Raw genomic sequence first — 56,998 nt, forward strand, 5'->3', positions numbered from 1 at the left:
GGCATGCCGCCGATCCGTTGCTGGGCCAGGCACTCATCAAGACGGCAGCCGGAGCGATCCGCAGTGGTGGCAGGCTGTTGCTCGTGGCAAACCGTGGCCTGCCCTATGAGCCGGTGCTGGCGGGCCTGTTCAAGAATAGCGGTGAAACTTGCCGCAATGCTCGGTTTAAAGTTTTGTGGGCAAGTAAATAGGTTTGTCCACTACCGGACAATCCGGCATTCATAATAAACTAATTAAGAATAAGCTCGACAGGGCGACGTGGAAGGGCTTATCTTCTGGCGACTGATATTTAACATCCAACGCCAGAAGCTCAATGTCTAAGCAAACGGTCAACGATGAACTGACCACTGTCGCCGGTGTGGGCTCTGCAATAGCTCTTCACGCGCAGAGCTATGGCTTCGACATTGTACCGATTTGCCATGCCCTCGATATTGATCCGGACGACCTGCAAAGCCTGACAGCGCGGATCAGCCTCGACCGCATGTGCCGTTTGTTGGAAGCCTGCGCATTGATGGCTGACGACGAAGCCTTCGGACTGAAATGTGCCGCCGGTTTTACGCTCGGCTCGAGCGGTCCGTTCGGCTACGGCATGATGACCGCGCCCACCGTTCGCGATTTCCTGGATTTTCTCGTCGATCATCTGGCATTTGCGTCGCAGGTTAGAGACTGCAGTCTCCAGAAGTCAGACAACGGCTCGGTCCTTTCCTGGAATTTCTCCCCATTGGTTTCGAAACGGGATCAGTATGTCGATCTGATCGTCGGCCTGCATCTACGCCATCTGGGCTGTCTGGTCGGTAAGGATATCGACCGCGTTGGCGTTGGGCTGCAACGGCAGAGACCGCGTCATCCGGCCTTCTTTCGACAGTACATGACCCGCCATCTGTCGTTTGGCATGCCCGTCAACAGCTTGCACGTGCCGGCCAGCCTTCTCGACCGTCGCAACCCCCGTGGCGACCCTACCCTCTTCAAGCTGATGAATATCCAGATCCGGACCCTGCAGGCGGATGAGGTGACCGAGGAGGAGTTTGTCGAGCAGGTACGCCGCTACATCCGGCGACGGATCGCCGAGGCGACGCTCTCGCTTGATCTGATCGCAGCCTACTTCGGCTTGTCGGAGCGCACGTTCCAGCGGAGACTGGCAGAGTTCGGAACGACGCTCAACGATCTCCGCGATGACGAGCGGCGGCGGCTGTGCCTCGCCTTGCTGCGCGACGGCAACCTTTCCATTACCACCATTTCCTATCGACTGGGATATTCGGCGCCCAGCGCTTTCACGCGGTCGGTCTATCGCTGGTTCGGCGCTTCGCCCAAGACTTTGCGCAACGTCAATGCCGAAGAAAGCAGCAGACTGCAGGAATCGCGGGGAGATGACCTTGACGCGCCTACACAAATCAGGAAGATTTCATGACGTCGTCTTGATAGGCGACTACAGCCATGAACTGTTGCGCAGAAAGATAAATTTCTGGCGCCCGTCGTTAACGACAGATGAGCCTCTCCATAGTATTCAGCGCTTTCAGCCAGTCATTATCGCGTCGTTCGCCTTGGGCGTAGCGCCGGTAAAAGATCTTGCGCCCCCTCATTTAGCGGACCGCCATGCCTAGAATCTTTCCGTCGACGGAATCTACGCCTCCGTCGCCCAAACTCACATCTCGTGAAAAAGATATCTTGCAACTGATAGCCGACGGCCATCGGCTGGAGGAGATCGGCCGTACGCTGGAGCTGCCCGAACCAGAAATCGAGCAGCTGATGAAGACGGTTGAGGAGAAACTGGGAGCAAGCAACCGGCTGCACGCAGTGACCATCGCCGTGCTGCATGGCCATATAGCCATAGGTCCGGAACAGCCAAGATAGGCCCCGCCGTATAGACCGACGCAGTACTGCGCCGGTCTGATGTTTGGTATCAGTCGATTTCAGCCCGCGTCAGCGTTTCCAGCGTCGGCATCGAGGTGATGTTGAAGCCGGAATCGACGTGATGGATTTCGCCCGTCACGCCTGCGGAAAGATCCGACAGAAGATACAGCGCCGAACTGCCGACATTATCGATCGTCACGGTCTTGCGCAGCGGCGCGTTGTGCTGGTTCCACGACAGGATGGCGCGGGCATCGGCAATACCGGCGCCTGCAAGCGTACGGATAGGGCCGGCCGAGATGGCGTTGACGCGGATCCCGCGCGGACCGTAATCGGCCGCCAGATAGCGCACCGATGCTTCGAGCGCTGCCTTTGCAACACCCATGACATTGTAGTTCGGGATCACGCGCGACGAGCCGTTATAGGTCAGCGTCAGCATGCTGCCGCCTTCGGTCATCAGCGTGGCAACCCGCTTGGCGATTTCGGTGAAGGAAAAACAGGAGATTACCATGGTCCGCGAAAAGTTATCGCGCGTGGTATTGGCATAGAGACCCTTGAGTTCGTTCTTGTCGGAAAAGCCAATGGCATGGACGACGAAATCGACGCTGCCCCAGCGGCTCTTCAGGGCATCGATAACGCTATCGACCGAGGCAATATCCTCTACATCGCAGGGCAGGATGAAGTCCGAACCGAGTTCGGCGGCGAGCGGCTTTACCCGCTTGCCCAGCGCATCACCCTGGAAGGTGAAGGCCAATTCCGCCCCCTGGGCAGCCAGCGCCTTCGCGATGCCCCAGGCGATGGAATGATTGTTCGCGACACCCATGATGAGTCCGCGCTTACCCTGCATTATTCCGGTCATTGATTTATCCGTTGTGGCGCTGGAACACGAGCGTAGCGTTGGTCCCGCCGAAGCCGAAGGAGTTGGAAAGCACGGTATCCATCCGGGCGTTGTCGATGCGCTTACGCACGATCGGAACGCCGTCAAATTCCGGGTCGAGTTCTGTGATGTGGGCGCTCTCGCCGATGAAGCGCTCCTGCATCATCAGGATCGAGTAGATCGACTCCTGGACGCCGGCTGCACCGAGCGAATGGCCGGTCTGCGACTTCGTGGATTGGATCGGCGGAATTTTGTCGCCGAACACTTCGCGGATCGCGCCGATTTCCTTGCTGTCGCCCACCGGCGTAGAGGTCCCGTGAGTGTTGATGTAGTCGACCTCGCCGTCCACCGTCTTCAGCGCCTGGCGCATGCAGCGAATGGCACCCTCGCCCGACGGTGCGACCATGTCGTAGCCATCCGAGGTGGCACCATATCCGGTGATCTCGCAGTAGATCTTGGCGCCGCGCGCCTTGGCATGCTCGAGTTCTTCGAGCACCAGCACACCGGCACCGCCGGCAATGACGAAGCCGTCCCGGCTGACGTCATAGGCGCGTGACGCGGTCGACGGGGTGTCGTTGTACTTTGACGACATCGCGCCCATGGCATCGAACAGGTTGGACATAGTCCAGTCGAGATCTTCGTGGCCGCCGGCAAACATCACGTCCTGCTTGCCCCACTGGATCATCTCCATCGCATTGCCGATGCAATGGGCGGAGGTCGAGCAGGCGGACGAGATCGAGTAGTTGACGCCGTGGATCTTGAACCAGGTGGCAAGGGTCGCCGACGCGGTCGATGACATCGCCTTCGGAACCGCGAACGGGCCGATGCGCTTCGGGCTGTTGTTCTTGATGGTGATGTCGGCCGCTTCGATCAGCGTGCGCGTCGAAGGCCCGCCGGAGCCCATGATGATGCCGGTGCGCTCGTTGCCACCGATGTCCGAATCCTCGAGGCCTGAATCAGCGATTGCCTGCTTCATGGCCACGTGGTTCCACGCACCGCCCTGCGACAGGAAGCGCATGGCGCGACGGTCGACCAGATCGGTCGGATCTAGCGACGGCTTGCCCCAGACGTGGCATCTGAAACCGTGCTCGGCAAAATCGGGCGAGAACGAGATGCCGGACTTGGTCTCGCGCAGCGCAGCAGTGACTTCGGCGGCATCGTTTCCGATGGAAGAGACAATACCAAGACCTGTGACAACAACCCGTCTCATGTGTTGGACCTTTTTGTTAGTGTCGAATTGCATGCAGTGGATAGAGGATCGCGCGCGTGAACGCCAATCACTCCGCCTTTTCCTTGGCCAACCCGACCCTGAGGTCGGTTGCCCGGTAGATTTCCTCGCCATCGGCCTTCATCCAGCCATCGGCGATGCCAAGCACCATGCGACCGCGCATAACGCGCTTGAAATCAATGCCGAATTGCAGAAGTTTCGTCGCCGGGCGGACCATGCCCTTGAACTTCACTTCACCGGTCGAAAGCGCCATGCCACGGCCCGGTTCTCCGAGCCAGCCGAGATAGAAGCCCGTCAACTGCCACATGCCGTCGAGACCGAGGCAGCCTGGCATGATCGGATTGCCGGCAAAATGGCACGGGAAATACCAGTCGTCCGGACGCACGTCGTATTCCGCGCGCACGTATCCCTTGTCGAAGGCACCACCAGTTTCCGAGATATCGGTAATGCGGTGAACCATCAGCATCGGCGGCAACGGCAATTGTGCGTTACCTGGCCCGAACAATTCGCCGCGACCGCAGCTCAGGATTTCCTCGTAGTTGAAGCTGGATGGTTTCGTCGTCATAAAAATCCGTTTCCCCCGCATGAATGCCTTTGGCGAGTGAGGTTAGTGTAAGATCGGCAGGAATTGAAGCTCTAGCATTGGCTTGTCCATTCCCGCCCACTGATCGGGCACGTTTCACCTTTATGTGGTGGTCGCATACAGGAAGCCCAAGGCTGCTGCCAGAGGCAAATGCTCTAAAAGCCGGACATTGCGGCTTTTTGCCCGTCAATGTCCCCACTCGAACTATTGAAAGCCGGGCAAGCAAAAGATATATGAAGCACTCAAGAATAGTCGACACGACGACTTTGGAGTCCGTTTGATGGCGTTTGCAGCCGAATTGCCGATCGAGACCAGACTGCGCATGGCGGGCCTGCGGCCGACCCGGCAGCGAGTCGCGCTGGGCGATCTGCTGTTTGCCAAGGGCGACCGTCACCTCACCGTCGAGGAACTGCACGAGGAAGCCGTCGCCGCAAAGGTGCCGGTGTCTCTGGCTACCGTTTACAATACGCTGCACCAGTTTACCGAGGCGGGCCTTATCCGCGTACTCGCCGTCGAGAGCGCCCGCACCTATTTCGACACCAACGTGTCGGACCATCACCACTTCTTCGTTGAAGGACACAACGAAGTCCTGGACATTCCAATCAGCAATCTTGTCATCGACAATCTTCCGGAGCCACCGGAAGGCATGGAAATCGCCCATGTCGACGTGGTCATCCGCCTGCGTCCGATCCAGCGCTAGCTGCCAGTCAATCCTTCTATAAGACATCGTCCGGATGACGTCCGGGCCTTGGGCGATAGCCGCGAAAAGTCCAACCGAACCACAAAGCTCCGCCGCGAACCCCGAACGCCGCGATCACCCCGAGCGCAGAGGCGGCATACAGCGGCATTGGCGTCGAATTGGCGGCAACAAAGACGCATGCGCCGATGAGCGCAGCCGTCACATAGATCTCCGGACGCAGCAGCACTGACGGCTCGTTGCTGATCATATCGCGCAGGATGCCGCCGAAGGTGGCCGTCAATGTGCCGGTGACGATGGCAACCGTCGGCGAACCCGTGGCTGCCAGGCCCTTGGCGGCGCCCATCACGCAATAGGCCGCCAGCCCGACGGCATCGAGCCAGATCAGCAGCTTGTATCGCGACTCTAGCAGATGCGCCGTGAAGAACACGACGACGCCGATGACGCAGCAGACGAGGATATAGGTCGGATTGAGCACCCAGAAGACCGGCAGCCTGCCGAGCACGATGTCGCGCAGCGTGCCACCGCCGATCCCTGTCACCGCCGCCAGAAACAGAAATCCGATCAGGTCGAGCTGCTTGCGTGATGCAGACAGGGCGCCGGTCGCGGCGAAGACGGCAACGCCTGCATAATCGAGGAACGACAGTAGCGACATGAATGGCCCCACGAACAGGTCTGCTGCAAATGCCGCAGTGGATCACGGCAGTCAGGGCCGCGCAAGGAGGAAGGACTAACTTGCAGCCCGGACTGCCACGCGCCTGTGTCGGAGCCCGTTATTGCGAGGTGATTTTGTGAGATTTTTGTTTCTGGCATTTTTGAATGTCATGGCGTTCGTGGTCATGCCCGCAGTCGCCAGCGCCCAGCAGGCGCTCCTGACCGATCCCGTCGCTTTCGAAAAGGAGCATTTCACCAAGCGTTGCGGCGCCGGCGTCACCTTTGGCGATGGATTTGCGACAGAGCAGGACATCAACAACGACAAGCGCGGCGATATCGTCATCAACGAAGGTGAAATCACCTGCAAGGGCGAAAAAGGCCCCGACTGCACCGATGAAGGTTGCCCGCACAACTTCTACATCCAGGTCGACACCGGCGGCTACCTGATGATCGCCACCGCGCAGATCTACAGCTACGACTTCATCATGCGGTTCGGCAACATGGTGCTTGTGATGAAGATGCATCCGCGTTTCTGCGACCGCACGGACACCGAACCATGCCAGATCACGGTGCGCGTGCGCGGTACCAAGTTCACGACGATCTTCAAGAAGTAGGCGCAGGCGCCATTGGCGTCTTCGAGGTCTCAGTCCGCGTGGCAGGGCCAGCCGGCCGGCTTTTTCAGGGCGGGCGGCAGCTTAGTCTTGTCGTCGCCGCAGGACAGATCGATCTGCGGCTGCAGCAGACCGCGCGCATTTGAGAGATCCAGACCTTCGATATCGGTCAGGAACATGAATGCCCTGTCGAAGTTTATCGGCCCCTCGACGCTGGCAGCATCGAAATGGGCACGCGATAGGTTGGCGAGGGTAAAATTCGTATCGCCCAGCACCGCCTTGTCGAAGTTCGCCCGTCCGAGTTCCGCCTTCTGGAAGTCGGCCCCGGTCAGTTTCGCTCCGGAAAAATTGGCTCTCTGCAGTTCGGCACTGGCAAAAGACGCACCATCGGCCGACACCTTGGAAAAACCGCTGCGGTAGGCCTGGACCCGCGCAAAGTCCGCCTTCTTCATCGTCGAGCCGGTAAACCAGGCGCGCATAAGGTTGGCTTTTTCGAGCTGCGCCCCGTCCAGGTTCGAGTTCGGAAGCCCGGTGACAGACAGATCGGCGCCGGAAAGGTTGGCATCCTTGAGGTTGCTGCCGTCAAGCATGATATTCTTCTTGCTGCATTCGCTCCAATCGAGACCTGGCTCCGGCATGCTGTCGCAATCGGCAGCCCGGGCGCCCGGCGCGCAAGAAAACGCCAGCGAGGCAGCAAGTGCGAACATGGCAAGCGGCACGGGGTGGCGACGGCCTTTGCCGCCGATGGCTTGAGCCAAAGGCATCCCCTGTCTCAATGAAACTACCGGCGTATCAACAACCATGCCACACCCATGTCACCTGATTTCCAACGCTCCAGCCTCCGGCTTTTGCGCCTGTCTGTCGATCAGCCATCATCCTTGACGTCCGCTTCCGGACGGTCGCCGCCGCTGGCCGACTCGGTCTTCCAGCTTCCGTCCGCCGCCTGATAGGCGATCTCCGCATCCTGGCCGCCGATCTGCTGACGCTTTGCCGCGTCCTTGGCAGCTTTCAGGGCCTGCGCATGATCAGGGAATGTTTCAGACCATACGTCGCCCAGTCGATAACCCCAGCCTTCGTCGTGTTCGGCAACATGATACGTAACGTGCATGACATATTTTCCTAATTCCAGATGTCGCGCAGCTTAGCCTACTTTGCACGCCGGAAAGCTTAAATCCTTGCGGCTTGCCCGGTAGTCGTCTTCCACGCCTATCGGAAATAGGGCTTCAACGGCGACTGGACAATGTGGATGCTGCGATTGCATCCGGAAATTGTCGTCAGACCGGAGGGGCCCTATTCCACCATCAGCCCGTCAAACACTTCGAGCATGGCATCGGAGATCGCCTTGCCGAGCGCGCCGCCGGTGCGCTGCAAGGCTTCCTCGTCCATATCGCGGGCAGACAGCGCCAGCGCCGAGCCTTCATTGCGAACGATTTCCTGCGCCCGCTGGATAGCCCAGAGTGCGAATTCGCTGCGGCTGTTGATTTCGACGTTATCCATGACGGCTCCGGCTCAGGCTGAACATAGTGCATTTTCAAGCGCCGGTGTCACGCCGGCAGGCCATCAGAATCACCACCAGCGGCTCGCGTGATCGAGATTGGCGTCCTGACGTTCCTGGACGGGACCCATCAACATCTTCAGCCGACCGATCTGCTTTTTGTCAAGAAGATCGCGGCGTGCAAATTCATGCATGCTCCAGATGTCGCGAAGGCTGGTATCGCGTGTGTCGGATCGTTTTAATGTCATGGAGCCCGACTACAAGACAATCTGGTCAAATGATAGGCGTCGCATGCCCAATCGTGGAGCAATACGCCTCCCCCCTGCCATCCCTAGCCGTTCACCTTTTGCGGAGGACGGTTGAATTCCACAGCCTGGCTATATCTACCAATAGACGAGCCCCGGCCCTGTCGCGCGGCAAAACCATTCCCAGCGAACGAAATTTGGAGCATCACCATGGCAACCCAATCCCCGGTCCAGACCGAAAAAACCGTTCCTGCCCCGCGCGACCAGCACCTGCGCGACATGGCCGATTGCATCCGTTTCCTGTCGATGGATGCGGTGCAGAAAGCAAAAAGCGGCCATCCGGGCATGCCGATGGGCATGGCCGATATCGCCACGGTGCTTTTTTCCGAGTTCATGAAGTTCGATGCAGCAGACCCGCACTGGTTTGACCGCGACCGTTTCCTGATCTCCAACGGCCATGGCTCGATGCTGCTCTACAGCCTCCTCTACCTGACCGGCGTCAAGGAAATGACCATCGACGAAATCAAGAACTTTCGCCAGATCGACAGCCGCACGCCAGGTCACCCCGAATACCACCATGCCCCCGGCATCGAGACCACCACAGGTCCGCTTGGCCAGGGTCTCGCCAATTCCGTGGGCCTGGCTTTTGCCGAACGCATCATGAATGCCAAATTCGGCGATGCCCTGGTCGACCACTTCACCTATGTATTCATGGGCGACGGTTGCCTGATGGAAGGCATCAGCCACGAGGCAATCTCGCTTGCCGGCCACCGCAAGCTAGGCCGCCTGATCGCGTTCTTCGACAACAATTCGATCACGATCGACGGTGCAGTCAACTTGTCCGAGTCCGATGATCAGGCAGCACGCTTCCGGGCGTCGAACTGGCATGTGCAGGAAATCGACGGTCACGACACCGATGCTATCCGCGCAGCAATCGTCGAAGCACAGAAGGTGACCGACAAGCCGTCGATGATCTCTTGCAAGACCGTCATCGGCTTCGGCTTCCCGACCAAGGCGGGCACCCAGAAGGCGCACAGCGATGCACCCGGCGAAGAAGAAATTGCCGGCGCGCGCCGTCTGCTGAAGTGGGATGCAGCACCTTTCGAAATCCCGCAGCCACTGCTGGATGCCTGGAGGGCGATCGGCGCCAAGGGGCGCGATGCTCGCATGGCCTGGGCCGACCGCGTCAAGGCAGCCCCCGATGGGCTGGGCGAAGATTTCGACCGCCGCATGAAAGGCGAGCTGCCGGCCGGCTGGAAGCAGGCAGTCACCGACGCCAAGACAGAGCTGCTTGGCAGCGACAAGGATCTCGCCACGCGACAGGCAAGCGGCATCGTCCTCAACCATCTGTTCGATGCAATTCCGGAGATGCTCGGCGGCTCGGCTGACCTGACACCATCCAACAACACCAAGGCGAAGAACCAGGTTGAAATCCCGGCCGGCCAGTTCGACGGCTCCTATGTCCACTACGGCGTTCGGGAGCACGGCATGGCTGCGGCGATGAACGGCATAGCCCTGCATGGCGGACTGGTGCCCTACGGCGGCACCTTCCTGACCTTCTCCGACTATTGCCGCCCGGCAATCCGCCTGGCAGCGATGATGGATATCCGCACCATCTTCGTCATGACCCACGATTCGATTGGCCTCGGCGAAGACGGTCCGACGCATCAGCCGGTCGAGCATCTGAGCGCGCTGCGTGCCATCCCGAAGCTTGCTGTCTACCGTCCGGGCGATCCGATCGAAACGGCCGAATGCTGGGAGGCGATTCTCGACGCACCGCGCCAGGCAGCGCTGATTGCCCTGTCACGCCAGCCGATGCCTCTGCTACGCCGCGATCCCGGCACGGAAAACCTCTCGGCCAAGGGCGGCTACGTGCTGCTGGAGGCTGAGGGCGGTCCCCGCAAGCTGACGATTTTTGCGACGGGATCCGAACTGCATCTGGCCGTCGAAGCGCGCGACCTACTGCAGGCCGAGGGTATTCCGACCGCCGTCGTCTCCATGCCCTGCAAGCTGCTGTTCGAAGCCCAGGATGCCGCCTACAAGGCATCGGTGCTCGGCGAGACGCGCGCACGCGTTGCGGTCGAGGCTGCCGTGCAGGATAGCTGGGACAGGTATCTCGGTCTCGACGGTCGTTTCGTCGGCATGCACGACTTCGGCGCATCCGGCAAAATCGAGGATGTCTACCGCAAGTTCGATATCAACACCGAAGCCGTCGCCCGCGCCGGCCGCGACGTGGTTGCTGCCCTCGCTGCTTGAACCGCTGAAGAAAACTCCCAATCTCCCGAATAGAAAATGCCGCCCGGTGAGGCGGCATTTTCGTTGAGGAATTAAGTCTGTCGTCTCTCGACCATATTACCGAAGTCAGAGGTATGGCGAATACGTCCCACCCGCCTCGTAGGCTGGCCGGCGAGATGCTGCCGCGGCATTGCTTTCCCGGCGCTCGGCCATGCGCATCGACTGCTGGAACAGATCGTCCAGGCGAACGCGCTCCGTGGCCATCGCCGCGAAAGCGCGATCAAATCTCGCGATCAGATGGCGATGTTTTTTCATTGCCGCCTGCAGCTCTTGCTCGCTCATCCTTTCCTCCGCTGGAAGCGGACGCATGGTCATTCGCTGGCCGATATCGTCCTGGAATGAAGCGAGAGTCAGCCCGACCTTGCGCAGCTGCTGGCGGGTGGTTGCCGAGGATTCCGTTGCGATCAGCAGACGCACCGCGCTGACAAGCAATTGTTTGCGGAACGGGAGATCGTCGATGTCGACGACGTCGAGCCCCAGATCCGCCAGCTTTAGATAGCGCAGATACTGGTCTACCAGATCGCGCGCCTCTCGCAACGTGTCTGCATCTGACTGCTTGCTGGAATTGGCGCGAAAATTCTGTCTCTGCTGGGTGGGGTTCATCTGGTCCACCATCCTTGTCGACAGCGTAAACGTGATGTGAACCATAATGTTTCACGCAATGACGGTCATTTGATCGTTGCTGTTTTGCGGGCATTTCTGAGCCCGAATATTTCTCGCCCGGACGCCGCGAATGCCCGCTTGTAAACGGGTTCACGTCCCCCGACCTATCGCTTGATCAAACGGAAATCCGAGCTATCCCAGAGGGTTGACGTGCACTTTGCGTCAGTCTTGGAGGGCTTGCTGGCAAACTCCCCATACCGTTGGGCCCACGCAATTAGTTCAATTTCGGCTTGGAACAACTCAACAGCGAACTGGTTGTGAGAGGGCAACAAACAAAACAAGACAGACGAGGAAACCCCGATGAAGAAGATTTTGCTGACGTCGATTGCTGCCCTGATGACGACTTCGGTTGCCTTTGCGCAGAGCCAGACACCGACAACCTCGCAGGATACACCGGCAGTCGCCACGCCTGAAACCACCAACGCCGGTGCACCGGTCCAGGGCAAGAACAGCTTCACGGAATCGCAGGCGAAGTCGCGCATCGAAGCGGCCGGCTTTGCAGATGTCGCCGACCTCAAGCTCGACGACCAGGGCATCTGGCGTGCCAGCGCAAATAAGGATGCCAAGCCAGTTCAGGTGTCGCTCGATTACCAGGGCAACGTCGTCCAGGCAAAGTAATCCCGTCCTCAACAATAATAACATTCGGAAGGAAACCACCATGAGAACTGTCACAGGTCTGTTCGACAACTATGATGATGCAAAGACTGCGGTTGGCCAGCTCGAAAGCGCCGGTATTGCATCGAAGAACATCAGCATCGTTTCCAACACTGCCGACGGGCGCAAGGTTGAGGATCAGGGTAACAATGCAGCTGAAGGCGCCGGAACCGGCGTTGGCATTGGCGCAGTTGCCGGTGGTGCCGGCGGATTGCTCGCAGGCCTCGGCATGCTTGCCATCCCAGGCGTCGGCCCGGTTGTCGCAGCCGGTTGGCTTGTCGCCACGCTGACGGGCGCCGTTGCGGGTGCAGTGGTAGGCGGTGCGGCCGGCGGTGTCGTTGGCGCCCTCATCAGTTCCGGCGTGCCGGAAAAAGACGCCCATGTCTACGCTGAAGGTGTCCGCCGTGGCGGCACTCTGGTCACCGCGCAGGTCGAAGAGGACGAAGCCGTTTCAGCTGAAGCGATCCTTGACCGCTCCAAGCGTGTAAACCTGACGGACCGTCGCACGGCCTATACCGCCGAGGGCTGGAACCGCTTCGACGACACGCTCGACCCCTATTCGCAGTCGGAAATCGATGCCGAGCGCAATCGCTACGGTACTAACAATCCCCGCATTTGATCGTCTTATCATCCAAAGGAAAGCCGGCCCCCGTGGCCGGCTTTCGTGGTTTTCGGGCATCGGGCTATTTTGAGAAAATAGGGAACGATGTCGCGAGGTCTAGGTTGAGCTTGGACCTACCCCCGACCGGAGAACCCAGATGGCTAGAAAACCAACCCAGACCTTTGTCTCTGACAAGGTGACAATTCATGACCAGACGCTGCAGCGCGGTAACGGTGGCGAGCTTCACCAGTATGCCGAAGGCGATACGCCTGTTCTGACAACGTCCCAGGGCGGCCCCGTCTCGGATGACCAGAACACTCTCAAGGTCGGAGCGCGCGGCCCGGCACTGATCGACGACTTTCATTTCCGCGAAAAAATCTTCCATTTCGACCACGAGCGCATCCCTGAACGCGTCGTCCACGCGCGCGGCTATGGTGCCCACGGCTATTTCGAAACCTATGAGTCGCTGGCCGACTACACGCGAGCCGACCTGTTCCAGCGGCCTGGCGAAAAGACACCGGCTTTCGTGCGTTTTTCGACGGTTGCCGGCAGCAAGGGCTCGTTTGACCTTGCCCGCGACGTGCGCGGCTTTGCCGTCAAGATCTATACCAAGGAGGGCAACTGGGATCTGGTTGGCAACAACATCCCGGTGTTCTTCATCCAAGACGCCATCAAGTTTCCCGACGTCATCCACGCCGTCAAGCCCGAGCCTGACAAGGGCTTCCCACAGGCGCAGTCGGCCCACGACAATTTCTGGGACTTCATCAGCCTGACGCCTGAAAGCATGCACATGATCATGTGGGTGATGTCCGACCGTGGCCTTCCCCGTTCCTTCCGGTTCATGGAAGGGTTCGGCGTCCACACCTTCCGCTTCGTCAACGCCGAAAACAAATCGACCTTCGTCAAGTTCCATTGGAAGCCGAAACTCGGCCTGCAATCGGTCGCCTGGAACGAAGCGGTCAAGATCAACGGCGCCGATCCGGATTTCCACCGCCGCGATCTCTACCAGGCCATCCAGTCCGGCAACTTCCCTGAGTGGGAACTGCAGGTGCAGCTCTTCGACCAGGACTTTGCCGATAAATTCGACTTCGATGTGCTCGATGCGACGAAGCTCATCCCGGAAGAGATCCTGAAGCCGGTACCCGTCGGCCGCCTTGTGCTGGACCGGATGCCCGACAACTTCTTTGCCGAGACCGAACAGGTCGCCTTCATGACCCAGAACGTGCCGCCCGGTATCGATTTCAGCAACGATCCGCTGCTGCAGGGCCGCAACTTCTCTTATCTCGATACGCAGCTGAAGCGCCTGGGTGGCCCGAACTTCGCTCATATCCCGATCAATGCGCCGAAATGTCCGTTCAACAATTTCCAGCAGGACGGCCACATGGCGATGCACAACCCAAAGGGTCGTGCCAACTACCAGCCGAATTCCTGGGGTGAAGGTGCGCGGGAATCGCCGACCTCGGGCTATCGTCACTTTGCGTCCGAGGAGCAGGGCCAGAAGGTTCGGCTGCGTCCGGAAAGCTTTGCCGACCATTACAGCCAGGCGCGGCAGTTCTACATCAGCCAGACGCCGCCCGAGCAGCGCCATATCGTGGCGGCCATCACCTTCGAACTCAGCAAGGTCATGACGCCGGTCATCCGCGAGCGGGTCGTCTCGCACCTCTTCAATATCGACGAGACACTGGCATCGACGGTTGCCCGCAAGCTCGGTCTGCAGACGATGCCGAAGCCGGCCGATGCCGCTGTCGCGACACGCCAGGACCTCGAAGAGTTGCCCTCGCTCAGCATTGCCAGAAAGGGCCCGATGCGCTTCGAGGGTCGCAAGCTGGGGATTCTTGTGACCGACGGCGTCGATGCCGCCATGGTCAAGGCAGTCGTTGCCGCAGTGGTCGATGCCAAGGCAGACTTCGAGGTGATCGCGCCGAAGGTTGGCGGTGTCACCGCATCCGATGGCAAGTGGCTGGCCGCGCATCAGATGATCGATGGCGGACCATCTGTTCTCTATGATGCCGTCATGCTGTTGACCTCACCGGAAGGCACGGAAGAGCTGGTACGGGAAGCAACGGCACGCGACTTCGTGGCCGATGCCTTCTCTCACTGCAAATACATTGGCTATGTCGATGCAGCTCTTCCGTTGATGCAGAAGGCCGGCATCGCCGATGCGCTCGACGAAGGCACGATCAGTCTCTCCGGAACCGGGGATCTGACCGGCTTCTTCGAGGAAATCGGCAAGCTCCGCGTCTGGGGCCGCGAGCCTTCCGTCAAGTTGCCGTAAGGCTTCGGGATCGTTTCAAGATAGGCCACGCAGCCATTTCAAGGCTGCGTGGCCTTTTTATTTTCCGCAATGGATATTGCAATGGGCACGATTGTTACGAAAAAAGCCCTATTTCGTCGTACCTATCCATATTAGTCAGATTTTCCGAACCGTCCGTTTCGTTTTCCGCCCTTCAATAACCCACGCCCCGATCACACATGACGCCTGCAAGCGCCATGACCAGCCTCACCCGCTGGTTTGCGGTCGGCCTTGCATCAAAGCGACCTTAAGCGCTGGGAGATATTGATATGGCATGTTGTGATTTTTTCGAGCAGCCCCACCGGGACGAACCTGCAGGCAATGGCGAAAAGGATTATCGCGAACACGTTGCCGCGCACAAGCTTTCGTTCGGCGAGATTATCGTGGTCGTCGCAGCCGTCGTGATGCTGGCGGGAATGGGCTTCGTACACCGTGACCCCTCGCCTGAGCCCCGGATCACCGGGTCGATTTCGGCCTCCGGCGCCTCACCGGCGAGTGGCTTCACCCGCTGCGACGACGACAACCATTATCTCTCGCAAAGATGCGAACGTTGAAGCCCGTACGGTCAAGTCGGATCGAGCGTGCCGAACACGGCTACCAGCCCGATAGCGGCAACACCCAGCAGGATCTCGACCAAGCTAGCCCGCCGGATTGACCGCAACGCGGCGTCCGGGTTTTCAGCGATCGCCGGAACGAACACATAGCGGTTGACGATAGCAAGACATGTCATCATGCCGACAGCAGCGATCTTCATCGTCAGGATCAGCAGGTATGGCGATGACCAGTCAGTTGGCCAGCGGCCGAGCGTCATGATGGAATTGACGATCCCCGTCGCCAACACCAGAAAGACGGCGCCGTGTCCGACGTTCGAAAAACGCCGCAGCGCAACTTGCGCCGCGGTATGATATTCGGGCACCGCAAGCATCCTCAGCACGACCACAAACGGGATCAATGCTCCTAGCCATGCCCCGCCGGCGAGAAGGTGGACGATATCGTTGAGCCGATGGGCAATCCGGAGCAGGCCATCTTCCATGGAGGCATGCCCGGTCAGGGCCAGCCCCGCGAGGCCAAGCGCTGACGCAAGGGCCACGGTCCCCATTCGCCTGTCAGCGCGGCGGATGAAGGCCAGCATTAGAAGTAACCCTGCCACCGCCTGCGCCTGAAAGAAAAGAGCGAACGGACTTGCGACGAGGACGGCATACACTGTTGCCCCGTCCACGGCATCGGGCCACCCATTACCCAGAGCTGCTGCCTGTAACGGTAATGCTGCCACTGTCGTCAGAACCGCCACCCCGGCTGCAGCCAGCGGAAAGACGCCGAGCCGCCGCAGCATCTGGGCGGCCAGCGAGGGTGGCATGAGAAACGCGACGAAAGCAGCCGTACCCCACAACAGCAACAGGGCGCTGTCATGCAGAAAGCGGCAGATTTGGATCGCTGTCGATGGTTCGATCAAGGCTTGACGGTGAAAGTGAAGGAGCCGCTGGTCTTGTGCCCATCGCTGGACAGCACATGCCATTCGACGGTGTAGGGTCCAGCCGTAAGCGGACCGGCGACAGGCACGGTCAGACCCTTGTCTTCATCGCTAAGGCTCGCGTCCCCTGTTTTCACCGCAGCCTTTTCCGGCCCGATCAGCTTGATGCCCGAAAATTTGAGATTTAGGCTTTCGGTGAACGTCATCGTCACCGCCGAAGGCGCCGATGCAACGGTACTCTTATCCGCCGGCAGCGAAGTCTTGAGATGGGCATGCGCCGACGCCTGGCCAGCGACGCCGAGCGTGCAGAGAAACAGGAGAGCTGAAGCGACGCTACGATTGGTCATGACGACTCCTTGCGACAGATGAAACAACGCTCACGGAACGTGAAGGTGCAGCTAGTCGGTCCGGAAAACCAAAACTGCACGAAAAGCCGGTAGGAGCGTCAAAAGCCCCTGTCAATCGAATGATATCGTTGCGCTCCCCATGGTGACGCTTTGCCGCAAGCCCTTGCACCAAGGGCGCAGATGGAGGATTGCAGGTGATATACCCAAGGCTGCAAAGAAAGTGGCGGTCATTTGAGGGCCAAGCGAGTAGCATGTCAGCGAACCGGCGCCGCGATGGCGAATAACCCAGGACCGTGAAGGCATTTTATGGCAGGCAATGGAATGCAGGAAAGTCAGCGTCGACGTGAGTTTCGCGATATAGCAGGAGTACCCACTTACGCGATCGGCGATATACACGGTCGCTACGATCTGCTGACCGCCATCGAGGCATTGATCACCGCCGACGCAGCGCAATTTCCCGGGCGCAAGCTGATGATTACGCTCGGCGACTACATTGATCGTGGCCCGGATTCGGCCAGGGTCGTCAGCCATCTCATGACCCCGGCGCCGGAGGGTTTCGACCGCATCTGCCTCACCGGCAACCATGAAACAGCGATGCTGGCATATGTCGACGGCGAGATCACCTTGACGCAGTGGCTGGCCATGGGCGCCGAGGCCACGCTTCTATCTTACGGGCTGGATAGCAATCACCTGGCGCGGCAATATCCTTCGCCCAAGAAGCTCGACGACTTTATCCGCGCCTCGCTGCCTGCGGATCACATCGCATTTCTGAGAGACCTGCCGATCATGCTGGACACCCCGAGCGTGCTTTTCGTTCACGCCGGCATAGATCCGCACTTGTCCATAGCCGACCAGACCGATCAGGATCTCGTCTTCATCCGAGGGCGCTTCCTGAAAAGCCGCACGCCACTTCCAAAGCTCGTCGTGCATGGCCACACACAGGTGAAATCGCCTGAAGCGCGTGGTCGTCGCCTCAATCTCGATACCGGCGCATTTCACTCCGGAAGTTTGTCGGTGGCACGATTTTACGAGGGCACGGTCAACGTCATGTCGACCTGAGCGTTGTTAATGGCCCAACGGACCAGGCTGGTTGAAAGGCGTGGACGGCAAATGGGAGATCTTGTCGTCGCGAAGGCTTTCGGCGCTGTTGATGAGATCGGTGGCGCCGCTGGCCGCTGCGCGCTTCGCCTGCTTCCACACAAGATAGCCAATGCACAGAAAATAGCCGAGTTGCAGCAAGATAGCCGCAGCAATTGATTCCAGTACGGTTATGACGAGAGATCCGGTCATGCAATAAGTCACGATTGCAAAGACGATGATCGTAACGAACATGCCCGCGAACACGCGTGGCGCACTCATGAATGTCACCTTGAAGTAAATTTCGTTGATAAGCCGACCGAATACATCGCTGCAGTTCTTCCCGCTCCCGGAAAATGAATATATTTTAGAAAGCGGTATAATTCAATCACATGCTGTTCTTCAGTCGCGGATTTATGATGCCCTGCGATCATGAATTTTTGGTGTAGCCCAAGCATTTTTACGCCGATCGACACGACGTTAAGTTGCATCAATATTAACGGCGAATGAAGTCGCTCGAATTAATATTCGTCATTTTCCTGCCATTTTCTAAACCTCAACTCTCGCAGCAGACAGGCACCAATCGCGGTCACATTGGCGTGCAAAAGTCACCTTCAATCAAATATTATTACAAAGTGACGATGCCGATGGCGCAAGAGTGCGTCGCAACAAAATAGATGCATTGCAGCAAAAACGATTAGAATTTGAAACGATTGAAAGGCGGCAGACAATATATCTTGCGATTATGCGGATGGCGACAACGTATATATTTCCGACTTTTACGCGCTTTTTGGGATAAATTTTGTATAATGTCATTATAAAAGCAATTTTAGCAAAAAATTAAGCAACTTTTCTAAGCATAAAAACCGAAAATTTGCGCTTGAAAATTTCTATACTATCGACAAACGCCACGATTTTTCACGTCGCCACACGTGTTACAAAAATTTGGCTTAAAAAAACCATGTCCTGCGATATACTCTTGAACATGGAGCCCTATCTACCCTCCCCTGACGTATCCGACCAATCGCCAACAAAAGTGGAGCAATCTATGAAGTATGCGACGAGATCGGCCGATCCGGCTTTTTTCAACGCCGCAAGTTCCGGCACTCATCCACCGACAGGCGGTATTCTGAAGCGGGGATTCGACCTCGCGCTGGCATCGATGGCCCTGCTGTTTCTCAGCCCGGTTTTCCTGATGCTGGTTGCATTGGTCAAGTTTACGAACAAGGGCCCTGCGCTTTACGGGCATTCTCGTATCGGCCACAACGGTCGCACATTTAAGTGCCTGAAGTTCCGCACGATGGTCGTCGATGGCGATCAGGTGCTGCGCAAGCATCTCGACGCCAACCCAAAAGCGCGCGAAGAATGGCTGGCAACCCGCAAGCTCCAGGACGATCCTAGGGTTACGCCTGTCGGCGCGGTGCTCCGCAAGCTCAGCCTCGACGAATTGCCGCAGCTGCTGAACATCATCCGTGGTGAAATGAGCATTGTTGGTCCACGTCCCGTCGTGGAAGACGAATTGATGCTCTATGAAAGCTCTGCAGTCTACTATCTGAAGGCTCGTCCGGGTCTGACAGGTCTCTGGCAGGTCAGCGGGCGCAACGATGTGTCCTACGCAGAACGTGTTGGTCTCGACACGCACTATGTGAAGAACTGGTCTCTCTTGAGCGACGTGACAATCATCGCCAAGACGATCCCGGCTGTATGCCTCTCCCGCGGCAGCTACTGATCGACCTCTGCAATTGAAAATGCCGGCATGGCGATTTGCCGGCATTTTCTGTGTCTGAGGGCTAAGCCCCACGACCAACCTCTTCGTCCAGTGCCCTCGAGAGGTATCCCCGGCAGTGTCTCTGCGCTATAGCGGTCTCAAAGCTCGCAAGTGGACGACCAGACCGGAGACATCATGGCAACGACCATCCGCTATCACGAAGGCGACCTTTCCGACGTGGCCGCAGCGCGATATTCTGACGCGATCGCAATCGATACCGAAACACTGGGCCTGATACCGCGCCGCGATCGCCTCTGCGTCGTGCAGCTTTCGCCTGGCGACGGCAGCGCCGACGTCATCCGGATCGCCGCCGGGCAAACGGATGCTCCCAACCTCGTTGCCATGCTCGCAGACCCGACCCGCCAGAAGATCTTTCACTACGGCCGATTCGATATTGCCGTGCTGTTCCATACGTTCGGCGTTACCACCGTTTCTGTGTTCTGCACCAAGATAGCCTCACGCCTCTGCCGCACCTACACCGATCGCCACGGCCTGAAGGACAATCTCAAGGAAATGCTGGAGGTCGACGTGTCCAAGGCACAGCAGCAGACCGACTGGGCCGCAGACAAGCTTTCGCAGGCCCAGCTCGAATATGCGGCCTCAGACGTGCTCCACCTTCATGCGCTTCGCGACAAGCTGACTTATCGCCTGGTTCGCGACGGACGAATGGAGCATGCGCAAGCCTGTTTCGAATTCCTGCCGACCCGGGCCAAGCTGGATTTGCTCGGTTGGCAAGACACCGATATTTTCGCCCACAGCTAGGCATACGAAGTCTTTTCGTGTGCAATGCGGAATTATCGGCGATGGATTTCGCTTCCTTAACGGCTTGTTAACGCTCTTGGCGATATTTTATCGGTAACTACTCGCATTCGACAGGCGCCATGATGCGCCGCGCAGCCGTTATCTGGCTCTGGGATGCCATGTCTGCATAAGCAGCCCTGTTTTTGTTTCCGTTATTGTGTCCATTTTCAGCTGTCCGATATGGAGCATGCCGATGTTGCCTCCCGTTGCCGCGGTTTCCAGCGCAAGTCCCGTCGCCCCGCAGCGCGAGGTCGTTGTCGTAACGGAGATGCTGTCCGGGCTTTCGTCCGAGCCGGATGCAGCGGTTGCCTTGTCACTGGCTGCCAGCGCCGGGGTGGAAGGCAAGCTGAATATCCTCCTGCTCAATGCACGTGCCAGGATGCTCGACAGCTTGTTTGCCGTCATCGACGCTGTCAGCCAGTCCCTCGCATTGCCGCAGGCACCCGGCGAGAGCAAGGCCGCCTATGCGCTGAGGCTCGCAGACACCATGACCGAACTGCCGCCAAAGCAGATGGCAGCGTTGCAGCAGCAACTGGCCGCGAAGGGACAGACGGCGCCCTTGACGCTGGTGGCTGCCGCACTTCACGATCCGGCCGGCGCTGAGGCAGCGCAACTCATCGCCTATCTCGAAGTCGTCCGCTACAAGGAAAAAGATCTGGCAACCAAGTCGGTCGTTGCCTCCTACGGGCAGAACAACAGCCAGGCCGAAACGGCAGCCGCAGCGCTACCTTTGCCTTTGCGCAACGGAGCCACGCAGACGGCCGCCCTCCCGAGCACCGTTCCTCCGCAGCCTGGCCAACCTGCCGCCGCGACGTCTGCCGCCACCGCTCCTGCAGACATCGTGCAACTCCAACCACCGGAAACTACTGTCGATCCGCATCCGCCGGAAACTGCCACCATTGCCCTGAAGGACCCGACAGACCAACAACTGCGAAATCCTTCGGTGCCTGCCGCGACCGCCCAGCCCTCGACGGCGCCGGCAAACACTGCAGCCGCCCAAGCACCACAGGCGCCACAAGCACAGACCGTTGCCGCACCGGCACCTTCAGCAGACCCCACAAAGACGGCCGTCCCGACTTTGACGCCGGACGAAAGCATGCCGCGCGCCAACCAGCAGATCCGTAGCGACATCAAGGAGGGGCTAAAGGCCGTCTTTGACCGGTTGGTCCAGGCAACCGGCACCGATTTGCTGCAGACCTTGGCTGAAGCCGCGCCGCTGGCCGACAAGGCTATTGCCCAGGCGCTGATCGCAGACATGATAGACGGCACGGAACTGCAGAACCTGCGGGTACCCGGCGCAGCGACCGCGCCGGAGCGGACACCTCCTCTCGCCAACGCCATACCCGTCTCGCTCACGCCACAAACCGTGGCAGCGGAGCAGGCACTAGCGGTCGCCGTTGCCAATTCACAGTCCGACCAGCCTGAAGCCTTACCGCCGGTGGCCCTGCAGCACGCCCCTGCTGCCGTCCCGCCGGGCCTCGCCGTTGCCTTCGTCACCGTGCCCTATGCGCCGGGCGATGATGTCGTCAAGAACAAGGAAGCCCTCCGCATCGACCGCGTCGACGCCGTCGATGACGACGAGCACGAATATCCTGGCCACCAGCCGCAAGAGGACGCCGAACCCGAGGAAGAGCCGGAAACCCCCGCCGAAGAGGCGCTCGACATGCTGGAAGCCGGGTCAAATTCCGAAGTTTCCGCTGATTTGCCTCCGGTCAGCCGCTCGTCGCTGACAGCTCCGCCCCGCCCGACATCCACCGAGCCGGTACCCAGCGCCGGTTACGATCTCTACCAGCGCATGGGCGCCTGAGCGTTTCGCGACAGGCTCCGACAAATCCGGCTTATACGCCGGACACAAAAAACCCGCCGGATCGCTCCGGCGGGTTTCTTAATTCAGCAAGACTTGCGAGAATTATTCGCCGCGGTTCTTCAGAGCCGCGCCGAGGATGTCGCCGAGCGAAGCGCCGGAGTCGGACGAACCGAACTGTGCGACGGCTTCCTTCTCTTCAGCGATTTCGAGCGCCTTGATGGACAGCATGATCTTGCGGTCCTTCTTGGAGAAGTTGGTGACGCGGGCGTCGACGATCTGACCGACCGAGAAACGCTCAGGACGCTGCTCGTCACGATCCCGCGACAGGTCGGCGCGACGGATGAACGAAGAAACGTCTTCGTGCTCGACGAGCTTCACTTCAATGCCGCCTTCGTTGACTGCAGTCACTTCGCACGAGACAACCGCATTCTTGCGGAGTTCGCCCGAGGTAGCTGCGTCGCCAACGGCGTCCTTGCCGAGCTGCTTGATGCCGAGCGAGATACGCTCCTTCTCGATGTCGACGTCGAGAACCACGGCCTTGACCATGTCACCCTTGTTGTACTCTTCGATGACCTGTTCGCCTGGACGGTTCCAGTCGAGGTCGGAGAGGTGCACCATGCCATCGACGTCGCCGTCGAGGCCGATGAACAGGCCGAATTCGGTCTTGTTCTTGACTTCGCCTTCGACTTCGGTGCCAGCCGGGTGGTTATGGGCAAAAGCCTGCCATGGGTTTTCGAGGGTCTGCTTGAGGCCAAGCGAGATACGGCGCTTGGTCGGGTCGACTTCGAGAACGACCACTTCGACTTCCTGCGTCGTCGACAGGATCTTGCCGGGGTGTACGTTCTTCTTGGTCCAGGACATTTCCGAGATGTGGATCAGGCCTTCGATGCCGGGTTCCAGTTCGACGAATGCACCGTAGTCGGTGATGTTCGTGACGGTGCCGGAGATCTTCTTGCCTTCAGGATACTTGGCTTGGATGCCATCCCAAGGATCCGACTCGAGCTGCTTCATGCCGAGCGAGATACGATGAGTTTCCTGGTTGATGCGGATGATCTGAACCTTGACCTGCTGGCCAATAGACAGGATTTCCGACGGATGGTTGACGCGGCGCCATGCCATGTCGGTCACGTGCAGCAGACCATCGATACCGCCGAGGTCGACGAACGCACCGTAATCGGTGATGTTCTTGACGACGCCGTCGACAACCTGGCCTTCTTCGAGGTTCTGGACGATTTCCGAACGCTGTTCAGCGCGGGATTCTTCGAGAACGGTACGACGCGAGACAACGATGTTGCCGCGACGCTTGTCCATCTTGAGGATTTCGAAGGGCTGCGGGTTGTGCATCAGCGGCGTGACGTCGCGGATCGGGCGGATGTCTACCTGCGAACGTGGCAGGAAGGCGATGGCACCGTCGAGATCGACGGTGAAGCCGCCCTTGACCTGGTTGAAGATCACGCCTTCGACGCGCTCTCCGGCTTCGAACTTGGCTTCGAGCTTGACCCAGCTCTCTTCGCGGCGAGCCTTTTCGCGCGACAGAACAGCTTCGCCCAGCGCATTTTCGATGCGTTCGACGTAAACTTCGACTTCGTCGCCGACTTTCAGTTCGCTACCCTTGGAGCGGGCGCCGAATTCCTTGAGCGCGATGCGTCCTTCGACCTTGAGGCCGACGTCGACAACCGCAACATCTTTTTCGATGGCGGTGACGATACCCTTGGTAACGTAGCCTTCAGCCAGATCGTTCTTGGCAAAAGACTCTTCGAGCAGGGAGGCAAAATCCTCATGCGAGGTGGCAGCTACAGACATAAAATCTCCTGGCGTGTCCCGGATGGTCTCGGACACTGGGCGCCGGTGGGTTGTTCTGATGAACCTGGATCCAGTCCGCCCTCTCGAAGAGGACAATCCGGCGCGGGGACGGAAACCCAGGCTTTGCTTGATGCAAAAGCGCCCCGTGGCAACCACGTGACGCCGACTTTAATTCAGGCATGTCGGTTCAGGGCAGCATCGATGATGGTTTTAGCCGCCTGAAACGCCGCCTCTATACTCATTTCCGACGTATCAAGCAAGTGCGCGTCTGCAGCGGGACGCAAAGGGCTGTCGGCCCTTCCCATGTCGCGCTCGTCGCGGCGCTTCACGTCCTCGAAAATCGCCTCGTAATCCGCTGTGACGCCATTCGCGACGATCTCGTCAAACCGCCGACGGGCGCGGATGTCGGCCGATGCCGTCACGTAGAATTTCACCGGCGCGTCCGGACAGACGACGGTACCGATATCGCGGCCGTCAATCACGGTGCCCGGCAACATCCGCGAAAACTGCCGCTGCGCTTCCACCAGCGCCCGGCGCACCGTCGGCATGACGGCAACCTTCGAGGCCGCCTCGCCGATCTCGTGGCGCGACAGGACCGACCGGTCGAGCGCGTTGAGGTCGAGCCCTGCCGCCACGGCTGCGGCCACCGCCTCGTCGTCCAGAGGCTGGCCGGCATCGAGCAACGCCTTCGCCGTCGCGCGGTAGGTCAGGCCCGTGTCGAGATGGTGGAAGCCATAGGTCTCGGCAATCCGGCGCGACAGCGTTCCCTTGCCGGCAGCGGCCGGCCCGTCGATGGCGATGATCATGCCTTGCTCCTGCTGTCTAAGATTGCTCACGGCTTGCCGCGTTCGTTTACCATGGCGGCCATGGCCTCCGCGTCGTTCGCAACGTCCGGCTCGGCCATCAACCCTTGCGCGACGCCATTGCGGTCGGCTTCAGAACGGTTCTGGCTGACTTTCCACTTGCCGTCGATCTCGGCGATATCGATCTCGATGCCGACGATGCCCTTGATCTGGGACGCAATATAAGTGTCGGGCGCATCGCCGACCGCCCAGGGCTCTGCACGCGGTCCTTCCTGGTCGCGGGTCAATGCCTCGACCTGGGCGCGGATCCAGGCGCCATCCTCTATGACCCGTGCCGGACCGCGCACCTGCACGATGGCGTAATTCCAGGTCGGCACGACCTTGCCGGTTTCCAGCTTGGTGCGGTACCAGGACGGGGTGATGTAGGCATGCGGCCCCTGGAAGACGACCAGCACCGGTGCGCCGTCACGGATCTCCCGCCACTGGCCGTTGGCGCGCGCCACATGCGCCTGCAGCCGGCCCTTGCTCCCAAAGGACGGATCGAGATGAAACGGTATGGGATTGGCAACCGGACCATCGGCGCCCGAGGAGATCAGCAACCCGAGCGGATGGGCGCGGATCAGCCCGTGCTGGATATCGATGCGGTCTTCCCGGAAATGCGGCGGCTGGTACATGGCAACCCTTGGCGAAGTGTGTATCCGGCCGTGCGGGACGACGCGGCAAACGTGGCGCGATTTATCACGGTTTGGCCGTTGCCGACCAGTCATCAACCAAGGTTTTATGAAGGATCGCGACCGCTCGATAAGAGCAAATTTCAAGCCTTTGCGGGCATTCCGATGAGCCCGGAAAGGCCTTTGGCGAAGTTAGGCTTTGACAGAAACGGCCATAACGACTATGGGGACCGGCTAATAATTTCCCTATGAAACGCCGGCTTGCACGGCACTGCCGAATATCTCTTCGGCCATTCACGAGGCTATGACAGTGGCGAAAGCGGAACTTGGAACGAAGCGGACCGACCCGGACTCCGGCAAGAAATTCTACGACCTGAACCGGGACCCAGTGGTTTCTCCCTACAGTGGCAAGTCTTGGCCCCTGTCCTTCTTCGAGGAAACCGCAGCTGCCGTGAAGGAAGTTCCGGAAGAGGAAGAGGTCGCGGAAGTCGACGTTGAAAACCCAGAAGTCGAACTGGTTTCGCTGGAAGAAGCCGACGAAGCCGCGGCTGGCGACGACATCCCGGATATCGGTGACGACGACGTCGAGATCGACGGCGACGACGATGACGACGACACATTCCTGGCGCCCGACGAAGACGACGATGACGACGATATGAGCGACATCATCGGCGTTACGGGCGATGACGACGAGGTCTGATCGACCCGCTCCGGCCCGCGCAAAGAAAAGTGCGCGGGCCCTGATTTTTCGGCTTGCTATCTGAATTTACCAGACGTAATAAGCCGCCACCCCAACGAGCGAAGCGCTCCACGGGGACCCAGGCCGGCCAGACCGGACCATTTCGATGGGGCTATAGCTCAGCTGGGAGAGCGCTTGCATGGCATGCAAGAGGTCAGCGGTTCGATCCCGCTTAGCTCCACCAAATTTTCCCAAGAACAAATCATTCACAACATCGCAATTTCATCATTCCGCCAACCGCGATCATCGCAGGCGGACCGGATCTCGCCTGATCAATCCTCGAATTCGGCATTCATCGCATCTGCCAGTTGTCGCATCAGGCGTACGAGATTGGCGACGTCCTCTTCTGCCCATGTGCTGAAGATTGCCCGGCCAATTTTCTCCCGGGCCAGGTCGACTTGGTCGGTCATTGCCTTGCCGGCAGCGGTGATCGTGGCTTGTCTCGATCGGCGGTCGGAAGGGTTCTCCTTGCGGTCGGCCAGCCCGAGGCTCTCAAGCTTGGCAACCTGGCGACTGACGGTGGTGTAGTCCCGTCCTACCCGGTCGGCCAATTCGATGACACCTATGGGTCCCAGCCTCTCGATCATGACGAGCAGTGGGAAAAGAGCGCGATCAAGCGAGATTCCTGCCTTTTTGACCATGGCCTCGTCCCGCTGAGGACGGTTCATCACGCTGACAATATCGAGCAGCGCGCCGTGGAGTTCGCGGAGAACTTTTCCATTAAGTGTATTATGCACGTTTTTATTTGACATCGTAGCAATCCCTCTGATACATGCATAATACACGCAATTGAGTGCCGATGACAAATCGTTTTGCCGCCTGCGCTAAACAGGGTTCACCAATGCGCGCTATCTCGTGGGAAAATGACCCGGCGTCTTCAGCGACGCCGAAATCGGGAAGCCCCCCGGGCGCCGCACTCGGCGTTGGGCCGCGGCCCTCAGTGCTTATCCGGCCGAGATAGCCCCGGCACAATCAAAGGACAAAATCTATGAAAGCCGCGATCGTTACAGCTTCCGGGCAACCGCCCATCCTGACAGACATTCCGGAACCCGTTGCCTCCGCAGGCGAAGTCCGCGTCAAAGTCACTGCCTCGGCCGTCAGCCAGGTTACCAAGAGCCGGGCATCCGGGCATCACTACAGTGCTGTCGGCCAGTTTCCCTTCGGCGTGGGCATTGACGGTGTGGGGACTTTGGATGACGGGCAACGTGTCTATTTCGTGCTGCCGCGTCCCCCTGTCGGCGCGATGGCTGATGTGGCCGTCATTGCCGCCAATCAATGCATCCCGCTTGCCGATGATCTTGATGACTTGACCGCTGCAGCAATCGCCAATCCGGGCATGTCGTCATGGGCGGCCTACAGCGAACGCGCAAGATTGCAACCCGGCGAAACGGTGCTGGTCAACGGCGCAGCCGGGACATCCGGGCGGCTGGCGATCCAGATCGCCAAGCATCTCGGCGCCCGAAAGGTCATCGCCACAGGCCGTGGAAACAAGGACAGCCTGCGCGAACTGGAAGCGCTCGGTGCCGATGTCATCATTCCACTCAGCGGTGATCAGGAAGCATTAAAGGAGAGCCTGAGACAGGAGCTTCGCTCCGGCGTGGACGTCGTTATCGACTACCTCTGGGGGAAGAGCGCGGAAGCGATTCTGTCTACAAAGGCGGAAACCAGCCCGGCGCCAATGCGGTTTGTCCAGGTCGGTTCAATCGCGGGTTCGGATATCGATCTTTCCGCATCGATCCTGCGGTCGTCCGCAATCGACCTGATGGGCAGCGGGATCGGCAGCGTGCCCCCCAAGCGCTTCCTGCACGTCCTCGGCGAAGTCTTGAAAGCAGCGGCTGGAGGCAGGTTCCAGGTCGCGTTCAAGCCCGTTCCCTTCTCTGAATTCGACGAGGCATATCCGCTGGACGAAAGCACTTGCCGCACGGTATTTACGATGTCCGGCTCCGGCTGAAGTGTAGCTCGCCGGTTGGATTGAAAAGATCAGAGGCCCATCGGCACCCAGAACTTAAACACTAGGGAGCGACGTCGAATGAATGCTTTGTCTAAGCCCACATGCCGCGTTGTCCGACCGGAAACCACCTATGCCGGCAAGCAGGGATTGGAGTATTTTGAAGGGATTGCCGCCGAGACGGTCGGCTCGACCCGGATCTGCATGCATCTGCTGACTATTCCGGCGGGCGGACGGGCCAAGGCACATCTGCACGCCGAGCACGAGACGGCGATCTACGCACTTTCCGGCGAGACGCAGTGCTGGTTTGGCGAACAGTTGGAACAGCATGTTGTGGTGCGACAGGGCGAGATGTTTTACATCCCCGCAGGCGTCCCGCATCTGCCCGCCAATCTGAGCGATACGGCAGCGACGGTTGTCATAGCCCGAACCGATCCGAATGAGAAAGAAAGCGTCGTCCTGCTGCCGCATCTTGAGGACCTTGTCCCGCGCTAGGCGATCCAGACATGGTGCTCGACTTGGCCGGCATGAGCTCACTCGGAGCAGAACAAAGAAGAGGCTGACGAATCCGGGGGGTGTCGTCAGCCTCGAGCGAAGAGATACGGCTCTTGCGCTTTTTTTCGCCTGTGTGGGGCAGAGGCGAGACACTCGAATGCCATGCTAAAATGAGCCGAAGCTGACGAATGAGCATTTCGCGCGCTGGTTGGCGCCCGATAGCCGGCATATGGCTTCACGTTTGCTTGATCCTGCATATTCGCGGAATGGGCTGTTCTGCCGCGTCGGCTGTATGTGCATCAGCCGCGGAAAAGCGACAGCAGTCTCTGCGGTGCCTGATTGGCTATGGACAGCGACTGCACGGCCAACTGCTGCTGGGTTTGCTGTGCCGCCAGTTTGGATGATTCGGTTTCCATATCCGCATCGACAAGCCGACCAACGCCCCGGTCGATACTGTCCATCAATGAGTTTGCGAAATCGGACTGGACGCCGATCGACGATTGCAGCGAACCGAGCAGTGCAGCGGCGGCCGTCACCCTGTTCTGCATCGCATCGAGGCCGCTGATATAATAGTCGACATCGGCCCCGGCGGTGGTGATGTCGATATCGGTGAAATTGAAGTCGATTGCACCGGCGGTGTGCTTCTGTGGCGCAGACACAGTCATGCCGACACCGGCCGTCGGATACCGGGCCTTGTCGCCTGACAGCGTCACCGACCCGCCGCTCGCGGTTGCCAGAAGTCCCTTCTGCTGGCCGGCAGCACCAAGCACAGCCGCCATGTCGTCTGCCGTAGAAACGATCCCGTTGGCAGACGTGCCGAGCGCTGCATCGACGGTGGCGCGGTCGACGCTGATGGTCTGCTGCGAACTGCCGTCTATTGCGAAACTGAAAGAGAACGACTGGCCTTCCGGAACTGCAAAGCGACTTCCGAAACTGAAATCGACCTGCGGATAAACATTTTGCACAGACGCCGTTGGCGCACTCTCCAGGCCCAGGCCCGACCCTCCACTGAGAGTGGATACCAGATTGCTGGTGGACACGCTGGAGCCCGCAAGGCCCGTTGCATGCCGTGTGGCGATTTCAAAGCTCGTGGTTCCGCCCCCAGAGGAGGCCGGTGCGCCGGCCAGCTGGAATGCCTTGTTGAGCACCGCCGCCATGTCCTGTCCGGTCGCGATCTTGCCGTTTGCCACAGCGCCAAGGGCAGCCGTGACGACACTTCTATCGATCGTGATCGAGTAGCTGTTGCCGGCAGACGCGTCGCTGGCATCGAGCGTGAGGTCGAAGGAAACGGCATCGCTGGCGCCGAATGTTTGCGCGCCGGTGAAATTGAAGTCCTGATGGCCGGCCACCGCGCCGATGCTGCCGCCGGAAAAGCTGCCAAGGGTGGCAAGGCCCAGCGCGTCGCTGTCGCTTTGCAGCAACCCGCCGCCACCTGTGTTGAAGAGGATGGTCTTCGTCATGTCGATGTCGCTATCGCTGATGGACACCGTGCCGTCGGCGGAACGAACGAAGGCTGCCGGAACCGATGTCGTTACCGAATTGGTGGTTTTAAGGTTTGCCGCCTGGCTATAGCTCAGCATGTTGACGCCGTTGAAGCTGGCGCTGGTGGCGACGCTTGCGACCTGCTGCTTCAACTGATCGAGTTCATCCTGGACTTTGCTCTTGTCAACGCTGCCTTCCTTGGCCGTCACGAGCTTTGCCTTGAATGCGGAAAGCGTATCGAGCACCGACGTCATCCCGGCATAGGCAGTGTCGACGGTGGCAGATGCCACGCCGAGCGCATCGGCCACGGCAGACGTCGCACCCCGGTCCGAACGCATGGTGGTGGCAACGGACCAATAGGTGGCATTGTCGGATGCGGAAGCGACTTTCAAACCGGAGGAGACACGCTTCTCCGTTGAGGTCAGCTGTTGCGTAACGCTCCCCAGCGTCCGCAAAGCCGCCATCGCAGACAGGTTCGTCTTGATCGACGACATACAACCCCCAGGTATCGAACCGAAAAATCAATAGTTTTAGAAAAAGGGAGCATCATGCAGCCATAAGATGCAGAATCGCCAATTTGTGTTAACTTCCAATGAAGTACGGGGAAACTGGATGATATAGCCGATGCGACTGCCACCCGAGGGCACATCGCCCCTTTTGTCGGCCTACAGGCCGCCACCGGTGGCCAGACAGGACGCATCCAGCCTGTAGGCATAGATCGTCTTGCCGCGATAGTTGCCCGTCTGCGGTTGCCAGGTCGCCGCCGGCGCCTGGGGTCCGGTCGGACAAGCGTTCGGATGAGTGGATACGAAGAGCACGGAACCGTGCAGGGACTTCGGCACCGGGAACTTCTGATCGTAATAACTCTGCGGCGCATCAGGGTCGCCGCTGGCGTAGATGCTATATCCCCGCGCCCGCAACGTATAGAACATGTCGGCAAGAATATCCCTGTCGTCGCTGACGATATCCCTTAGTCCAAGCGTTCGGGCGAGTGCGGCAGCATCGTTGCTGACCTTGCTGCGGCCGAGATAGCGATCCAGCACAATAGAAGCACCGCTCTCGCTGACGGGTATGGCAAACACTGGCGCCGTTGCCACCAGGCAGGATACCGTCCCGTTCAGCAGCAACGACCATTTGAGGCCCTGCGGCCAGACGCGCCGCAGGGTCCAGACGGCGAGCAGCGTGCCGGCGACATAGGCCGTGGCCGCCCAGTTGGCATAGGCCTTGGCAAGGGTCGCCTGCAGGGAGATCAGTGCTATGATCGGCAGGGACAGCCAGACCAGCATCTGCTCGCGCCACTCGCCTCCCCGCCTCAGCACCCGGTAGCCGGCGATGAGGATCGCCGCAAACACGATCGGTCCAACCACGCCGAACTGGGCACCGAAAAATTCCAGCCCGCCCGACAGGTGCGGATTGAGCCGTCCCCAGTGGGCAATATTCTCGGTATGCTTGACGGTGACCATCCGGTTTTCGAGGTTCCACCAGATGTTTGGCAGGCAGCCGGCACTGGCCACAGCCACAGCGATCCAGGCGTCGCGCCACGCGATGCGCGCCTTTGGGACGCACGCAATTGCGATCAGGCCACCCGGCAACAGAAACAGGATCGCGTATTTCGACAGGAAGGCGCCTGCAACGGCAAGGCCAAGCGCAACGGCAATCGTCACGGATCGCCTGCCGGTCAGCACCACGTAGGCCGCAAGAGCGACCGCGAGGAAAAACAGCAGCGGCACATCCGTCGAGAAGAACACCGACGACAGCGCCACACCCGGCAGTGTGATGTAGGTGACGCCGGCCCAGACAGCGATCTCCCTGTCGAACAGCCGCAATGCGACCTGCATCAGCGCCAGCCCGGTTGCGAGATGCAGCAGCGGCCCGCAGATCCTGATCCAGAAGATGCTACTCGAGCCGGAAATCTCCAACATCGCTCTGAGGATCCAGGCGATCATCGGCGGCTTCGAATAATAGCCGAAGTCGAGGCTCTGCGACCACAGCCAGTACTGTGCCTCGTCGACGAATAGATCCGTCGTATCGAATGAAAGGGTCACGATCCGCCACAAGGTAAGTGCGACCATGACAAGAAGGGCGGAATAGACCGATAAAGACGGAATCGAGAACGGCGCTGCGTGCGCTACGGTCCAATCCGCCGGTAGAGCAACGTCATTCCCGGCGGCACGATCGACCGTCCGGTCGGCATAGTCAGAAGGCACGCCACGACCGGTCGCCAACCGGAGAATGTGAGAAAACATAGAGTAAACCGCTGGAGATTGCTGCTGCCGACCTTATTAGCAATCCAATGTTACAACCAGACGGCAAAACGTCCAGCAGCATGTGAATTCAGCCGCCTTCCCTGACGTCCAGATGATGCTCGAGATCCTTCCAGCTGCGGTCCATGGCGAAGCTGGCTGACAGATATGGAACGCCGATATGTCCGAACAGCACGGACAACTGCCATTCCGCAACATCCTCGGGAACACCCGCGACCTCGTAGCTGTAGATCAGCGAAAACAGGCCGGTTCTGTCGGCGCCGGACATGCAATGCACCAGGATCGGCCTTGAGGCTGTCTTCATGATGTCGATCAGGGCAACGGCCTTGTCCACTCTCAGGATTTTCGTCGCCGACATGCCGAAATCGATATGCTGCACCCCGAGACGCCGGGCGACGGCCGTCTCCTCCCGGTACCATGGCTGGTCGTTGCTACCGCGAAGATTGACGATCGTCTTTATGCCGTACTGGTGAACATAGCTCTCAAGTTGCGCACCCGAGGGCTGCGCGGAGCGGTACAACTGGCCGGGGATCACCGTATGGAAATTTCCCGTTGCCTGCAGCAAGGCGAGATGTCCGCCGAAAAACAGGAGACCAACTAGAAAACAGGCGACCGCATGGCGCATTATTTTACGAATACGTCCGAGAATTGCCATTCTTTCCCCGATGCTATTCTTTTACTGCACCTTTCCGCAGCCTAGCCGTCGAATCCAACAAGAGATTAAAGATAATACGAAGCTTTTATGTCATTGCTGCGCCTGCATGCTTGACTGTCGTCTACGGCACCTCGGCTAAACTGCGACATGAATAATCCATGCTCATGCCGCACGGATCGGTTATCGATAGGTCTGCGGGTCGGGCCGGGGCATCCATGACCGAATCGCTATCAACAACCTCACGGAGGACCGACTGATGACGCCTGCCCGCTTCAACGAGTGTCTGCTGCATATCCGCTGGACACCCATCAACCTGGCAAGTGCCCTGCAATGCGACCTGTCCTGGGTCGAAGCGCTGGAGGTTGGCGCCGTCGAGGTACCCGCGGCTCTCGGAGAATGGCTCGAGACGCTCGCCCGCTGCCATGAGGCAAACGAAACACCGAAAGCCTTTCGCGGTCGCGGCCAGGATTGACGTCTGCAGGTATCCTGACGCGGAAACAGCAAAACCGTTAAACGGCTGAAACTAATTTAGCGCGATGGTCGTATCCCTATAGGCCTTTGGTCGGGCCCGAGGCCGTCGCCTGCACACCGCAAGGTCGAAGGTGGCGGCCTCACTTTACAGCTAAACCCCTCAAGGCAAACTCCGCATCACGCGCCTTCGTCCGGCTCAAGGGAGAGAGGCGCATACCGTCGATGGCTTTCCGGTTGCATATGCATTACGCATGGTCTTTCGAGGGGGAAATCATGAAGCTCTTTGCCGCAACGCTGTTGTTCTCGACCGTGCTGACGCTGCCGGTCGGCGCGCAGTCTTCCATCTCGACCGACCGCGGCCAGCTCATCGAGAGCTACCGGGCCTTTATCAGCGCCGTCGACATCATCAATTCGAACGGTGACCGCCTCTCCGAGCCGTGGCAGATTATCCGCCAGGATCGGGCCAATTATCACCACTTTCATCTGATGGACGCGGACGACGAAACCGATACCTTTTTCGCCAGCCCCGCCAATCGCCAGCTCATGGAGGCGATGCTGGCCGATGGCGAGATCGAAGGCGACGCGGCCGAACGGATCATTGCCGGCGATGTCCATATCAAGGTCGATATCTACGGCCATGGCACAACGGGCAAACGCATAGACGTGCACGTCGAGGACTGACCGGCGATCCCCAGTTCTCAGCGCCGCGTCCGCAATTTCTTCTGGCCTCCCAACCATGGCCGGAATAGCATGCACCATCCGTAGCCGCAGAAACGCCATGACCCTCTATCGACGCCGCCTGATCAAGATACGCCGGAAGACGACGGGCCTTGCGCTCGTCGGCCTGATTTCCTTCATCGCCGGTATGACGGATGCCGTCGGCCTTGTGCTGAGCGGCGACTTCGTCTCGTTCATGACCGGCAATACAACCAGGGCGGCCATCGCTCTAGGCAATGGCCAAACCCGGCATGGTCTCGTGCTTCTGGCGGCAATCCTGATTTTCGTCGGCGGTAACGCGCTCGGCGTCGTGCTCGCCCATGCCGCCAGCCGGCCGGCCTTCGTCGTTCTCGGGTGGGTCAGCGTCCTCTTGTCGCTCGCCTCCACCTTCGCATCCCCGTCCAACGTCGTGACGCAATTCTATCTCGTGGTGCTGGCGATGGGCATGATCAATGCGACGGTCGAACATGTCGAGGGGCTGCCGATCGGCCTGACCTATGTCACCGGTGCGCTGTCGCGTTTCGGTCGCGGCATCGGCCGCCTGATGGTCGGCGACAGGGATTTCGCGTGGACGATACAGATCGTCCCCTGGATCGGAATGCTGGCCGGCGCCGTCGTCGGCGCGTTGCTGGTGCATCAATTTGCAGCCAAGGCCCTGTTGTTCGTGGCTGTCATGGCGCTTATCGCCGCCTTTGTGACACTCATCATCCCTCCTGCCCTGCAGCACCGCTATCGGCAGCGCGTCGCCCGCCAGGCCCTGGCTGCGGGACGGGCGCCCTAACAGGGCTTTTTCACACAGTAAAATCTGTTAGGAAGGCGCGTCGCTGCCGGAGTGCCTGCATGTTCGTGATTTCCAAACTCGTCTGGATCCTGTGCCAGCCTCTGTCGCTCGCCTTCTTTTTCGGCCTCTTGGCGCTGCTTGCAGCACTCCTCCGGCGCCATCGACTGGGCATCGTCTCCTCCGCGCTGTCGGTATCGATCCTTTTCGTCACGCTCTTCACCTCGGCCGGCTCGGTACTGATCGAGACCCTTGAAGACCGCTTCCCCCGCCCCGTCGCCGATCCCGCCACACTCGAATGCATGATCGTCCTCGGCGGCGGATTTGCTACCGAGGTCACCACCGGTCGAGGCGGCTACGATCTCAATGCAGCCGGCGATCGATTCGTCGAGGCGCTCCGGTTGGCGATGAAATATCCCCGCTCGCGCGTTCTGATCTCCGGCGGCGACGGCACCATCACCGGCCATCTCGAAGGCGATGCGATCATAGGCGAGCGGATGTTTACAGCCTTCGGCATCGACAAAGCCCGCCTCATCGAGGACCGCAGCTCGCGGACAACCTACGAAAACGCCGTCAACACCAGGGCGCTGCTGGCCAGCAACGGTCTCAGCAATTGCCTGCTGATCACCTCCGGCTTCCACATGCCGCGCGCAATGGGGATTTTCCGCAAACTCGACATCCCGGTCGTCCCCTGGCCGGTGGACTATCGCTCGGGCGGCAAAGACACACTGGGGCTCGACGCAACCCAGCCATCGCTTAACAGCGAGCTCCTCGGCATTGCCGGACGCGAGTGGATCGGCCTTGCCGGCTACTATCTCACAGGCCGTACCTCCGCCCTCTATCCGGCGCCCTGAGCGCGGAGGTATTCATCGCTTCCAACCTGCTTCGACGCGAAGTGGCCGCTCAGAACGGCCAGTTCTTCGAACCGACGACGCGCTTTTGTGGTGTAGGCTTTGCCGAAACGGTTCTGACGACGCGTTTTGGCTTCTTGGGCACGAAGGTTTTGAAGTCGTTCAAGCCCGGAAAGCGATCTGCATATTCGCGCTTGAGTGCGGCAACCTTGGTGAAATCCTTGCTTCTGCTCGCAAGAACCGCCTCGCCGATGACACCCCCCTCCGTCGGCTCCCACTCGACAGACTGCGCGAAAAGCGGTTGTGCTTCCTTCGTGCCCTTGTCTTTCAGCAGTTTCCAACCGAGCGCCTGCGCGCCAAGGGCAGACTTGGCGGCGAAGACATGGTCCTTGAAGGTCGCAATGTCCTTTTCATTGAGTTGCAGCTTGGAATCCTTGTCGGTCAGTTCACCCGCAACGATCTCGATATATTCCTTGCGTATGTCGTCCGACTTGTCCGCAAAGCGCGATGCCAGGGCCAATGCATCCTGAACCTTGTCCAGGTTTCGCAAGGTCAGGATGACGCCTTCGACATTTTTCATGTCGGGGCCGTAACGCGTGCCGGCAACAAACCAGGCATTGGCTGCCTGCCACTGCTGCTGGCTGTAATAATACCATCCGAACAGGCCCGCATCGGCCGCGGATTTTGCAGACTGGACATAAGCGCCGAAAGCCTGAAGCTCGCTTTCCGTCGGGCTCTGCGCCAGATGATCGCCGCTGGCAAACAATCCCATTTCCTTGCGTAGATTGTCGAAGGTGAAGTTGGCAAACTCGGATGTCCCGTCAGGCCCGATGCGTGCGAACGCCATCAGCGAGTTGGCGCCCGCAGGCGGCAGGAGAGCGCTTGCCTTCTGCATGGTGGCCAGCCGTTCCGGTGCTCCGTCGCACTCGGTCAGGATATACTTGTAGAGGTCGAAGGAACGGGCCATGTCGCCGGTTTTTGCGAGCGCCTCGCCAACCTGCCACATCGTGTTCATTTCGCTGCACGCCAGCAGCTGCGGCTGCTGCTGCGCCGTGGCGACGACCTGGGCCCAGTTGCCCTGCTGGTAGATGCGGTCGATCAGCTTGCGCGTTTCGCCGATCGCCAGCTTGGTCATCAGGTCGTTAGACGGCTTCCATTCCGGATTGCTGCCGGCCAGGCGCGCAATTTCGGCTCGCATGCCGGTGAAATTGCCGGCTCCGTACATATCCCACAAAGGCTGTTCGTTGACGGTCGTCGTTTGTGCACTGAAGAGGTCTTCGGACGCCTCCCAGGTTGGGTAAAGCCCTTTCAGCCGGCGTAGCTCTGCGCCGAGCCGCTTCAGGTCGCGGGTCTTGGCATAGTAGCGCAGCGCCGTGTCATCGACCTTGATCTCCGAGGATCCGGGCTGGGGTCCGGAAACGGTCACGTCTTTTGGAGTACCGGCGACCGATGGGCTACCGACAGGAAACTGCTGCGGCACGGGCGTCCTGACCACCGGGGCAGCCGCTGGCGATGCAGCGCCGGAGGCTGGCGTAAACGGATTTTGACCCGGCTCGACATTGACGATAACCGCCTGCGACTGCTGCGGTTTTGCATCAGGCAGGATGACGGGTTGTACGATTGGCTTCGTCGCCGGAGCCGGCGTAACCGTGTTGGAAACGGCATCCGGCATCACTACAGTTGCGCTTTGTGCCGCTGGGACGACGCTGTTGACCCAGCCAGCCCCGAGGTCCTCGGCGCTTGTGGTCGAGACGTGAGCGAAGTTCGGAAGCAGCAAGAATGCGCAACTGCAAAGCAGGACTGTTGTCATTGAAGATCGGGCAGACATCTTGGATACCTTTCTGCAAGTGCGATGAGACTGAGGAGATGCAAGGTCGATGGATAGTAATCGGTCGGCTGAAAAGCGGCGGCATGTACGGCCGTCTTCTCAGCGCCGAGGCTGCAAGCGACGAGGTCGACGACAGCGCGATATCCAGGATCGGGCAACACGGCGACAGGATCCGCCGTGTCAAGGTCGATGACGGCAGGCTTGCCACCGCTACGCTGCTCAAACGCAGCATTGAATTTCTCGAGAATGTCGGGGTAGTCCCTCGAGAACCAGGCCACATACATCGGCACCCGGATGGCATCCTGGCCGAATTGCGCGGCGTAGCCTGCTGCCGGTTGAGGTGTCCGCCCCTTCAGCGATATCCAGTCGGATGGCAACTCGGCGGGACCGAAACGCGCCATCCTGGTGAGTGACAGGCCGGTCGCGATCAGCTGGGTTGCTGGGAACCCCGCCGAGAGATCGCCAAGCTCCTTGATGGCCGGGTAGACCCAGTAGGAAAGATTGACGACAGGCCCATCCGGCTGTTCGTTGGCGCCGAAGCCCTTCGATCCCGGCAGAAGCGCCTTGCCAAAGCTCGTCTCAATAACCAGCCGGCTGGAGATGGCCTCGGCCACTGCCTTGGCGTCCCGGGCATAGGCTGCGTCCTGCCATTTCTGTGCAGCGCGGGCCAGCGCCCAGCCGATCAGCAGGTCTCCGTCCGTAGCGTTGTTGCCGTCCGTGACCCGTGGGGTCGCATTGGGATCCCATCGCCAGGCCGCCAATCCGTCGCCCCGGACATAGAGATTGGCCTTTGTCCAGTTCCACATGCGATCGAACATGCGGCGATCGCCCGTGGATGCGGCAATCAACATGCCGTATCCCTGCCCTTCGCTGTGGCTTACCCCGCCGGCTCGGGTATCGATCACACGGCCTTCAGGCGTGATGTAGTCGCTCCGGTAGAGAAGCCACGATCCCGTAACCAGGTCGTCCGCGATCAGCCCTTCGTCCTGTCCGTGACTGATGCCCGCCGAGCCGGCCAGGGTCCCGACAATCAACAGGGACCTGACCAGCAGTTTTGCCTTTACCATTTCGGACGCCCCAGCTTCAGCAGCAGGAATGTCGAGGCACCGAGGAGAAGTGCGGCGATGATCTGTGCAAGCGTGTATTCCAGTACGTGGTGGGAAAACCAGCCGGCAACGATCAGCCGCAGATTACCCGCATTCGCAGGCTGGGTCTGAAACAGCGCAACCTTGCTCGGCGCGATCTCGTCGATGACCTGTCCGGTCGTCGAAAATGCCTGCACGGATCCATTCAGCCGGGTCCAGGTCGACCGGTCCATGATGGCATCGACGGTTGCCGTCAGCCCCTGTTCGGATGGCGATGCGACAACAGTCCAGACGCCGGCAGCGCCCTTCATGTCTTTCTGTGCAATCAGCAAGGCGGTTTCCGCCTTGGGCTGGTAGCGGACTTCTTCCGGCTGGCCCATGGCCGAGACTTCATGGCGCAGCTTGTCGATCTGCGCCCCGACGCGATCTGTCAGGACAGTCTTGATCTGACCGACATATCCCAGCATTTGCCCGGTGACGTCGCCATCGGTGCCTGTGGCCGGCGCTGTGTCTTTGGTATCGCGGAACGAAAGAGCAGACGCGACCTCTTGCGTCGGCGCATTGATGGCCGGTCCCGGGCTTGTAATGCGGGTCGAAAGATCGAGGCCCGTCGGCGTCACAACATCGGAAGGAAGCTGGCTGAACGTCCCGAACGCCATGACATTCGGCTGATGAAGATCCGGTACCGTGGCGGTGACGTTGACCGGCAGTATGTGGCCGGACGAATAAGCCATCTTGGCCATGAACGAAGCGGCGGCACTGAGCGCGGTCGAGTTGAGGTTCGGTACATAAAGCGCGATCGGCGCACTGCCCACCCGCTCGTCGAAGGCACTGCCGGAGACCAGGGCGGCAATATCCGGATAGCGGCCGACGCGGGCGAATTGCGGAACCTCGAGGAAGCTCTTGCCGAGCACCAGCAGGCGCGGACGGTCTTCTCCCCCCTTGCCGACGGGGTCGCAGGTCACGTCGGCAGGAACGGGAAGCCGGGCTTCGAACTGGATGGTGTTCTCGCCGGGACGAAGCTTGCTGAGCGGCACCGGAAGACGCTGGTCGTCGATCAGGCCGCTGCGACTGGAACCGAGATTGATATCGGCGACCGTCTCGTCGTTTGCCCGGACGATCAGTTCCGCATCGCGCGAAAGATTTGCGGCATACTGTGCGCTCAGGTGCAGGACGAGGGAGCCATAGTCGCCGGGATAGAAATCCGACGGCATCGAAAAGTTGATCTGCTGCTTGTAGAGACGGCCCGAAAATGGTTCGGCAATCAGGCCGAGGTTACGCAAGGGCACTGTCGAGCCCGGCGAAAGCAGGCGACCCTTGCTGTTGGCCAGCGCCCTCAGCCCCTGTGGGGTCCCGTCCGACTGACCCTTTTCCGCCTCGGCCTTGAGGATTTCAAGCGATGCATCGACATCGGCTGCGGTCCGGCCCGTGACCACGAGGGTCTGACCCTTGCCGTGTCCGGCCGGCAGCACGTTGATACCGTCCTTGAGGATTGAATCTGCCTGCTGGCCGAGAATTTCGGCAACGGTGCCCCGGGTTCCGACGACGACGCCGATGCTGCGGTCATCCGCCGCCTGCTGGCCGATCGATACCGCAGGACGGTCGAAATTGCCGATGATCGTCAAGGCTTCGATCGCCGTGATGGTGCGATTGTAGTCGGTACCGGTTGCGCCGGGGGCGATCGAGCCCTGGATGGCGGTGCGACCATCGATCATGCCGCCGCGGGCGATCAGATCCGGCATCGTGTCGCCCATCAGCCTGCCGCCTTCGGAAAATACAAATCCGCTGCGCTCTGGATCGATCTGCGTCCACAATTCGTAAGTTGCATCGATCGAGCAATCGACGCGGTGCTTCTGGTCCACAAGGATGGAGACGGCATTGTAGCCTGGCTGGATGACGCCGTTCGGCACCTTCATCTCGACGCGATACGGTGCGCCTGACTGCAGCTTGATGGAACCGACATCCTGGTCGTTGACGAAAACGCGCATGGAGGAGTTTTCCGGCGCAGCGGAAATTGCCGTCTGCATCCAGAGAACAAGTTTCGCAGAGCCTGCGATTTCCGAGGGAAGCGCATAGAACGGATATTCGTTGCTGGTGCTTTCCCCGTTGAAGAACATCCCGCGGCGGTCGGCGCCAATGCGGCGAAGGTTACGGTCGTCGGTTTCAACGGACATCTTGTCCGAGGAATGGGCGGCAGGTGCGGTGCCCAGCGAAAAAGCCTGTTGCGAATGGGCGAGCGAGGCGTCGCAAACCACGGCGAACGCAGCGCCGGCAAGGGCGAGCTTGTAACGAGCGAGGGAGTTCATTTCGCACCTTCCTTGAGGTTTGTTTCGACGAAAGATTTGGCCACGTTGTTGTTGGCGGGAGCTTTGTCCTGCGACGGCTGGCGACGGGCCCCTGCCGAACCGCCGACCATCGCCCATCCGAGAGCCTTGATCGGGCTGGTCACTGCCCAGCGCATCAGCACGGCCGTTGCGACGATGATGTTGCGTCGTTTTTGTCTGCTCGACCGGTTCGCACGCACATCGCTGAGATCGCTGAGGATCAATTCTGCGATGACCGGGTAGTGGTGCGGTTCCGGATCGAATTTCAGCGTCAGAACCTGCTGGTCGAGCGCCGGCTGGGCGGCGACGGTGATCGGCATGGATATGACGATCATGCCTGAACTTGGCTTGACCACCGAAAGCCTGCCGTAGTCGCCCTTGCGCATGGCCTGGGCGACGCCCTTCGGCAAGGTGACAGTGGCGCCGGCAGACGAGGCCTTGTTGACAACGCCGTGGATGGTGGCCTGGGCAAAGGTCAGTTCGACGTTGACCTTGGACGGCAGTTCGATGCCGGAAACATCGTTGCGACGTTCGGTGATGACGCCAAGCGCAGCACCGGCAATGATGAGATTGAGCAGGTTCCACGCGCCGACGATCAGCAGCAGATTGCCGATTTCAGGCTCGGTATTGTAGCGATAGGCGGAGAAGGCGAGCGTACCGGCGAGGATGGCGAAGATCACGAAATAGGGCAGCGAAAGTTCGGAAAGGCGCTCGCCCGTCGTGTTCTGGCCCTTTGCCGTCACGTTGAAGGTTGGCCTGCGCGGATGGAGCACGACGCCGACGATGGCACGGAAAAGATAGACCGACTGCAGATATTCATAGAGTTCGGAAATCCAGGGCCAGCGAACGCTGCCGTAGAGATAATTGCGAATCAGTTCGCTGACGATGAGATAGGTGATCGTGTGGGCGATGAAGTCCTCGGATGAGGCAACGAAGATCTTCATGTTGAGCAGAATGAAGAGCAGCGGTGCGATGACGAAGACTGCGCGGACAAAGGGAAAGAACCAGAAGAGGGCACTGGACAGGTAGCAGATGCGCTGGGCGAAGCTCAGTCCGCTTTTCAGCAGCGGGTTCTTCAGCAGCAGGATCTGGACCATGCCACTGCACCACCGGGTGCGCTGTCCAATAAAGCTGGAGAAGGTTTCGGGCTGGAGGCCGGACACCAGCGGCTTGTCCACATAGACGCTGTTCCAACCACGCGAATGCAATTCGAGCGCGGTCTCGCAGTCTTCCGTGATGGTGATACCGGAGAAGCCGCCGACTTCTTCCAGGGCTTCGCGACGAAGAACCGCCGCCGAACCGCAGAAAAACGAGGCATTCCAGCGATCGAGGCCCTTCTGGATCTTTCCGTAGAACATCTCGTTCTCGGAAGGCATCGTCTTGAAGGTATTGAGATTGTGCTCGACCGGATCGGGGTTCGAGAAGAAGTGCGGCGTCTGCACCAGGAACAGGTTCTCGTCTTTGGCGAAATAGCCAACGGTCTCGAGCAGGAAATTACGTTCCGGCGCATGATCGGCGTCGAAGACGACGATCAGTTCGCCATGGGTGTTCATTAGTCCGGCGTTCAGGTTGCCGGCCTTGGCATGGACGTTTTCAGCGCGCGTCATGTAGGTCACGCCGAGATCGGCACAGAGATCCTTGAGCATGGCGGCTCTGACTTTCGCAGCCTCGGCGACATCGGCATTGTCGGAAAACCGCTTCTGTTCAGTGCCACCATCGTCAAGCAGGAAAACCTTCAGCTTGTCCTGCGGATAATACATGGCTTTTGCAGCCGAGAGCGTCAGCGCCAGGATATCGCTGCTCTCGTTGTAGGAGGGCACGAAGACGTCGACGCTCGGGGCATCCTCGTCGCTCAGCCGTGGCGCATCTTCGCGCTCCAATGGATCAGAAATAACAAAGAGGCTGATAGCGAGCATAACGACGCAGTACATCTCGGCGAGATAAAGTATAATTGCCGGAAAGAAAGAGTACAGATCATCTATGGAGGGAAGTGTACTTGTCGTACGCCAGTATGCGTACCTCAAAATGACGATTGAACCCAAAGCCAAGAAAATGTGGCGCCAGATCCCATCCAGCTTCAAAAGGCTGATGACCAAGAGAACAACAATGATGCTCACAGAAAGAAAAAGCTGCACCGAGTTACCCAACGGCTGGGTAATAAGGAATGCAGCAAACAATGCACTCAGCATCCATAGAAAAAATGTCGCAATCTTACTCATTACGCCGCCTCATATGTTAACAAGTTGTTTGTGTTAACAAATGATTGACCAGAATAATCGATCCTTCAACAGGAAATTATCGATTAAAAATTATAGCGATTTTTACTAAAATACCGCATTAGAATATGCGTCGCATAAACCGCCATAAAAAATGAAATTTTACTAATTTAGGCGTATTTTTGGATGAAAATTTTTAATTGGAAGCCACTTTCTCGATAATGCTATTTTATAAAAGTAGTTAATTCCAATGGTTGTTTTGGCTCAAAATCACACGAAAAAAGATAGTTGCAGCACAATAGTTTTTCCCGCGCCCAGCAGAACCAAATTTATCACTGAGATCAGCTATGAATTGCGGCTCAAAATGACTGCCTTTCTACTAATCTTTTGCCGCTTTAATAAGCATTTATATTTTTAGAATAGGCCCATTAAACAACCGCTCATATATCCGGACTCTGCCATCCAAGAGTTAAACAAGCACCAATGATCCTGGCTCACCTCCAAGTCCGGAGTTATTTCGTAAGGCAAATATAAAAATTTTAGGATCGGCACGCTTCTTTTGATTGGGGCAATCGCTCGAAAATAAAACGGCCCAACGCCATCCCTACCGCTTTAGCGTTCATCTCTCGGCATCAAAAAGGCAGCGTCACATGTCTGCTCTTCTTCTCAAAAAGCAGTTGAACATATCGAACTACGATGACGATATCAGCCTTGCTTTCTTGCCCGTCGCCGCCGGCTTTGCAGCCTCGCATTCCTGTGATCAAAGACCCGCTCCGGCAGTAAACAGAAAGTATCGTCTTCACGGCCTGAGGTTTCGTCCTTGACGGCTTATCAAGGACACAGCAGAGACTTTAAGGTTAATCGACCCTGTATGTTCGTAAGTTAAAATAAACTTATTCTTCATTTTAGTCATCTAGAAGGTTCTTAAATAATTTTACGAATTATGGCGCAAGCGACGGGTCGTTATCATGAAAAATATCTCGATTATTGGAAAATTCCTGTCCATCATGGCGTTGTTTGGCGTCTTTGCCATCGGGGTGGCGAGTTATGCTGCCTTCCAGATCAAGGCAACCGATACGGCCTACAGTAATCTTCTGGATCACGAGACAATTGCTGCGCTGTACTCCGCTCGCGCAAACAGAGCCCTGCAGGGCTCACGCGCTGCAATCGGCGACTTGCTGATAGCCCGGTCGGATGAAGCCAACGCGAAGGCTTCGAAGGAATTCCAGACCCAACATGATAATTTTATCAAATACATGGATCTGGCGATCGCAGCCCTGCCTTCATACAAGGACGCGCCGTCCCTCAAGGCGGATAGCCTGGCGTTGATCGATAACACCTGCGGCAACACGGTTGCTCTCGCCAAGAAATCGACGACGGCGGACGATATTTCGGCAAGCCAGGAAGTATTCCTGAAGGAATGCCAGCCAGGTTTCGCAACCTTGTTGCCGCGTTTCACGCAAATGGTGGACACGATCTCTGCTGCAAGCAGCCAGAACAGCGACGACCTCACCGTGTCGTCCAATCACACGGCAGTTCTCACCATCGTCGGTGTTGTCGGCGGACTTCTGGTTGTCCTTACGATTGGCTTCTTTGCAATCCGTTCGTGGCTTGTGATGCCGATCCGGGGCCTCGCCGAGACGATGGGGACGCTCGCCGGTGGCGATCTGTCTGCGAACGTTGCCGGTACCGAGCGCCGTGACGAAGTCGGAACGATGGCTAAGGCCGTTCAGGTCTTCAAGGACAACGGTCTGCGCAGCCTCCAGCTGGAGCAGGAAGCAGCCACTGTCCGTAACACAAGCGAAGCCGAACGTGCCCGCACTGCAGAGGCGGACCAGAGGCGTGCGAGCGAGATGGCTCAGGCTACGTCCGGTCTTGGCGATGGCTTGCAGCATCTCTCCAGCGGCGACCTCACCTTCCAGCTCAACGAACCGTTTGCGGCTGCCTTCGAAGGCTTGCGGTCGGACTTCAACAACACGGTCGAACGCCTCCGCGAGACACTTTCGTCCGTGAGCCAAGCAACCGGCTCGATCGACAGCGGTTCCCGCGAGCTTAGCCAGAGTGCCAACGATCTTTCCAAGCGGACCGAGCAGCAGGCTGCGGCCCTTGAAGAAACTGCAGCAGCCCTCGACCAGATCACCACCAATGTCGCGAATTCCTCCAAGCGCGCCGAAGAAGCCCGCTCGGTGGCAATCGAGGCCAACCAGTCAGCCCGTCAATCCGGAGAGGTTGTCTCCAATGCTGTCGATGCCATGCAGCGGATCGAGCAATCCTCCACCCAGATCTCAAACATCATCGGCGTCATCGACGAAATTGCCTTCCAGACAAACCTTCTCGCCCTGAATGCAGGCGTCGAGGCCGCACGTGCCGGCGAGGCCGGCAAGGGTTTTGCTGTTGTCGCGCAGGAAGTGCGTGAACTGGCTCAACGCTCAGCGCAGGCAGCAAAGGAAATCAAGGGTCTGATCCGCAATTCGGCAACCGAAGTCGAAAGCGGCGTCAAACTGGTGACCGCCACTGGCGAAGCCCTCAAGATCATCGAAGGCCAGGTCATTTCGATCAACACCCAACTCGACGCTATCGCAACGTCCTCGCGGGAACAGTCGATCGGACTTGCCGAAGTCAACACGGCCGTCAACCAGATGGACCAGGTTACCCAGCAAAACGCGGCGATGGTCGAGGAAGCCACGGCGGCCAGCGTCTCGCTAGCAGACGAGTCCGACAAGCTTCGCCAGTTGATCAGCCAGTTCCAGCTCGGACGCAGCGCTCCATCCACGACAAGCACCAAAAGCAGAATCACCAGCCATGCTCCAACCCCGATCCACGCAGGGCAGAAGCCTGTGGCCTCCCCGGCAAGGCGCATGGTAGGCCAGGTCGCAAAAGCTTTCGGCCTCAACACCGCCGCCAAAGCCGAAAGCTGGGAAGAGTTCTGAGCCCAAACGTAAGAGCATGTCAGCCACTCCGAAGGGCCCGTATCACCGATACGGGCCCTTCGCGTTTCATCTCTCCACCCGCGCCACCATAAAGGCGTCGTGTTACGGTGCGCAAAAGCCGCTTTGATCCCAGTCACGGCAGCCTTGGGCTGCTTTCGTCTTGTTGGGGTGCGGGAAGATCTCTCCCTCGAGCGCGTCACTCGACGACAGCAATGCGCGGCATTCAGGTTGCAGTCGAATGCCTGCCGCCTTCAGCCAAGCCGATCCACGCGACAGTCACGACGATGGTAGAATAAATACGGACTGGTGATGAGGGCCCCAAGCCAGAAACGGCTCTGCCGGCGATGCTCGGCCGGCGGGACTGCTAGTTGGGCACCGCGGCAAATAACGACATGGCGAGCCAGAAGCCCGGGAAGGACCGAAGCGAGGTTGAGATAGCCGAGGCGCGGCATCGCCTGCAGTTATCACCATAACGTCGAGAGACCTGGTGGTGCCGCGAGCAGTGAAGCAAGTGTCCTGCCGATGTTTGCAGGTTTAGGTTTTTCGAGCGGAACGCTCTCAGGGTGGCATCGGCAGCGGCGGTTAACCGGGCATGAGCAGGGTCAATCGGTTTCAAGCCCGGCTTTGCCTGAGGCGTGCCGCTGGTTAACTCGGTCACCCAAGCTCCGGATGCGCTTTGGCGCTGCATGTAGCGGAAGTGGGCGCAGAGCTCACCACTTGAAATGCTATTCACCCGGCTGAAGAACTTTTGATGACGGGCGAGTGTCGGCCATCTACTTCGAAGAATGCAGCACGGATCGTGCAAGGAATTGTTCCCCGATAACCTCTGGGCAAGCTCGCCCGGCCTCGATAGCCGGGCGACTGCCTGGGGTTACGATGCCAGGGCGAAGGGTTGGTGGCCGTGGGAGCGTTGGGTGCGGAAGCGGCCGATCATGTTGGCGAGATTTTCCGTTTCCTGGCTCAGGCCTTGGGCTGCGGCGGTCGTTTCTTCCACCATGGCGGCGTTTTGCTGGGTGACCTTGTCCATCTGGTCCGCTGCGGCAGAAACTTCGCGGAGGCTGGAGGCCTGTTCGCGTGCGCTCGTCGCAATTTCACCCACGGTTCCGCTCATCGCGACGACCTGCTGGACGATTTCCCGAAGCGAAACGCCGGACTGGCTGACGAGATTGACACCCGTGGCCACCTGCGTCGACGAGGCGGAAATCAAAGTCTTGATCTCCTTTGCAGCGCTGGCGGAGCGTTGGGCGAGCTCGCGGACTTCCTGTGCGACGACAGCAAAGCCCTTGCCGGCCTCACCGGCGCGCGCTGCCTCGACACCGGCGTTCAGCGCAAGCAGGTTGGTCTGGAAGGCGATTTCGTCGATAACGCTGATGATATTGCCGATCTTCGACGAGGAAGCCTGGATTTCCGTCATGGCCTCGATGGCGCTTGCGACGATCTCGCCACCCTTCTCGGCGTTGATACGGGCGGTCGCAACTGTCGTCTGTGCAAGGCTTGCACCCTCCGCAGTTCCGTTCACGCCACGCGTCACGTCTCCGAGTGCAGCAACGGTCTCCTCGAGCGAGGCTGCCTGTTGCTCTGTTCGCCGTGCGAGATCATTCGAGGCCGTGGAGATTTCGCTCAGTCCGGAGCGGATCGTGCTGACGGCATGGATGACCGACTGGATTGCCTCTGCAAGAGATGCGACGGAGTTGTTGAAATGGTCGCGGATCGTCTCGTAGCGGGCATCCACCGCGCCGACGCGGACAGTCAGATCGCCTTGCGACAGCGCGTCGAGCCCGGCCGAAATCTGCTGGAAAGCGTGCTCCATGGAGCGTGCGTCCGACAGACGCTCGGATTCCTGACGGAGCCTTTCGTCTTCCGCTGCAATGCGGCTGCGCTCGGCGTTTGCTTCCGCGATCAGCTTGGCGCGGCCGGTCTCCTGGAAGATTTTCAGCGATCGCGCCATGGCGCCTAGCTCGTGCTGGTATTCCGTGCCTTCGACGGCGATGGTATCGTCGCCGCGTGCCAGCCTCTCCATGGCAAGCGCCATGCTGCGCACTGCCGCAGAGATGAGGCGGCCGATGGCGTAGGAGAGAACCAACCCAACGAGAATGAGCATCGCGCTGATGACCAGCGTCTTCGTCGTGGCGGATTGCACGGTGCTTTCCACCGAGCCGTCCAGCGCCGTTTGCGAGTTGGTGATCGTTGACTGCAGGCTTTTGAAACCACTGGCAATTTTCGGAGCAAGGACATCGAGCTCGCTTTGCCGGATCGCGTTGCTTGCGAGCAGTACATCCTTCACGTCGCCGAGACGGGCGGTGTAGTTTTGCATAAGGCGGGCTGCCCCGGCGATGCGCTTTTGCTGCAATTCGTTGGGCGCGATTTTTCCGAGCGCCGTATTGCGGTCGACCGCCTCCTTCAGCGCAGCCTGTGCACTTTCATAGGCCTGGAGATCGTCGGCGTGGACGAAGCGTTCGGAGAAATAGAGGCTTCGGTTGAATGCCTCCAGAGCGTCGCCCGCCAGATGAAGGGTGCTGACGTCACCCTGTCTCCACGCGCTGCGCATCACGTCGTTCAGCGCTATGCTCGTCCATGGTCCGAACTGGGTGACTTTGCCGATCAGCGCGTCTCGCTTGGTGTGGAGTGCGACGATCTTTTCGAAGGCCTGGCTGTAGGTGCCGATCTCCGCGCGGATCTCGACCATCTGCTGCTGCAGTTCCTGGTTGCCGGACAGACGCGGGTCGTCAAGCGAAAATGCCTTCACGCCTTCCTTGAAAGACTGGACGACGTCGGCGCTGGGATTAGTACGGAAGCTTTCTGCGGCCAGCTGGATTTCGTGCAGCCTGTTGCTGTAGTCCGAGACCGCGACGCTCTGTCCGGCGGTGGCGCGGTAGGAAGTGAACATCGAAGCGAGACCGCTCATGCCGTTGATCGCGCTCAGCGACAATACGCTCATCAGCAGGATAAGAGGCAGGAAGCCAACGGTAATTTGGGTCCGGATACCCAATTTTTTCCAGATTTTCATGTGATTGATCCTTGGCTCTCTTACTGGCTCTTAGGCAGATATTTGGCGACGTTGTCGGCGGTCACGAGTTCGAACGGGATGTAGATTGTCTTCGGCACGCTCTCGCCCTTTATCAGTTTCAGCGCCGCGTCCACCGATCCTGAACCCTGCCCTGCCGCGTTTTGCAGGATCGTAACGTCCAGATCACCGCGCACGATGGCGGCCAGTGCGTCATCGGTGGCATCGACCCCGGCGACCACCACTTTGTTCATCGGCACGTTGGCCTTCTTCAAGGCCTTGATTGCTCCCAGAGCCATCTCGTCGTTGTTCGCAATCACCGCATCGAACTTGACGCCGGCAGTCAGCCATTCCTGCATTTGAAATTCGGCAAGCTGCGGCGACCAGTTTGCGGCCTGCCGCTCGACGACATGGATCTGCTTGCAGTCATCCGTCGCCAGCACTTCGGCAACATCTTCCGTCCGCTTGCGAGCAGCCGCATGGAACAGCTCCCCCATCAGGATGACCACATTGCCCTTGCCATGCAGTTGCCGGCACACTTCCTTTGTCTGGAGCGTGCCGGAATCTTTCTCGTCCGAGGCGACGAGGGTCTGCTTCTCCGGGAGTTCGGCGAGGTTGGCTGGCTCGTTGTTGACGTAGACCAGCGGAATTTTTGCATCGCTGGCGATCTTGGAAAGTTCGGCACCCATGTCACCGTCAGCGGGACCGACGATCAACGCGTCGACCTTGTCCGCGACGAATTTTTTGACGGTTTCCATCTGCTTTGCGGCATCGCCACCGGCGCTTTCCATCGTGATCTTGACCCCGGGGATCTTTGCACCGTGATCGGTGATGCCGGCGGCAAGCGCAGTCTGGAACTTGTCCATATTGGCCATGGAGACACCGATGGTCTCAGCCGAGGCGGCACTGGAATAGAGACAAGCTATAGTTAGGATGAGGCGAATTTTACACATGTGAATCACCAGTTGCGACGTTCTTTTCCGCACACTGGTTCAAATTATTTAAGTAAATGTTGATTTCAATTTTTAACGAACTTGAAACTTATGTTATAAAAATAACAAACGACTTCGTGGTTGTAGTTTCATGATAAAAGTCAATTTTTGAAGAGAATTATTACCATGAAGAATTATAAAAATTACAAATTATACGCCTCCATAGATTCATTACTGAATACATAAAGACGGATACTAACTATCTCTTACAGTAAGCATCAGGAAAGGCGTCAAATCATCTGCAAAATTTGGGGCGCCTTCGTGTTTCGGCGCCTATATCTACAACAAAAGAGATCCGGCGCATAACGCAGACCGGATTGCGGCGCTCACACCAGGCTGCCGCATTCCACTCCTGAAACGGTATAGTCTGCGGCAGGCACCCGGGGCGATCATCGTTTGAGGTTGGCCTTGGCGAGGTCCACGAGCTGGTTCGCTCTTCCGTCCAGCACGGCTGCCATCATGAAGAGACCAAAATTGAAGGCCTCGCCGAACGTCGTCTTCGGTGGCATCACAAGCTCCTGCCGGGCGCTGACCACGTCGACGAGCACCGGACCGTCATGGGCCAGCGCCTCCCGCAACGCTGCTTCGAGATCCAGCGGCCTCTCCACCCGGATACCCTTTATGCCCATGGCTTCAGCCATCGCCGCAAAGTTGGGGTTCTTGAGGTCACAGCCTACATCGAGGAACCCGCCCGCCTTCATTTCCATCTCGACAAAGCCGAGCGTACCGTTGTTGAGGACGATGACTTTGACAGGCAGCTGCATCTGGGTAAGGGTGATGAAGTCGCCCATCATCATGGTGAAGCCGCCATCCCCCGACATCGAGATGACCTGGCGTTCTGGGAAAGCTGACTGGGCACCGATGGAATGCAGCAGGGCGTTTGCCATCGAGCCGTGGTTGAAGGAGCCGACCAGCCGGCGCTTGCCGTTCATCTTGAGATAGCGAGCCGTCCAGGCAATCGGGGTTCCCACGTCGCAGGTGAAAATGGCGTCTTCAGCCGCCAGTTCGCTGACCAACCGCGTCAGATATTGCGGATGGATTGTGCCGCTTTCCGGATCTGGCACCGCCAGCGCATCGAGCTCCTTGCGCGCCTTCGCGTAGTGGGCAAGCGCATTGTCGAGAAAGCGGCGGTCGGTCTTTTCCGTCAGATGGGGCATCAGCAGCCTCAAGGTCGACGCGACATCGCCCAGTATGCCGACATCCAGCCTGCAGCGGTTGCCCAGCGCTTCCGGCCGGACATCGACCTGCGCGATCAGCGCCTTTTCGGGATAGAACTGACGGTAGGGGAAATCGGTGCCGAGCAGAAGCAATGCATCGCACTCCTTCATCGCAGCGTAGCCCGAGGAGAAGCCGACGAGGCCGGTCATGCCGACATCGTAGGGGTTGTCATACTCCAGATATTCCTTGCCCCGGAGCGAGTGGATGATCGGAGCTTTCAGCCGGGCTGCAAGCTCGACGACCTCGTCATGCAGCCCGGCGCACCCCGCGCCGCACATCAAAGCCACCTTTTTCGAGGAATTCAGGATTTCCACGAGCTTGGCGACCTCCGACGCGTCGGGGATCACCTTCGGCATCTTCGGCGTGAGCCACGCCGGCACGACTGCCTTGGTCTGCTTCAGGGCGACGTCCCCCGGAATGACGACGACTGCCACGCCTTTCCTGCCAACCGCCACCCTCATCGCCCGGGCAAGGATCTGCGGAAGCTGGTCGGGATTCGATACCAGCTCGACATAGTGGCTGCATTCCTTGAACAGATGCTCGGGATGCGTTGCCTGGAAGTAATCGATACCGATTTCCGAGCTCGGGATATGCGCTGCAATTGCGAGCACCGGCACCCCGCTGCGGTGGCAGTCGAAAAGGCCGTTTATGAGGTGCAAGTTGCCGGGGCCGCAGCTGCCTGCGCAAACGGCGAGTTCGCCGGTCAGATGCGCCTCGGCACCGGCTGCGAATGCAGCACCTTCCTCATGACGGACGTGCACCCAGTCGATCGTCTTCAGGCGCCTGAGAGAATCGGTAAAGCCGTTCAGGGAATCGCCGACAACGCCGTAGATGCGCTTCACCCCCTGCTGCTGGAGGGCCTCTGCGATGTAATCGGCCACCGTTCTTGACATCGAACTCTCCTGTCTGGTTTCAAAATAACCTAGGCGGGTTCCGCTGGACGGCAAGGCAGCTCGCACGCGCGTAAAACGCATATCGGGGATGCATTATAGCCAGGAACCCCAAGCTCAGGCTTGCCCGGGCTGCGGCCGGCAAGTCGGTCAGAAGAAAGCGCCGGCCGTTTGGGGCGAGCCTTCGAGCGCATGCCCCATGAATTCCAGCGCGCCTTTCAGCGTATCGCGACGGATCGGGCCGCCGAGGCAGACGCGAACGGCTTCCTCGGCCGGACCGTCGACGGTGAATGCATCGCTGGCAACGACGCCGATGCCGGACGAGCGCATATGTGTCCCGAACGTCGAACGTGTCCATCCCCCGATGAGCGGAAGCCATATGTTGAAACTGATGGGATCGCTCTTGTAGCTCCCAGGCGGCAGGAGTTCCGCGACAAGCGCCTGGCGGGCTGCGGCCTCGCTGCGGATGAAGCGAAGGATGCTGTCGGCTGTCCCGTCCTCGATCCAGCGTGTGGCAAGGGCGGCAGACAACGGCGACGCCATGACGCTTGCGGCACGCATGGCACTGGCGAAGGGCCAGGCAGCCTTGGTATCGGGCACGACGACATAGGCAAGACGAAGGCCGGCGCCGATGCACTTTGCCAATCCGCCGATATGCCATGTGAGATCCGGCGCCATGGCGGCAAGGGGTGCCGGACTGTGCAGGGGAATGAACCCGTAGGCATCGTCCTCGACGATCGGGACATGGTATTTGCGAGCAACCGCGCAGATTTCCTCCCGACGCTTCTCGGGGATGGTCAGCGTCATCGGATTTTGCAGCGTGGGATTGAGATACAGCGCCTTCGGCTTGCCGGTCTTGCAGACCTCAGCGAATGCGGCAGGAATAATGCCCAGCTCGTCCATTGGCAGGCCGACCAGATTGAGGCGCAGCTGGGCTGCGATCGAACGCATGCCGGGATAGGTGATGTTTTCCGAAAGCACCGTTTCGCCCGACTTGGCGAGAAGCCCGAAAATCGCCAGAAGAGCCGGATGTGCTCCGGGCGTTACGAAGATTCGCTCCTGGGACGGCACAAGACCGCGCCGACTAAGCCAAGACGCCGCCGCTTCCTTGTCGATCCCGGCACCTCCGAAACCTTGATAGCGCAACAGCGGGATCAGGTTGGTGGCAACAGCGGAAAGCCCTTCCTGCATGCGGGCGAGAAGAGCCGGATCTTCCGGCTCCGGCGGCATGTTCATCGAGAAATCGACGACGGATGTGCGCCGGCTATCGAGCGCGGCATCGGCGATGAACCCGCGCCGTTCTTTTTCCCGTCCACCCGTCACAAAGGTCCCGCGTCCCACATGGGTTGTGACAAGACCGCGCTTCTGCGCCTCGACATAACCGCGCGCCACCGTCGTGAAATCCATGGAAAGCTGTTTTGCGAGTTCGCGTTGCGGCGGCAGCCTGTCGCCGACCAGAAGCTTGCCGCTCCTCAGATCCATTTCGATGACGTCGGCGATCACCATATAGCGGGGACCGTTGCTGCGGGAGAGATCTGGAAGCCAGGTTTTCATGGATGCTCGTCGTATTGCATGATTGACTGCAGATTGTTGCTTTCCCTATCCGCCGTGTCAACCACACCAGCCACGTAAAAATGTAATTATATCGCACGTAGGCCCTTCCAGTCTCGCGCCCGCGACGCCTCAAGCTTTTAGTGACTGTATATTGACTGCACCAAAAGTAGTTCGATAAGCACGGATTTTTGGCAGACGATTGCCTTGGATATGACGAGGCAATCGCTCGGATTGACAAGTTGACTGGTTTATTGACTGCAATTTTGGCCCTTTTGAACGTATATTAGGCATAAAGCGTACTGGCACGTCCTTTGCAAATGAAAGATGGCGCCCATCGCAGGGCCGACGTCAAAACAGGAGCCAAACATGCCAGCAATCACAGCACCGGCCCACGCCGACGGAGACTTTTTCGTCGATTACGAAGAGAAGGTTTTTGAGGACATCCAGGCCAACGAGGGCGAAAAAGCGCTCGTCACCTTCCACACCGTCGCCTTCGAAGGGTCCATCGGCCTCGTCAACCTGCTGCAGGCCAAACGCCTGAAGCGCAAGGGCTACGACACGTCCATTCTGCTCTACGGCCCGGGCGTGACGCTCGGCATCCAGCGCGGCTTCCCCAAGCTCGGCGCCGAAGCTTTTCCGGGGCACCTCAATTTCAATAACCAGATCAAGGGCTTCCTCGAGGAAGGCGGCAAGGTCTATGCCTGCCGTTTCGCGCTGCAGGCCCTTTATGGCCACGGAGAGCCGGCACTGATCCCGGGGATCACGCCCATCAGTCCGCTGGATGTGCTCGACCTGATGTTGATCCACCGGCGCGCCGGCGCGGTCATTCTCGACACCTGGACGCTCTGACCCAGCAAGCGCTGCCGATCTCGGCAGTCCATCCCGGGAGGCGGATCGCCTTCGCCTCCTTCCCTCAATCCAAGGAATTCGTCATGGAGAAAAGCAGAACTGTCCGGGCAGCAGCCGCGCAGATTGCACCGGACCTGACCTCGCGGGACAAGACGCTCGCCCGCGTGCTGGAAACGATCCGCGATGCCGCCTCGAAGGGCGCCGAACTGATCGTCTTTCCCGAGACGTTCGTCCCTTGGTATCCCTATTTTTCCTTCGTCCTACCGCCAGTCCTGTCCGGTCGTGAGCATATCCGGCTCTACGAGGAAGCCGTTACGGTTCCGAGCCCCGCAACGGATGCGGTTGCCTCGGCCGCGCGCGAGCACGGCATCGTCGTCGCTCTCGGCGTCAACGAGCGGGATCGGGGCACGCTCTACAATACGCAGCTGGTGTTCGACGCAGATGGCACCCTCATTCTGAAGAGACGCAAGATCACCCCGACCTTCCACGAGCGGATGATATGGGGACAAGGCGATGGGTCCGGCCTGAAGGTCGTGGACAGCAGCATCGGTCGTGTTGGCGCGCTGGCCTGCTGGGAGCATTACAATCCGCTCGCCCGCTACGCGCTGATGGCCCAGCACGAGGAAATTCACATCGCGCAATTTCCGGGTTCCATGGTCGGCCCGATCTTTGCCGACCAGATGGAGGTGACCATCCGTCACCACGCGCTGGAAAGCGGCTGTTTCGTCGTGAATTCCACCGGCTGGCTGTCAGACGAACAGATCGCCTCGATCACACCGGACGAAGGTCTGCAGAAAGCACTGCGCGGTGGCTGCATGACGGCGATTATATCACCCGAGGGCAAGCACCTCGCTCCGCCGATTACGGAGGGTGAAGGCATCCTGATTGCCGATCTCGACATGAGCCTGATCGTCAAGCGCAAGCGAATGATGGACTCGGTCGGTCACTACGCGCGCCCCGAGCTGCTGCATCTGGTGATCGACGATCGGCCCGCTTCCCCCATGGTCACCTCATATCTTTCTCTCGAAACCGCACCGGCAAGGAGCACGATCGATGAACACCACACCTCAGCTTTCGACGGAAACCCTGATCAACGAGCTGCAGTCGTTCGGCGCCAGGCTGGTTGATCCGAAGGCCGGTCACGAAAGCCGTCGCGGTGGCGCCGGTCCTTCCGACCATAAGGCGCTGACGATCGACGGAATGACGGTGATGGTCCCCGTGCACACCGCGCCGGCGTTCGAAAGCCCCTATCTCGTGGAAAAGCCGGATGAGACCGGAAACAGCCGCATCAGTCGCGATGGCGTTGTCATCGGCGAGGTGTCCTTTCCGCTGCGTCCACGTTTCTACGATTTGTCGACGGCAGACGGCGTCCCCTACTCGCAGATCGCCGTACTTCATGGACGCGACGTGCTGGCGACAACCGTGCTGCAGACCTGCATTCGCTACCAGAGCCGGACGAAAACCTGTCAGTTCTGCGCCATTGGCCAGTCACTCGCGGCAGGCCGCACCGTCGCCCACAAGACCCCGGCGCAACTGGCCGAGGTCGCAAGGGCCGCCGTCGAGCTCGATGGCGTCAAGCACATGGTGATGACGACCGGCACGCCGAAAGGCGACGACCGCGGTGCTGCGGTGCTTGCGGAAAGCGCCCGCGCCATCAAGGCCGCAGTCGATATTCCGATCCAGGCTCAATGCGAACCGCCGGAAGACGACATCTGGTTTTCGCGCATGAAGGACGCCGGCGTCGATGCGCTCGGCATGCATCTGGAAGTCGTCACACCCGAGCTACGGGCTCGGATCATGCCCGGCAAGGCGCAGGTCAGCATCGGGAAATACATGGCTTCGTTCAAGGCAGCGGTCGATGTCTTCGGGCGCGGCCAGGTCTCGACCTATATCCTGGCGGGCCTCGGCGACACGCGCGAAGCGATCCTCGATATCTGCAGGGAGCTCGTGGCGATCGGTGTCTATCCCTTTGTCGTGCCCTTCGTGCCGATCTCCGGAACGCCGCTCGAAAGCCACCCTGCCCCGAAACCGGAATTCATGCATTCGATCCTCGGGCCGCTGTCGAAGATGCTCGTCGAAACCGGCCTAAAGGCGGTCGACATCAAGGCTGGCTGCGGCAAGTGCGGCGCCTGCTCCGCTCTTTCGACCTATGAAAGGATGCTGACCAGATGATGATCGAACCGTTTGCACCCTTCCGCACCGGTGAATTCCAGGTGAAGTTCGCGACATCCGACTGGGAGCGCCGCCAGGCCCATGCCCTTCGCCGCGACGTCTTCTGCCGTGAGCAGAAACTCTTCGATGGCGACGATCGCGATGAGATCGACAATCACGCCATCTCCATCGTCGCCCTGTCGATGCTCGGCATAGCTGCCGACCGGCTCGTAGGGTCGGTGCGAATCCATCAGGCAGAACCGGG

At 59.2% G+C, this 56,998-nt stretch carries 53 protein-coding genes and 1 tRNA gene (2 of these 54 running past the window's edge); 27 read left to right on the top strand and 27 right to left on the bottom strand.

The features are described 5' to 3' along the window. The 3 genes from J5274_RS01085 to J5274_RS01095 all read left to right on the top strand — a co-directional run. Positions 1-191 carry the end of a class I SAM-dependent methyltransferase gene (locus tag J5274_RS01085; RefSeq protein WP_142831515.1) on the top strand. It extends 826 nt beyond the left edge of the window, so 191 of the gene's 1,017 nt are visible here — the last part of the coding sequence; the start codon falls outside the window, past its left edge; the stop codon is at positions 189-191. A 122-nt stretch (positions 192-313) separates the two neighbouring features. Continuing rightward, positions 314-1,408: an AraC family transcriptional regulator gene (locus J5274_RS01090; RefSeq protein WP_142831516.1), complete on the top strand. Its 1,095-nt coding sequence runs from the start codon at positions 314-316 to the stop codon at positions 1,406-1,408. Between the two features lie 185 nt (positions 1,409-1,593). Continuing rightward, positions 1,594-1,851, top strand: a complete 258-nt coding sequence (locus J5274_RS01095) for a response regulator transcription factor (protein ID WP_142831517.1) — start codon at positions 1,594-1,596, stop codon at positions 1,849-1,851. Positions 1,852-1,900: 49 nt separating this feature from the next. Here the strand turns inward: J5274_RS01095 and fabI are convergent, their stop codons facing one another. The 3 genes from fabI to fabA form a co-directional block, all read right to left on the bottom strand. Then, positions 1,901-2,707 (bottom strand): enoyl-ACP reductase FabI, encoded by an 807-nt coding sequence (fabI, locus tag J5274_RS01100; protein WP_142831518.1) that lies wholly within the window; start codon positions 2,705-2,707, stop codon positions 1,901-1,903. Between the two features lie 4 nt (positions 2,708-2,711). Beyond that, positions 2,712-3,935, bottom strand: coding sequence for a beta-ketoacyl-ACP synthase I (gene fabB, locus J5274_RS01105; RefSeq protein ID WP_142831519.1), 1,224 nt, complete (start codon positions 3,933-3,935; stop codon positions 2,712-2,714). A 67-nt stretch (positions 3,936-4,002) separates the two neighbouring features. Next, the gene (gene fabA, locus J5274_RS01110) at positions 4,003-4,518 is read right to left on the bottom strand and encodes a 3-hydroxyacyl-[acyl-carrier-protein] dehydratase FabA (RefSeq protein WP_111220855.1); all 516 of its coding nucleotides are present in this window, start codon (positions 4,516-4,518) and stop codon (positions 4,003-4,005) included. Between the two features lie 298 nt (positions 4,519-4,816). Between fabA and irrA the strand changes: the two genes are divergently transcribed. Next, the gene (gene irrA, locus J5274_RS01115; protein WP_111220854.1) at positions 4,817-5,236 is read left to right on the top strand and encodes an iron response transcriptional regulator IrrA; all 420 of its coding nucleotides are present in this window, start codon (positions 4,817-4,819) and stop codon (positions 5,234-5,236) included. A 16-nt stretch (positions 5,237-5,252) separates the two neighbouring features. Here the strand turns inward: irrA and J5274_RS01120 are convergent, their stop codons facing one another. Further along, the gene (locus J5274_RS01120) at positions 5,253-5,888 is read right to left on the bottom strand and encodes a trimeric intracellular cation channel family protein (protein ID WP_142831520.1); all 636 of its coding nucleotides are present in this window, start codon (positions 5,886-5,888) and stop codon (positions 5,253-5,255) included. 136 nt (positions 5,889-6,024) lie between these two features. Here J5274_RS01120 and J5274_RS01125 point away from each other — a divergent pair, with 136 nt between their 5' ends. After that, positions 6,025-6,501, top strand: a complete 477-nt coding sequence (locus J5274_RS01125) for a hypothetical protein (RefSeq protein ID WP_142831521.1) — start codon at positions 6,025-6,027, stop codon at positions 6,499-6,501. A 29-nt stretch (positions 6,502-6,530) separates the two neighbouring features. Here the strand turns inward: J5274_RS01125 and J5274_RS01130 are convergent, their stop codons facing one another. The 4 genes from J5274_RS01130 to J5274_RS01145 all read right to left on the bottom strand — a co-directional run bounded on the left by J5274_RS01130 (position 6,531) and on the right by J5274_RS01145 (position 8,241). Continuing rightward, a complete protein-coding gene (locus J5274_RS01130) occupies positions 6,531-7,205 on the bottom strand; it encodes a pentapeptide repeat-containing protein (RefSeq protein WP_224129439.1) in 675 nt (224 codons plus the stop codon). Positions 7,206-7,363: 158 nt separating this feature from the next. Beyond that, a complete protein-coding gene (locus J5274_RS01135; protein ID WP_111220850.1) occupies positions 7,364-7,606 on the bottom strand; it encodes a DUF2188 domain-containing protein in 243 nt (80 codons plus the stop codon). A gap of 182 nt (positions 7,607-7,788) precedes the next feature. Next, positions 7,789-7,995 (bottom strand): hypothetical protein, encoded by a 207-nt coding sequence (locus J5274_RS01140; RefSeq protein ID WP_111220849.1) that lies wholly within the window; start codon positions 7,993-7,995, stop codon positions 7,789-7,791. A 69-nt stretch (positions 7,996-8,064) separates the two neighbouring features. Further along, on the bottom strand, positions 8,065-8,241 hold the full coding sequence (locus J5274_RS01145) for a hypothetical protein (RefSeq protein WP_162854785.1): 177 nt from the start codon (positions 8,239-8,241) through the stop codon (positions 8,065-8,067). A gap of 207 nt (positions 8,242-8,448) precedes the next feature. Here J5274_RS01145 and tkt point away from each other — a divergent pair, with 207 nt between their 5' ends. After that, positions 8,449-10,494, top strand: coding sequence for a transketolase (gene tkt, locus J5274_RS01150; protein WP_142831522.1), 2,046 nt, complete (start codon positions 8,449-8,451; stop codon positions 10,492-10,494). Between the two features lie 105 nt (positions 10,495-10,599). On the opposite strand, the gene J5274_RS01155 is transcribed toward tkt, so the two are convergent. Beyond that, positions 10,600-11,181, bottom strand: coding sequence for a hypothetical protein (locus J5274_RS01155; protein WP_142831523.1), 582 nt, complete (start codon positions 11,179-11,181; stop codon positions 10,600-10,602). A gap of 315 nt (positions 11,182-11,496) precedes the next feature. Here J5274_RS01155 and J5274_RS01160 point away from each other — a divergent pair, with 315 nt between their 5' ends. From J5274_RS01160 to J5274_RS01175, 4 genes are all read left to right on the top strand, one after another. Further along, the gene (locus tag J5274_RS01160; protein WP_142831524.1) at positions 11,497-11,814 is read left to right on the top strand and encodes a PepSY domain-containing protein; all 318 of its coding nucleotides are present in this window, start codon (positions 11,497-11,499) and stop codon (positions 11,812-11,814) included. A 40-nt stretch (positions 11,815-11,854) separates the two neighbouring features. After that, complete coding sequence (locus J5274_RS01165; protein WP_142831525.1) at positions 11,855-12,469, top strand: general stress protein; 615 nt, start codon at positions 11,855-11,857, stop codon at positions 12,467-12,469. A gap of 139 nt (positions 12,470-12,608) precedes the next feature. Next, entirely contained in the window at positions 12,609-14,726 is a 2,118-nt protein-coding gene (locus tag J5274_RS01170; RefSeq protein WP_142831526.1) for a catalase, read from the top strand. A 287-nt stretch (positions 14,727-15,013) separates the two neighbouring features. Then, entirely contained in the window at positions 15,014-15,298 is a 285-nt protein-coding gene (locus J5274_RS01175; RefSeq protein WP_219274730.1) for a hypothetical protein, read from the top strand. Between the two features lie 11 nt (positions 15,299-15,309). Here the strand turns inward: J5274_RS01175 and copD are convergent, their stop codons facing one another. Together copD and copC are read right to left on the bottom strand one after the other, a co-directional pair. Continuing rightward, positions 15,310-16,197, bottom strand: a complete 888-nt coding sequence (gene copD, locus J5274_RS01180; RefSeq protein ID WP_142831528.1) for a copper homeostasis membrane protein CopD — start codon at positions 16,195-16,197, stop codon at positions 15,310-15,312. Beyond that, entirely contained in the window at positions 16,194-16,562 is a 369-nt protein-coding gene (copC, locus tag J5274_RS01185) for a copper homeostasis periplasmic binding protein CopC (protein WP_142831529.1), read from the bottom strand. The genes copD and copC overlap by 4 nt, the downstream gene beginning before the upstream one ends. A gap of 321 nt (positions 16,563-16,883) precedes the next feature. On the opposite strand from copC, the gene J5274_RS01190 reads away from it, so the two are divergent. Next, positions 16,884-17,621, top strand: a complete 738-nt coding sequence (locus tag J5274_RS01190; RefSeq protein ID WP_142831530.1) for a metallophosphoesterase family protein — start codon at positions 16,884-16,886, stop codon at positions 17,619-17,621. A gap of 6 nt (positions 17,622-17,627) precedes the next feature. Here the strand turns inward: J5274_RS01190 and J5274_RS01195 are convergent, their stop codons facing one another. Next, positions 17,628-17,921 (bottom strand): exopolysaccharide production repressor protein, encoded by a 294-nt coding sequence (locus J5274_RS01195; protein ID WP_142831531.1) that lies wholly within the window; start codon positions 17,919-17,921, stop codon positions 17,628-17,630. Positions 17,922-18,687: 766 nt separating this feature from the next. Here J5274_RS01195 and J5274_RS01200 point away from each other — a divergent pair. From J5274_RS01200 to J5274_RS01210, 3 genes are all read left to right on the top strand, one after another. After that, on the top strand, positions 18,688-19,368 hold the full coding sequence (locus tag J5274_RS01200; RefSeq protein ID WP_142831532.1) for a sugar transferase: 681 nt from the start codon (positions 18,688-18,690) through the stop codon (positions 19,366-19,368). Positions 19,369-19,542: 174 nt separating this feature from the next. Continuing rightward, positions 19,543-20,169 (top strand): ribonuclease D, encoded by a 627-nt coding sequence (locus J5274_RS01205; protein WP_142831533.1) that lies wholly within the window; start codon positions 19,543-19,545, stop codon positions 20,167-20,169. A 232-nt stretch (positions 20,170-20,401) separates the two neighbouring features. Further along, positions 20,402-22,015: a hypothetical protein gene (locus J5274_RS01210; protein ID WP_142831534.1), complete on the top strand. Its 1,614-nt coding sequence runs from the start codon at positions 20,402-20,404 to the stop codon at positions 22,013-22,015. Between the two features lie 102 nt (positions 22,016-22,117). On the opposite strand, the gene rpsA is transcribed toward J5274_RS01210, so the two are convergent. From rpsA to J5274_RS01225, 3 genes are all read right to left on the bottom strand, one after another. Further along, positions 22,118-23,818 carry a 30S ribosomal protein S1 gene (gene rpsA, locus J5274_RS01215; protein ID WP_142831535.1) on the bottom strand — a complete coding sequence of 567 codons (1,701 nt, stop codon included), beginning with the start codon at positions 23,816-23,818 and terminating at the stop codon, positions 22,118-22,120. A 173-nt stretch (positions 23,819-23,991) separates the two neighbouring features. After that, entirely contained in the window at positions 23,992-24,624 is a 633-nt protein-coding gene (gene cmk, locus J5274_RS01220; protein WP_142831536.1) for a (d)CMP kinase, read from the bottom strand. A gap of 26 nt (positions 24,625-24,650) precedes the next feature. After that, the gene (locus J5274_RS01225) at positions 24,651-25,295 is read right to left on the bottom strand and encodes an FMN-binding negative transcriptional regulator (protein ID WP_142831537.1); all 645 of its coding nucleotides are present in this window, start codon (positions 25,293-25,295) and stop codon (positions 24,651-24,653) included. A gap of 307 nt (positions 25,296-25,602) precedes the next feature. On the opposite strand from J5274_RS01225, the gene J5274_RS01230 reads away from it, so the two are divergent. Both J5274_RS01230 and J5274_RS01235 read left to right on the top strand, forming a co-directional pair. Next, a complete protein-coding gene (locus J5274_RS01230) occupies positions 25,603-25,992 on the top strand; it encodes a TIGR02300 family protein (protein WP_142831538.1) in 390 nt (129 codons plus the stop codon). Between the two features lie 147 nt (positions 25,993-26,139). Beyond that, positions 26,140-26,215 (top strand) — tRNA-Ala (locus tag J5274_RS01235). An 88-nt stretch (positions 26,216-26,303) separates the two neighbouring features. Here the strand turns inward: J5274_RS01235 and J5274_RS01240 are convergent. Next, a complete protein-coding gene (locus J5274_RS01240) occupies positions 26,304-26,783 on the bottom strand; it encodes a MarR family winged helix-turn-helix transcriptional regulator (RefSeq protein ID WP_142831567.1) in 480 nt (159 codons plus the stop codon). A gap of 236 nt (positions 26,784-27,019) precedes the next feature. Here J5274_RS01240 and J5274_RS01245 point away from each other — a divergent pair, with 236 nt between their 5' ends. Then, entirely contained in the window at positions 27,020-27,982 is a 963-nt protein-coding gene (locus tag J5274_RS01245) for a zinc-binding alcohol dehydrogenase family protein (RefSeq protein WP_142831539.1), read from the top strand. A 78-nt stretch (positions 27,983-28,060) separates the two neighbouring features. Next, positions 28,061-28,474, top strand: a complete 414-nt coding sequence (locus tag J5274_RS01250) for a cupin domain-containing protein (protein ID WP_209182139.1) — start codon at positions 28,061-28,063, stop codon at positions 28,472-28,474. A gap of 299 nt (positions 28,475-28,773) precedes the next feature. Here the strand turns inward: J5274_RS01250 and J5274_RS29255 are convergent, their stop codons facing one another. From J5274_RS29255 to J5274_RS01265, 3 genes are all read right to left on the bottom strand, one after another. Continuing rightward, positions 28,774-30,450, bottom strand: coding sequence for a flagellin (locus J5274_RS29255; protein WP_219274731.1), 1,677 nt, complete (start codon positions 30,448-30,450; stop codon positions 28,774-28,776). Positions 30,451-30,621: 171 nt separating this feature from the next. Continuing rightward, positions 30,622-32,028, bottom strand: coding sequence for a glycosyltransferase family 39 protein (locus tag J5274_RS01260; protein ID WP_142831568.1), 1,407 nt, complete (start codon positions 32,026-32,028; stop codon positions 30,622-30,624). A 262-nt stretch (positions 32,029-32,290) separates the two neighbouring features. Further along, positions 32,291-32,875 carry a dual specificity protein phosphatase family protein gene (locus tag J5274_RS01265; RefSeq protein ID WP_142831542.1) on the bottom strand — a complete coding sequence of 195 codons (585 nt, stop codon included), beginning with the start codon at positions 32,873-32,875 and terminating at the stop codon, positions 32,291-32,293. 256 nt (positions 32,876-33,131) lie between these two features. Between J5274_RS01265 and J5274_RS01270 the strand changes: the two genes are divergently transcribed. The 4 genes from J5274_RS01270 (at position 33,132) to J5274_RS01285 (ending at position 35,695) form a co-directional block, all read left to right on the top strand. Further along, a complete protein-coding gene (locus J5274_RS01270; RefSeq protein WP_142831543.1) occupies positions 33,132-33,347 on the top strand; it encodes a hypothetical protein in 216 nt (71 codons plus the stop codon). 272 nt (positions 33,348-33,619) lie between these two features. Next, positions 33,620-34,027 (top strand): hypothetical protein, encoded by a 408-nt coding sequence (locus J5274_RS01275; RefSeq protein ID WP_142831544.1) that lies wholly within the window; start codon positions 33,620-33,622, stop codon positions 34,025-34,027. 97 nt (positions 34,028-34,124) lie between these two features. Then, positions 34,125-34,844, top strand: coding sequence for a YoaK family protein (locus tag J5274_RS01280; RefSeq protein ID WP_142831545.1), 720 nt, complete (start codon positions 34,125-34,127; stop codon positions 34,842-34,844). Positions 34,845-34,903: 59 nt separating this feature from the next. Next, the gene (locus J5274_RS01285) at positions 34,904-35,695 is read left to right on the top strand and encodes a YdcF family protein (RefSeq protein WP_142831546.1); all 792 of its coding nucleotides are present in this window, start codon (positions 34,904-34,906) and stop codon (positions 35,693-35,695) included. Between the two features lie 49 nt (positions 35,696-35,744). On the opposite strand, the gene J5274_RS01290 is transcribed toward J5274_RS01285, so the two are convergent. Genes J5274_RS01290 through bcsA form a run of 4 tightly spaced genes read right to left on the bottom strand, consistent with a single transcriptional unit; the run spans position 35,745 to position 43,148 of the window. Beyond that, positions 35,745-37,502 (bottom strand): hypothetical protein, encoded by a 1,758-nt coding sequence (locus J5274_RS01290; RefSeq protein WP_142831547.1) that lies wholly within the window; start codon positions 37,500-37,502, stop codon positions 35,745-35,747. Next, entirely contained in the window at positions 37,499-38,587 is a 1,089-nt protein-coding gene (locus J5274_RS01295; protein ID WP_142831548.1) for a glycosyl hydrolase family 8, read from the bottom strand. The genes J5274_RS01290 and J5274_RS01295 overlap by 4 nt, the downstream gene beginning before the upstream one ends. Beyond that, complete coding sequence (locus tag J5274_RS01300) at positions 38,581-40,911, bottom strand: cellulose biosynthesis cyclic di-GMP-binding regulatory protein BcsB (protein ID WP_161990997.1); 2,331 nt, start codon at positions 40,909-40,911, stop codon at positions 38,581-38,583. The genes J5274_RS01295 and J5274_RS01300 overlap by 7 nt, the downstream gene beginning before the upstream one ends. Continuing rightward, positions 40,908-43,148, bottom strand: a complete 2,241-nt coding sequence (bcsA, locus tag J5274_RS01305; protein WP_142831550.1) for a UDP-forming cellulose synthase catalytic subunit — start codon at positions 43,146-43,148, stop codon at positions 40,908-40,910. The genes J5274_RS01300 and bcsA overlap by 4 nt, the downstream gene beginning before the upstream one ends. 965 nt (positions 43,149-44,113) lie before the next feature. Here bcsA and J5274_RS01310 point away from each other — a divergent pair. Further along, entirely contained in the window at positions 44,114-46,075 is a 1,962-nt protein-coding gene (locus tag J5274_RS01310; RefSeq protein WP_219274732.1) for a methyl-accepting chemotaxis protein, read from the top strand. A gap of 871 nt (positions 46,076-46,946) precedes the next feature. Here the strand turns inward: J5274_RS01310 and J5274_RS01315 are convergent. The 4 genes from J5274_RS01315 to J5274_RS01330 form a co-directional block, all read right to left on the bottom strand. Beyond that, positions 46,947-49,082: a methyl-accepting chemotaxis protein gene (locus J5274_RS01315; RefSeq protein ID WP_143123268.1), complete on the bottom strand. Its 2,136-nt coding sequence runs from the start codon at positions 49,080-49,082 to the stop codon at positions 46,947-46,949. A 20-nt stretch (positions 49,083-49,102) separates the two neighbouring features. Then, complete coding sequence (locus tag J5274_RS01320; protein WP_142831553.1) at positions 49,103-50,032, bottom strand: substrate-binding domain-containing protein; 930 nt, start codon at positions 50,030-50,032, stop codon at positions 49,103-49,105. Positions 50,033-50,460: 428 nt separating this feature from the next. Continuing rightward, positions 50,461-52,182 carry a ubiquinone-dependent pyruvate dehydrogenase gene (gene poxB, locus J5274_RS01325; RefSeq protein ID WP_142831554.1) on the bottom strand — a complete coding sequence of 574 codons (1,722 nt, stop codon included), beginning with the start codon at positions 52,180-52,182 and terminating at the stop codon, positions 50,461-50,463. 147 nt (positions 52,183-52,329) lie between these two features. Then, a complete protein-coding gene (locus J5274_RS01330) occupies positions 52,330-53,733 on the bottom strand; it encodes a PLP-dependent aminotransferase family protein (protein WP_142831555.1) in 1,404 nt (467 codons plus the stop codon). 366 nt (positions 53,734-54,099) lie between these two features. Between J5274_RS01330 and J5274_RS01335 the strand changes: the two genes are divergently transcribed. From J5274_RS01335 to J5274_RS01350, 4 genes are all read left to right on the top strand, one after another. Continuing rightward, positions 54,100-54,582, top strand: a complete 483-nt coding sequence (locus J5274_RS01335; RefSeq protein ID WP_142831556.1) for an MSMEG_0572/Sll0783 family nitrogen starvation response protein — start codon at positions 54,100-54,102, stop codon at positions 54,580-54,582. A gap of 83 nt (positions 54,583-54,665) precedes the next feature. Continuing rightward, entirely contained in the window at positions 54,666-55,709 is a 1,044-nt protein-coding gene (locus J5274_RS01340) for a Nit6803 family nitrilase (RefSeq protein ID WP_142831557.1), read from the top strand. Continuing rightward, positions 55,636-56,754, top strand: a complete 1,119-nt coding sequence (locus J5274_RS01345; protein WP_142831558.1) for an MSMEG_0568 family radical SAM protein — start codon at positions 55,636-55,638, stop codon at positions 56,752-56,754. The genes J5274_RS01340 and J5274_RS01345 overlap by 74 nt, the downstream gene beginning before the upstream one ends. Continuing rightward, a protein-coding gene (locus tag J5274_RS01350; RefSeq protein ID WP_142831559.1) for an MSMEG_0567/Sll0786 family nitrogen starvation N-acetyltransferase crosses the window boundary here: on the top strand, positions 56,751-56,998 show its 5' end (the start). 295 nt of this gene lie beyond the right edge of the window; only the first 248 of its 543 coding nucleotides appear in the window; its start codon is at positions 56,751-56,753; its stop codon lies off the right edge, out of view. Before J5274_RS01345 ends, J5274_RS01350 begins: the two co-directional genes overlap by 4 nt.

It is taken from the genome of Rhizobium sp. L51/94 (assembly GCF_019355555.1).
Classification (GTDB): Bacteria; Pseudomonadota; Alphaproteobacteria; order Rhizobiales; family Rhizobiaceae; genus Rhizobium; species Rhizobium rhododendri.

Coding starts and splice junctions, on each gene's coding strand:
- J5274_RS01090 (WP_142831516.1), top strand. CDS start 314: ATGTCTAAGCAAACGGTCAACGATGAACTGACCACTGTCGCCGGTGTG.
- J5274_RS01095 (WP_142831517.1), top strand. CDS start 1,594: ATGCCTAGAATCTTTCCGTCGACGGAATCTACGCCTCCGTCGCCCAAA.
- fabI (WP_142831518.1), bottom strand. CDS start 2,707: ATGACCGGAATAATGCAGGGTAAGCGCGGACTCATCATGGGTGTCGCG.
- fabB (WP_142831519.1), bottom strand. CDS start 3,935: ATGAGACGGGTTGTTGTCACAGGTCTTGGTATTGTCTCTTCCATCGGA.
- fabA (WP_111220855.1), bottom strand. CDS start 4,518: ATGACGACGAAACCATCCAGCTTCAACTACGAGGAAATCCTGAGCTGC.
- irrA (WP_111220854.1), top strand. CDS start 4,817: ATGGCGTTTGCAGCCGAATTGCCGATCGAGACCAGACTGCGCATGGCG.
- J5274_RS01120 (WP_142831520.1), bottom strand. CDS start 5,888: ATGTCGCTACTGTCGTTCCTCGATTATGCAGGCGTTGCCGTCTTCGCC.
- J5274_RS01130 (WP_224129439.1), bottom strand. CDS start 7,205: ATGTTCGCACTTGCTGCCTCGCTGGCGTTTTCTTGCGCGCCGGGCGCC.
- J5274_RS01135 (WP_111220850.1), bottom strand. CDS start 7,606: ATGCACGTTACGTATCATGTTGCCGAACACGACGAAGGCTGGGGTTAT.
- J5274_RS01140 (WP_111220849.1), bottom strand. CDS start 7,995: ATGGATAACGTCGAAATCAACAGCCGCAGCGAATTCGCACTCTGGGCT.
- J5274_RS01145 (WP_162854785.1), bottom strand. CDS start 8,241: ATGACATTAAAACGATCCGACACACGCGATACCAGCCTTCGCGACATC.
- tkt (WP_142831522.1), top strand. CDS start 8,449: ATGGCAACCCAATCCCCGGTCCAGACCGAAAAAACCGTTCCTGCCCCG.
- J5274_RS01155 (WP_142831523.1), bottom strand. CDS start 11,181: ATGGTTCACATCACGTTTACGCTGTCGACAAGGATGGTGGACCAGATG.
- J5274_RS01160 (WP_142831524.1), top strand. CDS start 11,497: ATGAAGAAGATTTTGCTGACGTCGATTGCTGCCCTGATGACGACTTCG.
- J5274_RS01165 (WP_142831525.1), top strand. CDS start 11,855: ATGAGAACTGTCACAGGTCTGTTCGACAACTATGATGATGCAAAGACT.
- J5274_RS01170 (WP_142831526.1), top strand. CDS start 12,609: ATGGCTAGAAAACCAACCCAGACCTTTGTCTCTGACAAGGTGACAATT.
- J5274_RS01175 (WP_219274730.1), top strand. CDS start 15,014: ATGGCATGTTGTGATTTTTTCGAGCAGCCCCACCGGGACGAACCTGCA.
- copC (WP_142831529.1), bottom strand. CDS start 16,562: ATGACCAATCGTAGCGTCGCTTCAGCTCTCCTGTTTCTCTGCACGCTC.
- J5274_RS01190 (WP_142831530.1), top strand. CDS start 16,884: ATGCAGGAAAGTCAGCGTCGACGTGAGTTTCGCGATATAGCAGGAGTA.
- J5274_RS01195 (WP_142831531.1), bottom strand. CDS start 17,921: ATGAGTGCGCCACGCGTGTTCGCGGGCATGTTCGTTACGATCATCGTC.
- J5274_RS01200 (WP_142831532.1), top strand. CDS start 18,688: ATGAAGTATGCGACGAGATCGGCCGATCCGGCTTTTTTCAACGCCGCA.
- J5274_RS01205 (WP_142831533.1), top strand. CDS start 19,543: ATGGCAACGACCATCCGCTATCACGAAGGCGACCTTTCCGACGTGGCC.
- J5274_RS01210 (WP_142831534.1), top strand. CDS start 20,402: ATGTTGCCTCCCGTTGCCGCGGTTTCCAGCGCAAGTCCCGTCGCCCCG.
- rpsA (WP_142831535.1), bottom strand. CDS start 23,818: ATGTCTGTAGCTGCCACCTCGCATGAGGATTTTGCCTCCCTGCTCGAA.
- cmk (WP_142831536.1), bottom strand. CDS start 24,624: ATGATCATCGCCATCGACGGGCCGGCCGCTGCCGGCAAGGGAACGCTG.
- J5274_RS01225 (WP_142831537.1), bottom strand. CDS start 25,295: ATGTACCAGCCGCCGCATTTCCGGGAAGACCGCATCGATATCCAGCAC.
- J5274_RS01240 (WP_142831567.1), bottom strand. CDS start 26,783: ATGTCAAATAAAAACGTGCATAATACACTTAATGGAAAAGTTCTCCGC.
- J5274_RS01245 (WP_142831539.1), top strand. CDS start 27,020: ATGAAAGCCGCGATCGTTACAGCTTCCGGGCAACCGCCCATCCTGACA.
- J5274_RS01250 (WP_209182139.1), top strand. CDS start 28,061: ATGAATGCTTTGTCTAAGCCCACATGCCGCGTTGTCCGACCGGAAACC.
- J5274_RS29255 (WP_219274731.1), bottom strand. CDS start 30,450: ATGTCGTCGATCAAGACGAACCTGTCTGCGATGGCGGCTTTGCGGACG.
- J5274_RS01260 (WP_142831568.1), bottom strand. CDS start 32,028: ATGGTCGCACTTACCTTGTGGCGGATCGTGACCCTTTCATTCGATACG.
- J5274_RS01265 (WP_142831542.1), bottom strand. CDS start 32,875: ATGGCAATTCTCGGACGTATTCGTAAAATAATGCGCCATGCGGTCGCC.
- J5274_RS01270 (WP_142831543.1), top strand. CDS start 33,132: ATGACGCCTGCCCGCTTCAACGAGTGTCTGCTGCATATCCGCTGGACA.
- J5274_RS01275 (WP_142831544.1), top strand. CDS start 33,620: ATGAAGCTCTTTGCCGCAACGCTGTTGTTCTCGACCGTGCTGACGCTG.
- J5274_RS01280 (WP_142831545.1), top strand. CDS start 34,125: ATGACCCTCTATCGACGCCGCCTGATCAAGATACGCCGGAAGACGACG.
- J5274_RS01285 (WP_142831546.1), top strand. CDS start 34,904: ATGTTCGTGATTTCCAAACTCGTCTGGATCCTGTGCCAGCCTCTGTCG.
- J5274_RS01290 (WP_142831547.1), bottom strand. CDS start 37,502: ATGACAACAGTCCTGCTTTGCAGTTGCGCATTCTTGCTGCTTCCGAAC.
- J5274_RS01295 (WP_142831548.1), bottom strand. CDS start 38,587: ATGGTAAAGGCAAAACTGCTGGTCAGGTCCCTGTTGATTGTCGGGACC.
- J5274_RS01300 (WP_161990997.1), bottom strand. CDS start 40,911: ATGAACTCCCTCGCTCGTTACAAGCTCGCCCTTGCCGGCGCTGCGTTC.
- bcsA (WP_142831550.1), bottom strand. CDS start 43,148: ATGAGTAAGATTGCGACATTTTTTCTATGGATGCTGAGTGCATTGTTT.
- J5274_RS01310 (WP_219274732.1), top strand. CDS start 44,114: ATGAAAAATATCTCGATTATTGGAAAATTCCTGTCCATCATGGCGTTG.
- J5274_RS01315 (WP_143123268.1), bottom strand. CDS start 49,082: ATGAAAATCTGGAAAAAATTGGGTATCCGGACCCAAATTACCGTTGGC.
- J5274_RS01320 (WP_142831553.1), bottom strand. CDS start 50,032: ATGTGTAAAATTCGCCTCATCCTAACTATAGCTTGTCTCTATTCCAGT.
- poxB (WP_142831554.1), bottom strand. CDS start 52,182: ATGTCAAGAACGGTGGCCGATTACATCGCAGAGGCCCTCCAGCAGCAG.
- J5274_RS01330 (WP_142831555.1), bottom strand. CDS start 53,733: ATGAAAACCTGGCTTCCAGATCTCTCCCGCAGCAACGGTCCCCGCTAT.
- J5274_RS01335 (WP_142831556.1), top strand. CDS start 54,100: ATGCCAGCAATCACAGCACCGGCCCACGCCGACGGAGACTTTTTCGTC.
- J5274_RS01340 (WP_142831557.1), top strand. CDS start 54,666: ATGGAGAAAAGCAGAACTGTCCGGGCAGCAGCCGCGCAGATTGCACCG.
- J5274_RS01345 (WP_142831558.1), top strand. CDS start 55,636: ATGAACACCACACCTCAGCTTTCGACGGAAACCCTGATCAACGAGCTG.